This is a genomic window from Pseudomonas sp. GG8 (genome assembly GCF_052976945.1).
Genome location: NZ_JBRIIP010000001.1, coordinates 5,619,793 through 5,673,401 on the forward strand (window position 1 = coordinate 5,619,793; position 53,609 = coordinate 5,673,401).

At 57.4% G+C, this 53,609-nt stretch carries 50 protein-coding genes (1 of these 50 running past the window's edge); 26 read left to right on the forward strand and 24 right to left on the reverse strand.

The annotated features are described in order from the left end of the window. Positions 1–1,395, reverse strand: partial view of a DNA primase gene (gene dnaG / locus ACVBEG_RS26460; RefSeq protein ID WP_447108427.1) — the 5' portion only. The gene continues 555 nt to the left of window position 1, outside the view; only the first 1,395 of its 1,950 coding nucleotides appear in the window; it begins with the start codon at positions 1,393–1,395; its stop codon lies off the left edge, out of view. Between the two features lie 365 nt (positions 1,396–1,760). Then, complete coding sequence (gene rpsU, locus ACVBEG_RS26465) at positions 1,761–1,976, reverse strand: 30S ribosomal protein S21 (protein ID WP_002551877.1); 216 nt, start codon at positions 1,974–1,976, stop codon at positions 1,761–1,763. Positions 1,977–2,163: 187 nt separating this feature from the next. On the opposite strand from rpsU, the gene tsaD reads away from it, so the two are divergent. Beyond that, a complete protein-coding gene (tsaD, locus tag ACVBEG_RS26470) occupies positions 2,164–3,189 on the forward strand; it encodes a tRNA (adenosine(37)-N6)-threonylcarbamoyltransferase complex transferase subunit TsaD (protein WP_322182498.1) in 1,026 nt (341 codons plus the stop codon). Between the two features lie 34 nt (positions 3,190–3,223). On the opposite strand, the gene plsY is transcribed toward tsaD, so the two are convergent. After that, positions 3,224–3,793, reverse strand: a complete 570-nt coding sequence (plsY, locus tag ACVBEG_RS26475; protein WP_322182496.1) for a glycerol-3-phosphate 1-O-acyltransferase PlsY — start codon at positions 3,791–3,793, stop codon at positions 3,224–3,226. A gap of 74 nt (positions 3,794–3,867) precedes the next feature. On the opposite strand from plsY, the gene folB reads away from it, so the two are divergent. Next, the gene (gene folB / locus ACVBEG_RS26480; protein ID WP_322182494.1) at positions 3,868–4,221 is read left to right on the forward strand and encodes a dihydroneopterin aldolase; all 354 of its coding nucleotides are present in this window, start codon (positions 3,868–3,870) and stop codon (positions 4,219–4,221) included. After that, a complete protein-coding gene (folK, locus tag ACVBEG_RS26485; protein ID WP_322182492.1) occupies positions 4,212–4,745 on the forward strand; it encodes a 2-amino-4-hydroxy-6-hydroxymethyldihydropteridine diphosphokinase in 534 nt (177 codons plus the stop codon). Before folB ends, folK begins: the two co-directional genes overlap by 10 nt. 30 nt (positions 4,746–4,775) lie before the next feature. Here the strand turns inward: folK and ACVBEG_RS26490 are convergent, their stop codons facing one another. The 11 genes from ACVBEG_RS26490 to ACVBEG_RS26540 form a co-directional block, all read right to left on the reverse strand. After that, complete coding sequence (locus ACVBEG_RS26490; protein ID WP_330200950.1) at positions 4,776–6,005, reverse strand: multifunctional CCA addition/repair protein; 1,230 nt, start codon at positions 6,003–6,005, stop codon at positions 4,776–4,778. Between the two features lie 78 nt (positions 6,006–6,083). Beyond that, complete coding sequence (locus ACVBEG_RS26495; protein WP_443692541.1) at positions 6,084–7,646, reverse strand: SpoVR family protein; 1,563 nt, start codon at positions 7,644–7,646, stop codon at positions 6,084–6,086. Continuing rightward, the gene (locus ACVBEG_RS26500) at positions 7,643–8,914 is read right to left on the reverse strand and encodes a YeaH/YhbH family protein (protein WP_322182485.1); all 1,272 of its coding nucleotides are present in this window, start codon (positions 8,912–8,914) and stop codon (positions 7,643–7,645) included. The genes ACVBEG_RS26495 and ACVBEG_RS26500 overlap by 4 nt, the downstream gene beginning before the upstream one ends. A 191-nt stretch (positions 8,915–9,105) precedes the next feature. Next, complete coding sequence (locus ACVBEG_RS26505; protein ID WP_322182483.1) at positions 9,106–11,028, reverse strand: PrkA family serine protein kinase; 1,923 nt, start codon at positions 11,026–11,028, stop codon at positions 9,106–9,108. 285 nt (positions 11,029–11,313) lie between these two features. Beyond that, on the reverse strand, positions 11,314–11,643 hold the full coding sequence (gene glpE, locus ACVBEG_RS26510) for a thiosulfate sulfurtransferase GlpE (protein WP_322182481.1): 330 nt from the start codon (positions 11,641–11,643) through the stop codon (positions 11,314–11,316). 37 nt (positions 11,644–11,680) lie between these two features. After that, positions 11,681–12,562: a symmetrical bis(5'-nucleosyl)-tetraphosphatase gene (locus ACVBEG_RS26515; RefSeq protein WP_322182479.1), complete on the reverse strand. Its 882-nt coding sequence runs from the start codon at positions 12,560–12,562 to the stop codon at positions 11,681–11,683. Further along, the gene (gene apaG / locus ACVBEG_RS26520; RefSeq protein ID WP_322182477.1) at positions 12,562–12,942 is read right to left on the reverse strand and encodes a Co2+/Mg2+ efflux protein ApaG; all 381 of its coding nucleotides are present in this window, start codon (positions 12,940–12,942) and stop codon (positions 12,562–12,564) included. Before apaG ends, ACVBEG_RS26515 begins: the two co-directional genes overlap by 1 nt. Positions 12,943–13,084: 142 nt before the next feature. Further along, complete coding sequence (gene rsmA / locus ACVBEG_RS26525) at positions 13,085–13,891, reverse strand: 16S rRNA (adenine(1518)-N(6)/adenine(1519)-N(6))-dimethyltransferase RsmA (protein WP_219064366.1); 807 nt, start codon at positions 13,889–13,891, stop codon at positions 13,085–13,087. Next, entirely contained in the window at positions 13,888–14,877 is a 990-nt protein-coding gene (gene pdxA, locus ACVBEG_RS26530; RefSeq protein WP_322182473.1) for a 4-hydroxythreonine-4-phosphate dehydrogenase PdxA, read from the reverse strand. Before pdxA ends, rsmA begins: the two co-directional genes overlap by 4 nt. Then, positions 14,874–16,214: a peptidylprolyl isomerase SurA gene (gene surA, locus ACVBEG_RS26535; RefSeq protein WP_322182471.1), complete on the reverse strand. Its 1,341-nt coding sequence runs from the start codon at positions 16,212–16,214 to the stop codon at positions 14,874–14,876. Before surA ends, pdxA begins: the two co-directional genes overlap by 4 nt. Beyond that, complete coding sequence (locus tag ACVBEG_RS26540) at positions 16,195–18,993, reverse strand: LPS-assembly protein LptD (protein WP_447108428.1); 2,799 nt, start codon at positions 18,991–18,993, stop codon at positions 16,195–16,197. Before ACVBEG_RS26540 ends, surA begins: the two co-directional genes overlap by 20 nt. 128 nt (positions 18,994–19,121) lie before the next feature. Between ACVBEG_RS26540 and ACVBEG_RS26545 the strand changes: the two genes are divergently transcribed. Genes ACVBEG_RS26545 through ACVBEG_RS26555 form a run of 3 tightly spaced genes read left to right on the forward strand, consistent with a single transcriptional unit; the run spans position 19,122 to position 21,618 of the window. Next, positions 19,122–20,147, forward strand: coding sequence for an aminoglycoside phosphotransferase family protein (locus ACVBEG_RS26545; protein WP_447108429.1), 1,026 nt, complete (start codon positions 19,122–19,124; stop codon positions 20,145–20,147). Positions 20,148–20,166: 19 nt separating this feature from the next. Further along, positions 20,167–20,850, forward strand: coding sequence for an N-acetylmuramate alpha-1-phosphate uridylyltransferase MurU (gene murU, locus ACVBEG_RS26550; protein WP_447108430.1), 684 nt, complete (start codon positions 20,167–20,169; stop codon positions 20,848–20,850). Then, positions 20,851–21,618, forward strand: coding sequence for a DnaJ domain-containing protein (locus ACVBEG_RS26555; RefSeq protein ID WP_322218269.1), 768 nt, complete (start codon positions 20,851–20,853; stop codon positions 21,616–21,618). A gap of 202 nt (positions 21,619–21,820) precedes the next feature. Here the strand turns inward: ACVBEG_RS26555 and ACVBEG_RS26560 are convergent, their stop codons facing one another. Further along, positions 21,821–22,804, reverse strand: a complete 984-nt coding sequence (locus tag ACVBEG_RS26560; protein WP_447108431.1) for an alpha/beta hydrolase family protein — start codon at positions 22,802–22,804, stop codon at positions 21,821–21,823. 121 nt (positions 22,805–22,925) lie between these two features. Here ACVBEG_RS26560 and ACVBEG_RS26565 point away from each other — a divergent pair, with 121 nt between their 5' ends. The 15 genes from ACVBEG_RS26565 (at position 22,926) to ACVBEG_RS26635 (ending at position 41,098) form a co-directional block, all read left to right on the forward strand. Continuing rightward, positions 22,926–25,349, forward strand: a complete 2,424-nt coding sequence (locus tag ACVBEG_RS26565) for a PAS domain-containing sensor histidine kinase (protein WP_330200947.1) — start codon at positions 22,926–22,928, stop codon at positions 25,347–25,349. 32 nt (positions 25,350–25,381) lie between these two features. Continuing rightward, positions 25,382–26,011, forward strand: coding sequence for a response regulator (locus ACVBEG_RS26570; RefSeq protein WP_219064357.1), 630 nt, complete (start codon positions 25,382–25,384; stop codon positions 26,009–26,011). A gap of 217 nt (positions 26,012–26,228) precedes the next feature. After that, a complete protein-coding gene (locus tag ACVBEG_RS26575; RefSeq protein WP_322182456.1) occupies positions 26,229–27,353 on the forward strand; it encodes an ABC transporter ATP-binding protein in 1,125 nt (374 codons plus the stop codon). Between the two features lie 66 nt (positions 27,354–27,419). Continuing rightward, positions 27,420–28,454, forward strand: a complete 1,035-nt coding sequence (locus tag ACVBEG_RS26580) for an ABC transporter substrate-binding protein (protein ID WP_322182454.1) — start codon at positions 27,420–27,422, stop codon at positions 28,452–28,454. Positions 28,455–28,550: 96 nt separating this feature from the next. Next, positions 28,551–29,798: an ABC transporter permease gene (locus ACVBEG_RS26585; RefSeq protein ID WP_322182452.1), complete on the forward strand. Its 1,248-nt coding sequence runs from the start codon at positions 28,551–28,553 to the stop codon at positions 29,796–29,798. An 11-nt stretch (positions 29,799–29,809) separates the two neighbouring features. After that, complete coding sequence (locus ACVBEG_RS26590; RefSeq protein WP_322182450.1) at positions 29,810–30,634, forward strand: ABC transporter permease; 825 nt, start codon at positions 29,810–29,812, stop codon at positions 30,632–30,634. Positions 30,635–30,767: 133 nt separating this feature from the next. Beyond that, a complete protein-coding gene (gene rpe / locus ACVBEG_RS26595; RefSeq protein WP_322182448.1) occupies positions 30,768–31,442 on the forward strand; it encodes a ribulose-phosphate 3-epimerase in 675 nt (224 codons plus the stop codon). Then, complete coding sequence (locus ACVBEG_RS26600) at positions 31,439–32,257, forward strand: phosphoglycolate phosphatase (RefSeq protein ID WP_322182446.1); 819 nt, start codon at positions 31,439–31,441, stop codon at positions 32,255–32,257. The genes rpe and ACVBEG_RS26600 overlap by 4 nt, the downstream gene beginning before the upstream one ends. A gap of 70 nt (positions 32,258–32,327) precedes the next feature. Then, on the forward strand, positions 32,328–33,809 hold the full coding sequence (trpE, locus tag ACVBEG_RS26605) for an anthranilate synthase component I (RefSeq protein ID WP_447108432.1): 1,482 nt from the start codon (positions 32,328–32,330) through the stop codon (positions 33,807–33,809). 650 nt (positions 33,810–34,459) lie between these two features. Further along, on the forward strand, positions 34,460–36,202 hold the full coding sequence (locus tag ACVBEG_RS26610; RefSeq protein WP_447108433.1) for an ABC transporter permease: 1,743 nt from the start codon (positions 34,460–34,462) through the stop codon (positions 36,200–36,202). Positions 36,203–36,216: 14 nt separating this feature from the next. Continuing rightward, complete coding sequence (locus ACVBEG_RS26615; protein ID WP_447108434.1) at positions 36,217–37,539, forward strand: ABC transporter ATP-binding protein; 1,323 nt, start codon at positions 36,217–36,219, stop codon at positions 37,537–37,539. A gap of 333 nt (positions 37,540–37,872) precedes the next feature. Continuing rightward, the gene (locus tag ACVBEG_RS26620) at positions 37,873–38,472 is read left to right on the forward strand and encodes an aminodeoxychorismate/anthranilate synthase component II (RefSeq protein WP_322182437.1); all 600 of its coding nucleotides are present in this window, start codon (positions 37,873–37,875) and stop codon (positions 38,470–38,472) included. 21 nt (positions 38,473–38,493) lie between these two features. Beyond that, complete coding sequence (gene trpD / locus ACVBEG_RS26625; protein ID WP_447108435.1) at positions 38,494–39,543, forward strand: anthranilate phosphoribosyltransferase; 1,050 nt, start codon at positions 38,494–38,496, stop codon at positions 39,541–39,543. Continuing rightward, entirely contained in the window at positions 39,540–40,364 is an 825-nt protein-coding gene (gene trpC, locus ACVBEG_RS26630; protein ID WP_447108436.1) for an indole-3-glycerol phosphate synthase TrpC, read from the forward strand. The genes trpD and trpC overlap by 4 nt, the downstream gene beginning before the upstream one ends. Before the next feature lie 38 nt (positions 40,365–40,402). After that, positions 40,403–41,098 (forward strand): lipoyl protein ligase domain-containing protein, encoded by a 696-nt coding sequence (locus ACVBEG_RS26635; RefSeq protein ID WP_447108437.1) that lies wholly within the window; start codon positions 40,403–40,405, stop codon positions 41,096–41,098. Positions 41,099–41,112: 14 nt separating this feature from the next. On the opposite strand, the gene crp is transcribed toward ACVBEG_RS26635, so the two are convergent. After that, entirely contained in the window at positions 41,113–41,757 is a 645-nt protein-coding gene (gene crp, locus ACVBEG_RS26640) for a cAMP-activated global transcriptional regulator CRP (protein WP_322182429.1), read from the reverse strand. A 207-nt stretch (positions 41,758–41,964) separates the two neighbouring features. On the opposite strand from crp, the gene ACVBEG_RS26645 reads away from it, so the two are divergent. Beyond that, complete coding sequence (locus tag ACVBEG_RS26645; protein WP_219064344.1) at positions 41,965–42,387, forward strand: OsmC family protein; 423 nt, start codon at positions 41,965–41,967, stop codon at positions 42,385–42,387. Between the two features lie 252 nt (positions 42,388–42,639). Beyond that, positions 42,640–43,434 carry an adenosylmethionine decarboxylase gene (gene speD / locus ACVBEG_RS26650; RefSeq protein WP_219064343.1) on the forward strand — a complete coding sequence of 265 codons (795 nt, stop codon included), beginning with the start codon at positions 42,640–42,642 and terminating at the stop codon, positions 43,432–43,434. A gap of 80 nt (positions 43,435–43,514) precedes the next feature. Here the strand turns inward: speD and coq7 are convergent, their stop codons facing one another. The 6 genes from coq7 to hemJ form a co-directional block, all read right to left on the reverse strand. Further along, complete coding sequence (gene coq7 / locus ACVBEG_RS26655) at positions 43,515–44,162, reverse strand: 2-polyprenyl-3-methyl-6-methoxy-1,4-benzoquinone monooxygenase (RefSeq protein ID WP_447108438.1); 648 nt, start codon at positions 44,160–44,162, stop codon at positions 43,515–43,517. 124 nt (positions 44,163–44,286) lie between these two features. After that, positions 44,287–44,625, reverse strand: a complete 339-nt coding sequence (locus tag ACVBEG_RS26660; RefSeq protein WP_219064341.1) for a histidine triad nucleotide-binding protein — start codon at positions 44,623–44,625, stop codon at positions 44,287–44,289. 63 nt (positions 44,626–44,688) lie between these two features. Beyond that, positions 44,689–45,477 (reverse strand): SDR family NAD(P)-dependent oxidoreductase, encoded by a 789-nt coding sequence (locus ACVBEG_RS26665; RefSeq protein ID WP_322182420.1) that lies wholly within the window; start codon positions 45,475–45,477, stop codon positions 44,689–44,691. A 78-nt stretch (positions 45,478–45,555) separates the two neighbouring features. Next, on the reverse strand, positions 45,556–46,452 hold the full coding sequence (locus ACVBEG_RS26670) for a DUF805 domain-containing protein (protein WP_322182418.1): 897 nt from the start codon (positions 46,450–46,452) through the stop codon (positions 45,556–45,558). 87 nt (positions 46,453–46,539) lie between these two features. Further along, entirely contained in the window at positions 46,540–47,508 is a 969-nt protein-coding gene (locus ACVBEG_RS26675; protein WP_322182416.1) for an NAD(P)H-dependent flavin oxidoreductase, read from the reverse strand. Between the two features lie 29 nt (positions 47,509–47,537). Next, the gene (hemJ, locus tag ACVBEG_RS26680) at positions 47,538–47,966 is read right to left on the reverse strand and encodes a protoporphyrinogen oxidase HemJ (RefSeq protein ID WP_322182414.1); all 429 of its coding nucleotides are present in this window, start codon (positions 47,964–47,966) and stop codon (positions 47,538–47,540) included. A gap of 136 nt (positions 47,967–48,102) precedes the next feature. On the opposite strand from hemJ, the gene argC reads away from it, so the two are divergent. Both argC and erpA read left to right on the forward strand, forming a co-directional pair. Next, complete coding sequence (gene argC / locus ACVBEG_RS26685) at positions 48,103–49,137, forward strand: N-acetyl-gamma-glutamyl-phosphate reductase (RefSeq protein WP_322182412.1); 1,035 nt, start codon at positions 48,103–48,105, stop codon at positions 49,135–49,137. Positions 49,138–49,220: 83 nt separating this feature from the next. Then, a complete protein-coding gene (gene erpA / locus ACVBEG_RS26690; RefSeq protein WP_219064335.1) occupies positions 49,221–49,571 on the forward strand; it encodes an iron-sulfur cluster insertion protein ErpA in 351 nt (116 codons plus the stop codon). Positions 49,572–49,626: 55 nt separating this feature from the next. On the opposite strand, the gene ACVBEG_RS26695 is transcribed toward erpA, so the two are convergent. After that, positions 49,627–50,730: an anhydro-N-acetylmuramic acid kinase gene (locus ACVBEG_RS26695; RefSeq protein WP_322182410.1), complete on the reverse strand. Its 1,104-nt coding sequence runs from the start codon at positions 50,728–50,730 to the stop codon at positions 49,627–49,629. Between the two features lie 3 nt (positions 50,731–50,733). Continuing rightward, positions 50,734–52,164 (reverse strand): peptidoglycan DD-metalloendopeptidase family protein, encoded by a 1,431-nt coding sequence (locus tag ACVBEG_RS26700; RefSeq protein ID WP_322182408.1) that lies wholly within the window; start codon positions 52,162–52,164, stop codon positions 50,734–50,736. 210 nt (positions 52,165–52,374) lie between these two features. Between ACVBEG_RS26700 and tyrS the strand changes: the two genes are divergently transcribed. Then, on the forward strand, positions 52,375–53,574 hold the full coding sequence (gene tyrS, locus ACVBEG_RS26705) for a tyrosine--tRNA ligase (RefSeq protein WP_322182406.1): 1,200 nt from the start codon (positions 52,375–52,377) through the stop codon (positions 53,572–53,574). Positions 53,575–53,609: the final 35 nt, after the last annotated feature.

The following is a 53,609-nucleotide window of genomic DNA, read 5'->3' on the forward strand; positions in this document are numbered from 1 at the left end:
GTAGGCATTGTGAGGCTGATAATCAGCGTAGTCGGGAATGGCGTCGTAATCTATGTTCGGGTCATAACTGGGTGGCGCTTCTGCGGGTGCGCTCTGCACCAACTGATGAACGGCTTCACTGTTGAGGCCGGTAATTTCACTCAAGCGCTGACGCATGAGGGTACGTAAATTGGCGCCCGGTACCTTGTCGATCAGCGGTGCGGCCAGGGTCGCCATGTGGGCCTTTCCCTCCAGCGAGCGCGGGTCGGCTTCTTTAGTCAGTTGCTCAAAGAAATAATCGGCCAGCGGCTGCGCATGCTGGTTGATCCGCGCCTTGAATGCGTCGGTTCCTTCCGAGCGGACCAGCGTATCCGGATCTTCGCCTTCAGGCAGGAACAGGAAGCGCGCGCGACGTCCATCCTGAAGGCTCGACAGTGCCGCTTCCAGTGCGCGCCAGGCGGCATTGCGGCCTGCCTGGTCACCGTCGAAGCAGAACAGCACGTTGGGCACTACCCTGAAGAGTCGCTTAAGGTGCTCTTCGCTGGTCGCCGTTCCCAGCGTGGCGACGGCATTGCGCAAGCCTTGTTGGGCGAGGGCGATGACGTCCATGTAGCCTTCAACCACGATGATTTCATCGAGGTTGCGGTTGTACTTGCGCGCTTCGAACAGGCCGTAGAGTTCCTGTCCCTTGTGAAATACCGGTGTTTCCGGTGAGTTCAGGTATTTGGGTTTGTCGTCACCCAAGACTCGACCGCCAAACGCAATGACCCGGCCACGACTGTCGCGGATCGGGAACATTACGCGGTCGCGGAAACGGTCATAGCGCTTGCCGGTCTCGGCATTTTCAATCAGCAGGCCAGCGTCGATCATGGCCTTCTGCTGCAGTGTGTCACTGCTCAAATGCTTGTACAGGTTGTCCCAGCCGGGTGGAGCAAATCCCAGGCCGAAATCGCGCGCGATCTCGCCGGACAGGCCGCGGCCTTTCAGGTAGTCCACTGCGGATTTGCGCGTCGGATGGCTTTTAAGGGCTTGACGATAAAACTCGGCGGCTGCCGTCAGGAGCGGATACAGCGGTGAGTCGGTCGGCTGGCGTGGCTTTTGACCTTTGACACCCTGTTCGTGCGGGACTTCCATGCCGGCGGCTTTGGCCAGTTCCTCGACGGCCTGGGGAAAATCCAGGTTGTCGTGGTCCATGATGAAACCGAGGGCATTGCCGCCCGCGCCGCAACCAAAGCAGTAATAGACCTGTTTGTCCGGGCTGACGCTGAACGAAGGGGTTTTTTCTTTGTGGAATGGGCAGCAGGCGCTGTAATTCTTCCCGGTTTTCTTCAATTGCAGACGTGAACTGACAACATCGACGATGTCGGTGCGGTTCAGAAGGTCGTCAATAAAGCTCTGGGGAATTAGCCCGGCCATGGCGTTCTCATCATCAGGCGGCCCGCCAGCAAAATCGTGGCGAAACTAAAACGTAACTACAATTGGCCTTTGCAGACCATTGTGTTCACTAAACTGACATGGGGAGACGCTGCCCTGATTGAGCTTCTTTCGAAGATCAGCGAGGCGTGCTCGTCGTGTGCCTTGATTCGTTCGTCAGTGTAGACGCGATCAACGCAGCCTGAATCAGACTAGACGTGCCTTGACGGGATTTGTCTGAGACGCAGTTGACGTGCACCTGCGGCTTAGACAGCCTCTGTCAATGAATCTTGAGGCTTGATGTGCAACTGCCGGCAGCCCGGCTTTGAGGCCGGGCGTGGCAGAAACTTGCGACGGACGTCTGTAAATTAATACAGACGGACGGCACGGCGCTGTTCGCGCTGTACTTTCTTCGCGTGACGCTTAACAGCAGCAGCTGCTTTGCGTTTACGCTCCGAAGTCGGCTTCTCGTAAAATTCGCGGCTACGAACTTCAGCCAGAACACCGGCTTTTTCGCAGGAGCGCTTGAAACGACGCAGAGCTACGTCGAAGGGTTCGTTCTCTTTAACTTTGACGGCTGGCATCCAGAGCTACCTTCATTCATTACCGGGGTCAACGACTCGTGCAAAAACTGCACATAAGTTCGTCGGTTTTTAAGGGTTGCGGATGTTAACCCCTCATTGAGAGGAATGCAAAGCCTCTGATCGAAAACCGCTAGTCGGGGGCTGGAGTGGCGACTATTATGCGCGCCTTCGAATAAGGCGCAAACCCATGCTAGTACTGGGATTAGAAACCTCCTGCGACGAAACCGGTGTCGCACTTTATGACAGTGAACGCGGCCTGCTGGCCGACGCATTGTTCAGCCAGATCGACCTGCATCGCGCGTACGGCGGGGTTGTACCTGAGCTGGCTTCGCGTGACCACGTCAAGCGTATGCTGCCGCTGATCCGCCAGGTGCTGGCTGAAGCGGACTGTGTCGCCACCGAAATCGACGCCATTGCGTACACCGCGGGTCCGGGTTTGGTCGGGGCGTTGCTGGTGGGCGCTTCCTGCGCTCAGGCGCTGGCCTTTGCCTGGGGCATTCCAGCCTTGGGCGTGCATCACATGGAAGGGCATCTCCTGGCGCCAATGCTCGAAGAGCAGCCGCCAGAGTTCCCGTTCGTCGCTTTGTTGGTTTCCGGCGGCCACACGCAGCTGGTTCGGGTCGATGGCATCGGTCTTTATCAAGTGCTGGGCGAGACGCTGGATGATGCCGCCGGTGAGGCGTTCGACAAAACTGCGAAGATGATGGGCCTGCATTATCCGGGCGGCCCTGAGATCGCGCGACTCGCGAGCCGGGGCGTGGCAGGGCGTTTCGTCTTTCCGCGGCCAATGACCGACCGGCCAGGCCTGGAGTTCAGCTTCAGCGGCCTTAAAACCTTCGCCTTGAACACCTGGCATCAGTGCCAAAGCGCTGGAGACGACGGTGAGCAAACCCGTTGCGACATCTCTCTGGCCTTCCAGCATGCGGTGGTAGAGACTTTGACCATCAAGTGCAAGCGCGCCCTCAAGCAGACCGGCCTCAAGCGTCTGGTCATCGCTGGCGGCGTCAGTGCCAATACAGCGTTGCGCCTGTCGCTGGAAAAAATGCTCGGCGAACTGCATGGCAATGTTTTTTATGCGCGGCCCGAGTTCTGCACCGACAACGGCGCGATGATTGCGTTTGCCGGTTGTCAGCGTCTTTTGGCGGGGCAGAAAGAGGATTTGAGCATCAGTGTGCAGGCCCGCTGGCCGATGGAGCAGTTGTCGGGGCTGTAGCGGCGTCAACCTGAGTCTGGCTCATGGCCGTGATTCAAAAATGCCGTTCGCGCCCGGCAAACAGGTCGCGTAAATTGCTGCGATGGCGCCACACGATCAATAAGGTGAGGATGCTCATCGGCAGTAGCGCTTGAGGCTCCTGCCACGCCAGTAATGGCAGGGTCAGCGGGGTGGCGATCAACGCCGCGAGTGAGCTGGTGCGGGTCAGGTAGAACACCAGCAGCCAGGCGCAGACAGCCAGCGCTGCGGCGGGTGGGAACAGGCCCAGCAGCATGCCTGCCGCTGTGGCAACACCCTTGCCGCCACGAAAGCGAAAGTACACTGGAAACAAATGCCCCAGGACTGCACAGAGGCCTATCCAGGCTTGCTGTTGAGGATCAAGGTCGAGCAGTCTGGCAGCCAGGACGGGGAGCAGACTTTTACAAACGTCGCCGATCAGGGTTAGAACGGCGAGTTTTTTGCCCGCCAGACGCAACATATTGGTTGCGCCAGCATTGCCGGAACCGCTGGCGCGCGGGTCGGGGCTGCCAGTGAGGCGGCTAAGCAAAATGGCGAAGGACAGTGAGCCAAGCAGGTAGGCGAGGGTCGCCAGTAACCAAAACATGCTAACTATTCCGGGCGAGGACGCCCTGATTCTAACGGCGCATCGCGCCCTTGTCGTGCAGCGGAGAAAAGTGCTTGGACAGAGTTTTTATCGAGGGTCTGGAAGTCGATACGGTTATCGGCGCCTATGACTGGGAGCGTGGCATTCGCCAGTGCCTGCGTCTGGACCTGAGTTTTGCCTGGGACAATCGGCCCGCTGCGGCAGACGATGACCTGAGCAAGGCGCTCGACTACGCTAGCGTCTCGGCACGAATTCAGGCATTTGCCGAAGACGCCAAATTTCAGTTGGTCGAAACGTTTGCCGAGCGCCTGGCCGAGGTGTTGATGAGTGAGTTCCAGATTCCCTGGCTGCACCTCAAACTGACCAAGCCAGGCGCCGTTGCGGCGGCTACTGGCGTGGGCGTGGAGATCGAGCGCGGATGTCGCTAACCCAGATATTCCTCGGCCTCGGCAGCAATATCGAGCGCGAAAAGCACCTGAGCGCAGGGCTTGAAGCGCTTGATGGATTTTTGCAGCAAATGACCTGTTCACCGGTATTCGAAAGTCAGCCGGTGGGGATCAAAAGCGGGCCATTCTTCAATCTGGTGGTCACGGGGTATACCGACCTGCCGCTGATGGAGCTGGACCGCCGTTTGAAATTCATCGAGGCGGATAACGGTCGCTATGCTCCGGAGCGCCGGGGCTTGCCGTTGGATATCGACGTGCTGCTCTACGGCGAGCAGGTCGGTAATTTCGATGGCTTGATTCTGCCCCGCGCGGAAATCCTGAAAAATGCCTTCGTGCTTTGGCCGTTGTCGCTGATAGCGCCAGAGCGGCTGCATCCCGGTGTGAGCAAAACCTTCAAGGATTTGTGGCGGGACGCGCAGATTGATCAGGTGCTGGCGCCAGTAGCGTTTGAGTGGCGCGGGATGCCGTTGACGCCTGAGGTCCTGTTAAATACGCATCCCTGGTAATACACAGGTCTGGCCCTGACATCGCGGGTCTCAAGCGCTATACGTTGCCTTGTAAGCTTGCACCGCCTTCAAACGCTCCTGCTTCAACGCTTCGCCCAGCTCGGGCCCTTCATAGCCCTGATCGCGCAACGGCTGCACAGCCACGGCTCGTGCAGCGTTGGCGGCGCCTCGCAGATACTCGGCCTGAGGGTAATCGCGCTGCTCGAAGCCTAGGCGGCCTCGGGCATCCATCTCGCACCCTGCGATAAACTCCTCGAAACGTTGTGGTCGACGGTAAATGTCGAAGCTTTGCATCAGCTCAAACAGCGTCGATGCTTTTAGCTCTAGCGCTCGGTGTCCATGGGTGTGGTACTGGCCGACCAGCATTGCCAGCTCCTGACAATCCCGAGGAACCTTGAAGCGCGCATTCACGGCTTTGATCAGGCGCAGGCCTGTGTGCTCGTGAGCGATGTGCCGGGGCCATTCGCTTTCCGGTGTCAGGCCTTTCCCCAAATCATGCAGCAGGCATGCCCAGCGCACGCTCAGCGGCTGATGATGGATCGCGGCCTGCTCAAGGACGCTGAGCACGTGCTGGCCCGTGTCGATTTCTGGATGGTGGGCTGCGGGCTGCGGTACGCCGAACAATGCATCGACTTCCGGAAATAGCACCTTCAGTGCCCCGCACTCGCGCAGGACCTGGATGAAAACCTGGGGCTGATTTTCCATCAGGGCGCGGGAGATTTCCTTCCAGCTGCGCTCGGGAGTCAGAGCCTCCAGTTCGCCGGATTCACTGAGCTGCTGCATCAGCGTCATCGTCTCTGGCGCGATGGTAAAACCATCCGATGCATAGCGTGCGGCGAAGCGGGCGACACGCAGTACGCGCAGAGGATCTTCGGCGAACGCCGGTGATACATGGCGTAAAATTCGGGATTTAAGATCTTCTTGGCCGTGGTAGGGATCAGTCAACCGACCCTGCGCATCTTCCGCAATGGCATTGATCGTGAGGTCTCGACGAATCAAATCTTCTTCGAGACTGACCTCGGGATCCGCATGGAAGATGAACCCGCCATAGCCTGGGCCGCTCTTGCGTTCCGTTCGGGCAAGGGCATATTCCTCCCCTGTTTTCGGGTGCAGAAATACCGGGAAATCCGCACCGACCGGGCGGAAACCCTGGCTGAGCATTTCATCGGCGGTTGCGCCCACCACGACCCAGTCGGTATCGGCGACGGTCTTGCCCAACAGGCGATCACGTACTGCGCCGCCCACTTTATAAATCTGCATAAAAAACCTCCGTAAGCGCGACAGGATAACCCTTGCGACGCACTCACGGAGGTTAAAACAGAAAACACTTACAACCGTTTATAGGTGGACGACGGCCAAGTCGAGCCGGGGATATTCACTGTCGGCATGCTCTCCTTTGGGTGGGACATGATGGGTTTTCATGATCTGATCGCCCTGCAATGTCTCAAGATGAATATCAAAGCCCCACAAGCGGTGCAGGTGTTTGAGCACTTCCTCAGTGGAGTCTCCCAGCGGTTTGCGGTCGTGTTGTTGATGGCGCAGGGTCAGAGAGCGATCACCGCGGCGGTCGATGCTGAAAATCTGCACGTTCGGTTCGCGGTTGCCCAGGTTGTACTGGGCGGCCAGTGTTTCCCGAATGGTTTTGTACCCCGGTTCGTCATGGATGGCGGGAACGAGCAGGTCGTCCTTTTGATCGTCGTCCATGATGCTGAACAGTTTCAGGTCGCGAATCACCTTGGGCGACAGGTACTGCAGGATAAAACTCTCATCCTTGAAGCTGCTCATGGCGAACTTGATGGTGGCCAGCCAATCGCTGCCAGCGATGTCCGGGAACCAGTGGCGGTCTTCATCGGTGGGGTGCTCGCAAATCCGCCGGATATCCCGGTACATGGCGAACCCCAAGGTGTAGGGGTTGATACCGTTGTAATACGGGCTATCGAAGCCCGGCTGGTAGATGACGCTGGTGTGTGATGTCAGGAACTCCATCATGAAGCCGTCGGTCACCAGGCCTTCATCGTAGAGATCGTTCATCAAGGTGTAGTGCCAAAAGGTCGCCCAGCCTTCGTTCATCACCTGGGTCTGACGTTGCGGATAGAAGTACTGCGCGATCTTGCGCACGATCCGCACCACTTCCCGCTGCCAGGGCTCCAGCAGTGGCGCATGTTTCTCGATGAAGTACAGGATGTTTTCCTGTGGCTCGGAGGGGAAGCGAGCGTTGTCTTTGTCGCTGTTCTTGTCCGCGCCTTTCGGAATGGTCCGCCACAGATCGTTGATCTGCTTCTGCAGGTGTTCTTCACGGTCTTTCTGCCGACGGCGTTCTTCCTCGGCGGAAATAGGGTAAGGGCGTTTGTAACGGTCAACGCCGTAGTTCATCAGTGCGTGGCAGGAGTCGAGCAAGTCTTCTACCGCGTCGATACCATGCCGCTCTTCACACTGCATGATGTACTGCTTGGCGAACACCAGGTAATCGATGATCGAACTGGCGTCCGTCCAGGTGCGAAACAGGTAATTGCCCTTGAAGAAGCTGTTATGCCCATAGCAGGCATGCGCCACGACCAGCGCCTGCATGCAGATGGTGTTCTCTTCCATCAGGTAAGCGATGCAAGGATCGGAGTTGATGACGATTTCATAGGCCAGCCCCATCTGGCCACGGCTGTAGGATTTCTCGGTGCTGAGGAAGTGCTTGCCGTAGGACCAATGGTGATAACCCAGCGGCATGCCGACAGACGCGTAGGCATCCATCATCTGCTCGGCGGTGATTACCTCGATCTGATTGGGATAGGTATCCAGGGCATAACGCTTGGCGATACGACCAATCTCCCGGTCGTAGGCCTGGATCAGCTCGAATGTCCACTCTGAACCCGTGGACAGGGGTTGGCGCTTCTGCTCTCTAGCGGTCATGTCACTAACCTGCGCTGGAAGAGTTCACGGAATACCGGATAGATATCACCGGCAGAGACCAGCTGCTGCTGGGCAAACGTATCGGAGAACGCTTCACTGATACGCTCGTATTCAAACCACAGCGCTTGATGCTCGCGCGGGGTGATTTCCACGTAAGTGTAGTACTGCACGAAGGGCATGATCTGCTTGATCAAGATGTCGCGGCAGATCGGTGAGTCATCGTTCCAGTTGTCGCCGTCCGAAGCCTGTGCCGCGTAAATGTTCCACTCGTTGGTCGGGTAACGCGCGGCCATGATCTCCTGCATCAGTTTCAGCGCGCTGGAAACGATGGTGCCGCCGGTTTCCCGGGAGTAGAAAAACTCCTCCTCGTCGACTTCGCGGGCGCTGGTGTGATGGCGAATGAACACGACTTCAATTTTGTCGTAGTTACGCTTGAGGAACAGGTACAGCAGGATAAAGAAACGCTTGGCGATGTCCTTGGTTGCTTGGGTCATGGAGCCGGAAACGTCCATCAGGCAGAACATCACCGCCTTGGAGCTGGGGTTGGGTTGCTTGACCAGCAGGTTGTACTTGAGGTCGAAGGTGTCCAGGTAGGGCACTCGACGAATACGGGCGTTGAGTCGCTCAATTTCGCTCTCAAGCTCCTGAATATCGCCGAAATTGTCGGGTTCTTCGCGCTTCATGCGCTCCAGTTCACTAACGGCTTCACGCAGTTTCGCGCGGCTGCTGCCTGACAATGCAATCCGCCGTGCATGGGCTGAACGCAAGGTACGGATGATGTTTATCCGTGAAGGGTTGCCCTCGTTGCTGATCCCCGCGCGAACGGTTTTGAAGGTGTCGGTGCCCATCAGGTTACGCTTGACCAGGTTGGGCAGTTCAAGGTCCTCGAACATGAACTCCAGAAACTCTTCCTGAGTAATCTGGAAGACAAACTCATCCATGCCTTCGCCTGAATTGCTGGCCTTGCCCGCGCCCTTACCGCCACCGCCTCCTTGTGGGCGGGCGATATGCTCACCCGTGGTGAACTCCTTGTTGCCGGGATGAACGACGGTCTGTTTGCCGCCGCGACCATGATGAAGTACCGGTTCGTCGATATCGCGACCGGGAATACTGATCTGTTCACCGTGCTCCATGTCGGTGATGGATCGGCGGCTGACCGCCTCTTCGACGGCTTTTTTGATGTGGTCACGGTAACGCCGCAGGAAGCGCTGGCGGTTTACCGTGCTCTTGTTTTTGCCATTGAGACGTCGGTCGATCACATAACTCATGACTGCTCCTTCGAAGCTGTCTTGAAAAATGGCGGGCTGGCATGACGTTTAGAACAATGTGACGGGCGTGCGCCACTCTTGCTCTGCCTGAGCCTCGCTGTCGATTTCTAAAACAACCTCTTGGAGCCTGTGTAGCAGAAAACGCTGACACAGGCTCTCGGCTAACGACAACCGGTGTAACCGGCAGCGGGTTATTGTGATTTTCTAACCCGCAGATACCACTCGGACAGCAGTCGTACCTGTTTGTCGGTGTAACCGCGTTCGACCATCCGTGTGACGAAGTCGTTGTGTTTTTGTTGATCCTCTTTGCTGGCCTTGGCGTTGAAGCTGATGACCGGCAGCAGATCCTCGGTGTTCGAGAACATTTTCTTCTCGATAACCACCCGCAGCTTCTCGTAGCTGAGCCACGTTGGATTTTTGCCGTTGTTGTTGGCCCGCGCACGCAATACGAAGTTGACGATTTCGTTGCGGAAATCCTTTGGATTGCTGATGCCTGCAGGTTTTTCGATTTTTTCCAGTTCCTCGTTCAGCGCGACACGATTGAGGATTTCGCCGGTTTCCGGATCCCGGTATTCCTGATCCTGAATCCAGAAGTCTGCGTAGAGCACGTAGCGGTCGAAAATGTTCTGACCGTATTCGCTGTAGGACTCCAGGTAGGCAGTCTGGATTTCCTTGCCGATGAACTCGATGTAGCGCGGCGCCAGGTACTCTTTGATGAACCGCAGATAACGTTCGCGGGTTTCCGCCGGGAATTGCTCCTGCTCGATCTGTTGTTCGAGCACGTACAGCAGGTGAACCGGGTTAGCGGCGATTTCATGCGGGTCGAAGTTGAAGACTTTCGACAGAATCTTGAACGCGAAGCGCGTCGACAGGCCGTTCATCCCTTCATCGACACCGGCGTTGTCACGGTACTCCTGAATGGACTTGGCTTTTGGGTCGGTGTCTTTGAGGTTCTCACCGTCGTACACCCGCATCTTCGAGTAGATGTTCGAGTTTTCGGGCTCTTTAAGGCGCGACAGCACGGTGAACTGCGCCAGCATTTTCAGAGTGTCCGGCGCGCAGTGGGCGTTGGCCAGGGAGCTGTTGAAAAGCAGCTTGTCGTAGATTTTGATCTCATCGCTGACCCGCAAGCAGTACGGCACTTTGACGATGTAGATTCGGTCGATGAAAGCTTCGTTGTTCTTGTTGTTGCGGAAGCTGTGCCATTCCGATTCGTTGGAGTGGGCCAGCAGGATGCCAGTGAACGGGATCGAGCCCAGGCCTTCGGTGCTGTTGTAGTTACCTTCCTGAGTGGCGGTCAGTAATGGGTGCAAGACCTTGATCGGCGCCTTGAACATTTCGACGAATTCCATCAGGCCTTGGTTGGCCCGGCAGAGTGCCCCGGAGTAGCTATAGGCATCAGCGTCGTTCTGAGGGAATTCTTCCAGTTTGCGGATATCGACCTTGCCCACCAGCGCAGAAATGTCCTGGTTGTTCTCGTCCCCTGGTTCGGTTTTCGCCACGGCGATCTGGTTGAGGATGGACGGGTACAGCTTGACCACCCGGAACTGACTGATGTCGCCCCCGAATTCGGCCAGACGCTTGGTCGCCCAAGGCGACATGATGGTGTTCAGGTAACGCCGAGGAATTCCAAAGTCTTCCTCGAGAATCGCGCCGTCTTCAGTCGCATTGAACAGACCGAGCGGTGACTCGAAAACGGGGGAGCCTTTGATGGCGTAGAAGGGCACTTTCTCGATCAGCTGTTTGAGTTTTTCAGCCAGCGATGATTTACCGCCACCCACGGGGCCGAGCAGATAGAGGATTTGTTTCTTCTCCTCAAGGCCCTGCGCGGCATGCCGGAAGTACGAGACGATCTGATCGATGCATTCTTCCATGCCATGGAAGTCTTCGAACGCCGGGTAGCGGCGGATCACCTTGTTGGAGAAAATCCTGGATAACCGCGAGTTGGCCGAGGTATCCAGCAACTCAGGCTCGCCTATAGCCAGCAGAAGACGTTCTGCGGCTGAGGCATAGGCACTACGGTCACTTTTGCAGAGATCTAGATACTCCTGTAACGAGAGCTCTTCCTGGCGTGTCGATTCAAAGCGTTGTTGGAAGTGGCTAAAAATACTCATGACGTCACCTCGCTCGATACGTGGAGCCGGCGGCGGATCGTCAGTCGATGTCGATGCTGGCATACAGCTGAAATCCAGCTGCTGTTTACCCCCCAGAACACCATAAAGTTACTACCGATGACCCGCGCGCCGGTGTACCGGCTCTCCCCTGATTTGGATGGCCTACGGCTAAGGATAGTTCGGAATCAGAAAGAGAAAGAAGGGATGAGCAATAAGTCTGTCTGACCGTTTATCAGTTCGAGGCCCAAGCCCGCATGGGGCGCGGGATCGGGCGGTATAAAAAAATTATTCCGGGGTGCTTTGCGCTGTTTCGTCGGGATAGGTGTTGCGCCATAACTCGAAACCGCCATCCAGGCTGTAAACGTCCGAAAAACCCTGCCCCACGAGATAGGCTGCTGCGCTTTGGCTGGAGTTGCCGTGATAGCAGACGACCACCAAGGGTTTGTCCAGATCGGCCTTGGCGATAAAGTCGGCGATGGAGTGGTTATCCAGGCGCTGCGAGCCAGGGATGTGTTGGGCGTCAAACGCCTGAGGGTCGCGTACGTCGACCAATACGGCGCCTTGTTCGCGCAGCGAATGGGCTTGCGCGGGAGGGATGCGCTTGAACTCGGTCATGGACTGGGCTCCTTGGGGTTTGGCTGAAAAGTGGATGCTAACGCTGGCTGGTGGTTTGTGACCCGGCACCCGCAATTGAGGCAGGATTGGCGCGTGCCAGGCCCTTGTTGTCGCAATCGCATCGGTGCAGTTCACCGCTATCAACGTTGAGCAAGGTCATGGCGCTGCCCCAGACACAGCCCGTGTCGAGCGCAATCACGTTGGGATCGGTGCACTTGCCTTCAAGGGCCGCCCAATGGCCGAAGATAATCTTCACGTCACTGGTTTTACGATCCTTGTAACTGAACCATGGGGCATAACCGGGCGGGGCGGTGTCTGCACCTTCCTTGCCTTTGAGGTCGAGCTTGCCGTCGCTGGTGCAGAAACGCATGCGTGTGAAGTAGTTGGTGATCACCCGTAGTCGCGTCACGCCGCGCAGGTCTTTGTCCCACTTGGCAGGTTCGTTGCCGTACATGCCATCGAGGAAAGGGTCGAGCAGGTTGTCGTCACGCAGTGCTTCTTCGACTTCGCTGGCGCATTTGAGCGCTTTTTTCAGCGTCCACTGGGGTGGGATGCCGGCATGCACCATGGCGATATTGCGTTCGGCGTCGTAATGCATGAGCTTTTGCTGGCGTAGCCAGTCAAGCAGGTCGGCACAATCAGGTGCCTCAAGCACTTCGCGCAGGGTATCGCTTTTCCTGAGGCGCTCGATATTGCGCGATGCCGCAAGCAAGTGCAGATCATGGTTGCCCAGCACGCAGACCAGCGCGTTGCGAATGCCGAACAGGAAACGCAGGGTTTCGAGTGATTGCGGGCCGCGATTGACCAGATCCCCCACCAGCCACAGGCGGTCTTTACTCGGGTCGAAGGCGACATGTTCGAGGAGGCATTGCAGGGGTTCCAGGCAGCCTTGCACGTCACCGACGGCATACACCGCCATCAGTGCAGGACTCCGGGCACCGCCAGGCGAAAGGGTGCAATGACTGCCTCGAAACGTTTGCCGTCTTCGGCCAGCATTTGATAACTGCCTTGCATGTTGCCGACTTTCGTCATCATGACCGTGCCGCTGCTGTAGGTATGGCTTTGCCCGGCCTTGATCAGGGGCTGTTGGCCAACCACGCCATCCCCCCGAACTTCCTCGACATGACCATCACCGTCGGTGATGACCCAGTGCCGGGAGAGCAGTTTTGCGGGCAGTTCGCCACTGTTGTGCACCGTGACGGTGTACGCGAACGCGAAACGGTTCTGCTCGGGTTGCGACTGTTCTACGAGGAAGCGAGTGACGACGCTGACGTCGACCTGATAACGGGGATCGGACATGCAAGAGGCCTTGAAAGCAAAAGCGGAGAAAGGCGGACAATACCGGTGAAATCCAGTCTAGGGTATTTGGGAGGTAAAAAACCAACCCTCTGCGGGCTGTGTGCCCGCAATGGCGTTTTTACCTCCTGGATACCCGGACACTTTACTCTGCGATGGGTTGTTCGCTCAGTTTGTCCGCCAGGCGGACAAAGGCTGCAAGGTCCAGTTGTTCTGGACGCAGGCTGCCATCGACGCCAGCAGCTGTAATCTCTTCGCTGCTGAGCAAAGCCTTGAGTGTATTGCGCAGGGTCTTGCGGCGCTGATTGAAGGCTTCACGTACGACGCGTTCGAGTAAGCGATGATCCTTGGCCGGGTGCGGCAGGACGTCGTGTGGCACCAGACGCACAATGGCCGAGTCGACTTTAGGTGGCGGATTGAACGCACCAGGCCCAACGTTGAACAGGTGTTCGACGCGGCAGTGGTACTGAACCATGATCGACAGACGACCATAATCACCACCGCCAGGGCCTGCGGCGAGACGCTGGACCACTTCTTTTTGCAGCATGAAGTGCATGTCGCGGATCAGATTGGCGTTCTGCAGCAGATGGAAGATCAGCGGCGTGGAGATGTTGTACGGCAGGTTGCCAACGACTCTCAGGCTGTTCGGCGCCGGGTTCAGACTGGTGAAGTCGAACTTCAGTGCGTCGCCCTGATGCAGATGGAAGTTGGGCTTGTTGCCAAACTGATGCATGAGGATCGGGATCAGGTCCTTGTCCAGCTCAACCACATCCAGTTGTGCGCCGCTGTTGAGCAGGCCTTCGGTCAGGGCGCCTTGGCCCGGGCCGATTTCCAGCAGGCGATCTTCCGGGCGGGCGCGAATCGCACGCAGAATTTTATCGATCACACCCGCGTCGTGCAGGAAGTTTTGCCCGAAACGCTTGCGCGCCCGGTGTTGGAATTGCTCGGTCATGAATGCGTCTCGGCCATCTGGTAGGCGGTTTCCAGGGCGACCTTCAGGCTGCCGGTGTCGATCTTGCCGCTGCCGGCCAGATCCAGTGCGGTGCCGTGATCCACTGATGTGCGGATGATCGGCAAGCCCAGCGTCACGTTGACGGCGGCACCGAAACCTTTGTACTTCAGTACGGGAAGGCCCTGGTCGTGGTACATCGCCAGCACTGCATCGCAGTGCTCCAGATATTTGGGGGTAAACAGAGTGTCGGCAGGCAGTGGGCCGCGCAAATCAAGGCCCTCACTGCGCAGACGCTCCAGAGTAGGTTCAATGATGTCGATTTCTTCGCGGCCCAGGTGTCCGCCTTCGCCGGCATGCGGGTTGAGCCCGCAGACCAGAATGCGTGGCTGGGCAATGCCAAACTTGTTGACCAGATCGGCGTGGAGGATACGCGTAACGCGCTCCAGTCGCTCCGGCGTGATCGCATCGGCCACCTCACGCAGCGGCAGGTGAGTGGTCACCAGTGCTACGCGCAAGTCGCCGGTGGCGAGCATCATCACGACCTGTTCGGTGTGTGTCAGCTCGGCGAGGAATTCGGTGTGGCCTGAAAAGACGATGCCTGATTCGTTGATGACGCCCTTATGCACCGGTGCGGTAATCATCCCGGCAAAGTCGCCATCAATGCAGCCCTGTCCGGCGCGGGTCAGCGTCTGCAGCACAAAGGCAGCATTGGCTTTGTCCAGTTGGCCTGCGGTCACAGGCGCCTGCAAGGGCGTGTCCCAGACGTACAGGCTGCCAGCCGGGGCGGGCAAGTCTGGCCAGGCATCGGGGGTCACCGGCAGCAGATTGACGGCCACACCCAGCAACGCGGCCCGCTCCAGGAGCAGGTCACGGCTGGTAATGGCAATCAGGGGGTGCGGCTGAGGTTGCGAGGCGAGCAGCAGGCACAGGTCGGGACCTATACCGGCCGGCTCGCCGGGTGTCAGAGCAAAGCGCTGTGGCTTCACTGCACAGCCTGACCAGCTTGGCCGGTCTGCTCAGCGCCTGGGAGCTTGATCTCAACGTAGGCTTCGTCGCGAATCTGACGCAGCCAGGTTTGCAGCTCTTCATCGTATTTACGGTTGCGCAGCACCGTCAGTGCCTGCTGGTCACGGGCTTGATCCGTGCTGTCGGTGGCGCGGCGGCCAAGGACTTCAAGAACATGCCAGCCGTAAGGCGTTTTGAACGGTTTGGACAATTCGCCGGCTTGAGTATTGGCCATGACTTCGCGGAATTCAGGAACCAAGGAGTTTGGATCGACCCAGTTCAGGTCGCCACCATTGAGTGCAGAGCCCGGGTCTTCGGAGAAGCTTTTTGCCAGCTCACCAAAGTCGTCGCCATTCTTGATGCGCTCATACAAGCGCTCGGCCAGACGATGCGTTTCTTCTTCGCTGCGGATTTCGCTCGGTTTGATCAGGATGTGGCGTACGTGCACTTCATCACGCATCAGCGATTTACCCTGGCCGCCGCGCTTTTCCAACAGCTTCAGGATAATGAAACCACCGGGTGTGCGTGCTGGCGGTGTTACATCGCCAACCGGCATGGAACCCAGCATTTCGCCGAACGGTGGTGGCAACTGAGCGGCTTTGCGCCAGCCCATATCACCGCCGTCCAATGCGTTTTCGCTTTTGGACTTGGCAATCGCCATCTGGCCGAAGTCAGCGCCGCGCTTGAGTTGATCGTAAACATCCTTGGCGTCGCTGGCCGCCGCCTGGATCGCCGACGAAGATGCGCTGTCGGGAGTGGCGATCAGGATGTTGGCGAGGTGGTATTCCTCGGACATTTGCATCTTGCCCATATCGGAAGCCAGGAAGTTCTTCACTTCCTGTTCCGATACCTGGATACGCTCCTGAACCCGGCGCTGACGCACCCGGCTGATGATCATTTCCCGGCGGACCTGTTCGCGAGCGTCGTTATAGGACAAGCCGTCATGAGCCAACGCGGCGCGGAATTGATCCAGGCTCATGTTGTTGCGTTGGGCAATGGTCCCGATGGCCTGGTTCAGCTCTTCATCGGTGATCCGGATGCCGGAGCGATCACCGATTTGTAGCTGGATATTCTCCACGATCAGGCGCTCGAGCACTTGCTGGTCCAGAACGCTCGCAGGCGGCACACCAGAGCCACGTTTGGCAATGGTTTGCTGTACCTCACGGACCCGCTGGTCCAGCTGGCTTTGCATGATCACGTCGTTATCGACGATGGCCACGACCTTGTCGAGGGGCTGCACCGCAGCATGCGCTGCGGTGCCCAGGAGTAGCGCGCCCAACATGAGCGGGCGCAGACAGTTAGAAAGCTTTGTCTTCACGTTCTTGATAACCCTGAATGCCTTTGTCGAGGAAGGATTCAACTTTGGCGCCAGTAACACCGCCCAGTCCCTTCAACACAACTTGTAAGAAAATGCCGTGGTCGCCTTTTTCGTTCTGAGGCGCTTGTTGGCTGAACTCGTCATAGTTAACCCAGTAACGGTTGATCAGACGCAGCTTCCAGCAGCAGTTGTCATATTCAAAGCCACCAAAGGCTTCGAGGGTACGGTTGCGGTTGTAGTCGAACTGCCAGCGGCTGATCGCGCTCCATTGCGGCACGATTGGCCAGATCACCGAGAAGTCGTGTTGCTGGATTTTGTAGTAATCCTTCACATAGCCCGGTTGGCCTGGGGTGCCGTAATCGCCACCACCAACGTTCCACTTACCGGTGCTCTGGTCATAACGTACCAGGTCATTACGGTAGCGGTAACCGGCGTTGATGATCTTGCCTGGGCTGTCTTCAGGCTGGTAGTGCATCATCGCGCTGCCAGAACGGGTGCTGCGGCTGTCCGGATCCCAGTTGAAATCGGACGTCGCGCGCCAGTCGCGGTTGAAGCGGTATTCGTATTCCAGTGCATAAGGCGATACGTTGGCCAGAGCATCGGCACGCGTACGGTAATCAATGCCTGGCAGTTGTACCTTGCGATCCTTGAAGTACATCGCTTGACCGATGCTGAAGCGTTGGCGTTCGAAGCCATTGTCTTCAATCCAGCGGTTGGTGATGCCCAAGGACAGCTTGTTCTCGTCACCAATACGGTCGGAGCCCACGAAACGATTGTCGCGGAACAGCGATGCATAGTTGAACGTGGTTTCGGCGGTGTCGAAAACCGGGATGTCGTTCTGGTCTTTATCCGGCACGTAGAGGTAGAACAGGCGTGGTTCCAATGTCTGGCGGTAATTTTTGCCGAACCACTGGGTGTCCCTGTCGAAGTACAGGCCGCTGTCGATGCTGGCAATCGGTATGGCACGATCTTGCGAGCTGTTGAACGTCTCCTGGGTAGGCGATGTCAGGTTCGCGTTCGACAATAGATAGTCTTTACCTTGGCTATCAAGACTCAGATCGTACTTGGTATAAACATATTTGAGCGACGGCTTGATAAAGCCATACGTCCAGTTCAGCGGCAAGCTGACAGCAGGCGCAAGATTCAGGCGATCGCCGTTGGCACGCGCGAGGCCGGCTACGTTGGTATCGAGGCGTGGACTGATTCCGCCATCCTGGTCGACAAAATTACCTGTCTCCAGATTCCGGTCAAAACGTACAGCTTCGGTCTCGTAAGCGAAGCTCAACCCGCCCGGATGATACGGCAGCGCACCATTGATGGTGAGTTGCGGCAGGCGATTGTACGGTGTGATATCCGCAACGGTCGCCAGCTTGAAGGCCTGCATGTTGAACCGTGCGGTGTAGGTATCGCCGCGCCAGGTCAGGGAACCTTGCTGATTGATGTAGTCAGTGTTCTTGATACCAATCTGATCGGTCTGCAAATCCTGGAAGTAGTACGGATCGCTGATGTCGGTGTAGTCGACCTGACTCATCAGGCGCGAATCCAGACCGCCCTTGTGCTGCCAGTTGATCATCCAGCGCGTGTCTTTGTAGTCCGTCTGCAGTTGGCGATCATTGTCTTTATCGTTGAGGTACGCGGCGCCTACTTGGCCCTCGGATGTTTTGGTCAGGTAGCGGAACTCACCTTCCATCAACAAACCGCGTTTACCCATGTAGCGCGGGTACAACGTGGCATCGTAGTTCGGTGCCAGGTTGAAGTAATACGGCGTAACCAGCATCAGGCCCGTCTTGCTGTTGCTGCTGATAGACGGAGGCAGGAAACCAGACTGACGACGATCATCGATCGGGAAATAAATGTACGGGGTGTAGAAAATCGGTATGTCTTTGACCCGCAGCGTCGCGTTGGTCGCGGTACCGAAACCCGTGGCCGGGTTCAAGGTGATGTTATTACCCTTGATTTCCCATGCGTTGCTGCTCGGTTCGCAGGTGGTGTAAGTGCCGTCCTTGAGTCGAATGATCGCGTTCTCGGCACGCTTGGCGTACAGCGCGCTCCCACGGACATTGGACTTGTGCATCACGTATTCGGCGTTGTCGACTTTGGCTTCGCCGGTATCGAGCTGCATCTCGGCGTGGTCACCCACGATCAGGGCGCCGTTCTGGCGAAGACGGACATTGCCGTTCAGTTCGCCACGGTTTTCTGTCTGATAAAGGCTGGCTTCCTCAGACTCCGCCTGTAGGCCACCTTGACGCAATACGACGTCACCGGCCAGGGTCGCGACCTGTTCTTCCTGTTGATAACGAGAGGCCTTGGCACCGACGAACATCGGCGCGTCGCTCATCTTCGTCTTGTCATTCATGCCAGGACGGATCGGCTCGACGTAGGCACCTGAACAATAGGGGCCTGTTTCGGCCAATTGAGCCGGGGTAAGTTTCTCCCGCGGAACCCAATCCAGGTGGCTGTAGTCAGCACTGCGCGACTTCAGGCCTCGGCCTTTGGCTTCGGTGACCAGTGTGGGGGTGGCTTTTTCGCCGCCACGGGAACCGCTGTCCGATGGGCCTTGGCCGGTCGAACTGACAGCGTCCGTGCTATGCACGGGCCGCGGCGGCAGTTGAGCAGCGTTGGCTTTCGGCGCGCAATCCCAGGTGCCCGAAGCAGAGACTGAGCAGTCATACTGTTCCGCGGCAACCACGAATTGAGTGGCTAGAGGTTGCATCGCCAGCAAACTGCCGGTTACGAGCAACGGAAATTTTTTACGGAACGCGGGGGATTTCAATGCCATCTTATTAGTCCGGGCTTCCTGCGTGCCATCTGCCGGCGGGGGGCCGCACGCCTCTCGATGGGCTGAAAAAGATGTCGGATAATAAAGCATGACCCGCTTGACGGCTAGCGCCGTCGGAGACCCTAGCAATGCCAGATCAAGATGTACGCCTGCAACACCTGAAAGTTTGGCTCAATGATCAGTTACACACGCTGTTCGCAGCTCAAGGCTGGGGCGCTGTACCCCCGGCCACGTTGACCGCCGCCAGCAGTGATGCCAGTTTTCGGCGATATTTCCGTTGGGAGGGCGAAGGTCGAACTTTTATTGTGATGGATGCGCCTCCACCCCAGGAAAACTGCAAACCCTTCGTGGATATCGCTCATTTATTGGCTAAATCAGGAATTAATGTTCCGAAAATTTATGCCGAAGACCTGACGCGAGGCTTTCTTCTGCTCAACGACTTGGGTCGCAAGACCTACCTCGACGTGATCAATACCGAGAATGCCGACGCGCTGTTCGCCGATGCGTTCGACGCGTTGCTGGCCTATCAGCAGTTGCCGATGGACGCACCGTTGCCGAGCTATGACGTCGCGCTGTTGCGCCGCGAGCTGGAACTCTTCCCCGAGTGGTATGTACGTCGTCATCTGGGCGTCGAGATGAGCCCCGCACAGCTGGGGGCGTGGCAGCGGGTCAGCGATCTGTTGATCGACAGCGCACAGGAGCAACCCAACGTGTTGGTGCATCGCGACTATATGCCGCGCAACTTGATGCACAGCGAGCCGAACCCTGGCGTGCTGGATTTTCAGGATGCGGTGTATGGGCCGGTGACCTATGACGTGACCTGCCTGTTCAAGGATGCATTCTTGAGCTGGCCCGAGGAGCGTGTGCGCGGCTGGTTACTGACGTATTGGCAAGCAGCCGGCAAGCTGGGCATCCCGGTGCAGACGGAGTTTGAAGATTTTCTGCGGGCCAGTGATCTGATGGGCGTGCAGCGACATTTGAAAGTTATCGGTATTTTTGCGCGTATTTGCCACCGTGACGGCAAGCCTCGCTACCTGGCCGACGTGCCGCGTTTCTTCGCCTATATAGATACCGTATTGGCGCGGCGCCCGGAGCTGGCTGAGTTGGCTGAGTTGCTGGCAAGCCTGCGTCAACCTGTTGGAGTTGTTGTATGAAAATGAAGGTAGTGAGCGCATGAAAGCGATGATTCTCGCCGCAGGCAAAGGCGAGCGCATGCGGCCTTTGACCTTGCACACGCCGAAGCCTCTGGTGCGTGCGGGCGATGTGCCCCTGATCGAATATCACCTGCGGGCGCTGCTCGCAGCGGGATTCACAGAGGTGGTGATCAACCATGCCTGGCTGGGTCAGCAGATCGTGGATTATCTCGGTGACGGGCAGCGCTTGGGTTTGAGCATCCGTTATTCCGCCGAAGGCGAGCCGCTGGAAACCGGTGGCGGGATATTCCGTGCCCTGCCGCTGCTGGGCGACGAGTCGTTTTTGGTGGTGAACGGCGATATCTGGACGGATTACGATTTCACCCGTTTGCATCGACCTATCCCCGGGCTGGCGCATCTGGTGCTGGTCGATAACCCTGTGCATCACCCTGCAGGCGATTTTGCGCTGGTGGATGGGCATGTCCTGGATAGCCATGAGGTTGCCAGCCAAACCGCACCGCGGCTGACCTACAGTGGCGTGGCCATCCTCCATCCACGCCTGTTCGACGGTTGCGTGGCCGGGGCCTTCAAGCTGGCGCCGTTGTTGCGCGAAGCCATGGCGCAAGGGCAGGTCACGGGCGAGCATTTCACGGGGCGCTGGGTCGATGTCGGTACCCATGAGCGCTTGGCTGAAGTCGAGCAGTTGCTTGCGGTGAGTCGCTAAATGCTGTGGCCAGGCACGTTGATTGGCGCTGGCGCCGGTTTTGCTATCGCCAGCATTCCGGGCGCGCTGCTGGGGGCGTTGCTCGGACAGGCGCTTGATCGGCGTCTGGAGTTGCACAGCTGGGCACATCTGCGTCAGCGCCTGGGTGGGCGCAAGGTCCCGCGTGACGATGAGTTGCTGTTCATTCTGCTCGGTCGTTTGGCCAAGAGTGATGGGCGAGTGGTTGATGGGCATATTCAGCAGGCTCGCGTGGAAATGCGTCGATTGGGCCTGAGTGAGCCGGCGCAGCGTCGAGCGATTCTGGCCTTCAATCGCGGCAAGGAAGGGCGCGACCGCTTGCGTGGGCACCTGGGCCGCATGAAGACCCAGCCGCATGCCGCCGAAGGATTGCTGCGAGCGTGCTGGCGCATGGCCTGGGCCGACGGCAAGGTGTCACGGGTCGAAACTGAGCTGATTGTGCTGTGGGGCAAGTGGTTGGGCTGGGCAGCGCCAAGCGTTCAGGCATTGGCCGGCGAGTACGATCCGCACAAAAAGCCATTAACCCGTAGCGGTGATGACTATCAAGAGGCGCTGCAGTTGCTGGGCGTGGCAGCGGACGCAGAGCCGGCGCAGATCAAGCGCGCTTATCGACGTCTGCTCAGCCGCCACCACCCGGATAAAGTGGCGGGTACAGGGGCCAGCCTTTTGCAGGTGCGCGAAGCCACCGAGAAAACCCGTGATCTGCATCAAGCCTATATGCTGATTCGCGAGCGGCGGGATTTTCGCTGATCAGAGGTGTCAGGTGGATCGCTTTCGTGAATGAATTCACTCCCACAGTTGACCCTGTAGGCGCTGACTTGTCTGCGAATCGACTGCGCAGCAGTCGCAAAATAGCTAGACTCAGCGCCGCATGACGGTCCTGCATGTCAGACGCGCCCCCGGTTTGCTGCGCGACAGCCCAGCCTCGAAAGGCGTGGCGGGGGTTCTTACATTACTTGGCCTCCAGCCAGCCACGAATGCGCCGGAACAGTTGCTCCTGTTCGGCGGTGTTGTTGCCCGGCAATGCCGTCAGCGCGACCTGCGTGTAGCCTTTGTTTTTCGTGCGTTTGCTCGCTTGCAGGCGTTGCAGTGCCGCCTGGCGGTATTGCGGCAAGTCCTTGTAGACTAAGTCCGCCGTTTTTACGTTCAGCGTTGTCGCCAGTTCATCCAGGGACGGCTTGGTGTTGGATGGCTCTTGCGCCGATACCATGACCAGTTTCTGGATGTTTGGCGACGGTCGCTCGCTCAAGTAGCGGGCGGCCCAATAGGCGCCGCTGCCATGCCCGACTAATACAATGCTGCGGGCTTTTTGCTGTTGCGCGTAGGCGATGGCGCTTTCAATGCGGGCGAAAATGCGCTCGGCCTCAGCCTTGGCGTGCTCTTCAGCGGCAGCTGCGCGCGCCACTTTGTCAGCTGCGTCGGCTTCGGCAGTGCTCGCGGGGTCGGCTTTTTTTGAGGACTCGCCGGTTTTGGCGTCCTTGTCCGCTGCAGTTTGATCTACGACAGCCACGGTTTCTTCGATGCGTGGCAAGCTGCCGCCGTTGGCCGTATCTGGCAGGGTCAGGCTCAAGCTGTCCCAGCCAGCATCGGGAAATTTGCGCCGCAGGGGCCCTACCGCCTGTGGCCCGTCCGCCGATTCGCCAGCCCCCGGGATGATGATCACTGCGCCCTTGGGTTGAGCGACGTTGGCGGGTTTCCACAGGGCGAGGAAGCTACCGCTGTCGGCCTGCAACTCTTGTTGTTCCTGTTGCGGCAGTTGGCGTTGGAGGGCGAGGGTGTCCTCCTGGCTGCGGTCCAGCAACAGTTGGCGTTCTGCAGGTACGGCTTCGGCTGCCGGTTTGTCCGACGCTGGATCAGCGGCCATTACCGGCAAGGCACAAGGTAGTATCAGCGACAGGCATAAGGCGGGAAACGTTGCGCTAAAGGTGTAGGACATCGGATATTCCAAGCCAGAAACAATCCTCGCAGCCTAATGGGTTGATCAGCATTTGTCAGGCGTGCTCAGGGTAGTAATGCAATGCGGGACACAATTCAGGAAGCCACGGAATGAAACGCTCATGATTCGATCACTGCGATGTTGGGTTCTCGCTTGTGCATGGGGGGCCTTGATTGCTCTGCCTTTGGTGGGCGTGCCGTTCGTGGCGTCGGCCGAGCCAGCGCCAGCATCCTCTGCCGCGACGTTGAGCGTGGAGCAGCGCGCCTGGCTTGATCAGCACGGCCCGTTAAGGGTGGGTCTGGTTCTGCAGGCGCCCTATGCACAGTTTGATCGGCGCCTGCAGCAATTGTCGGGGGCCAATGTCGACCTGATGAATTCGCTGGCCAATACCCTGCAGGTCGAACTGCTCTGGCGCAATTTTCCGGATCAGGCCGCGCTGGAGAAGGCCGTGGGCGAGGGGGCTGTCGATCTGGCGCCGGGGCTGACACAAACGCCTGCTGGTTTGCGTCTATGGTTGTTTTCCGACCCTTACATGCGCGTGCCGAATCTGGTGGTCGGCGAGCGCCAAGGGGCGGGAGCAGTCGATCTGGAGAAACTTGACAGCAGTGTCCGCGTTGCCGTGCGCATGCCCAGTGCAGTCGCCGATTATTTGCGCGGGACTTACACGCACCTCAATCTGCAAGGGGTGCCTCTGGAGCGCCAGGCGTTGCAGTTATTGTTGAGTCAGCAGGCCAAATACGCAGTGATTGACGAGGCGCAGCTCAGCCGTTTGTCCATCGAACCGGATTTTGCCGATTTGGCGGTGGTGGGCGACATCGGCTTGCCGCAGCTGTTACGCGTGGCGTCGCGAAAAAACTTGCCAGAGCTGGCCGACATCGTCAGTGCCGCGCTGCACGCGATCCCCGCCAGAGACCTTGAGCAGTTGCACGCACGTTGGTTGCAGCCCAAATACCCACGGCTGACTGAGTCACCGGGTTTCTGGCAAAACCTCAGTCTGTTGTTTGCGGTGATGGGACTGGCCTGTTTTGCGATTGTGATCTGGCAGCGCCGTCAGCAACAGGAGCTGGAACACAGCCTGTTGGCTGCGCGTGAAGACATTGCTTTGCGCCAAGCCAGTGAGGCGGCGTTGCGGCTGACGCAGTTCTCTATCGATCAAAGCACGGTTGGCATTCTCTGGGTCAATTGGGACAGTCATGTGCGCTATGCCAACCGCGCCGCCGAGGCCATGCTGGGGTATGGCGTGGGCGGGGTGGTGGATCGGCCACTGATCGACTTCGAACCAAGCCTGCACATGGACCGCTGGTTGAATCTGTGGCGGCGCGCCCGTTCCGCGGAGGACAGCCCACAAAGTTTCGAGACAAACTGTGTCTGCGCGAATGGCAGTATGTTGCCCACCGATGTGTCCTTGAGTTTTCTGCGCTTTCGCGATGCTGAATACCTTGTGGTTTACCTAACCGACGTGACTGATCGGCGTAGGGCATTGGCCGCGTTGCAAGAAAGTGAAGCGCGCCTGCAAGGGATCGCGGCCAACGTGCCGGGTCTGGTGTTCCGTCTGGAGCGGGCGAACGCAGGCGATGCGCCGGAGTTCGCCTATATCAGTGAAGGCAGTGAAAGCCTGGTCGGCTATTCGCCCGCAACCTTGCGTCATAAAGAAATGGGACTGCGCAATCTGGTGCACCCGGATGATCGCGCGGGCTATCACGTCATTCAGGATCGCTCTCTGGACGGCAACAGCGACTGGTCATGGCAGGGACGCATCCTGACCCGCAATGGTGAGGAACGCTGGGCGGAGATCAAGGCCATCGCCCGGCGTCTGGAGGATGATCGTGTGGTCTGGGACGGGATCGTCTGGGACATCAGTGAAAGCAAGCGTATAGAACTGGAGCTGGCCGGTTCCCGTGAACAACTGCGCGAACTGTCAGCGCACCTGGAAAGTGTGCGTGAAGAAGAGAAAGCCCGCATCGCCCGCGAGGTGCATGACGAACTGGGGCAGATGCTGACCGTACTCAAGCTGGAAACGTCGATGTGTGAGCTGGCTTACGCCGACCTTGATCCGGGCCTGCACGAGCGGCTGAACAGCATGAAACGCCTGATCTCGCAGCTCTTTCAACTGGTGCGCGATGTCGCCACGGCGCTGCGTCCGCCGATTCTGGATGCCGGCATTGCGTCGGCCATCGAATGGCAGGCCCGGCGTTTTGAAGCGCGCACCCAGATTCCGTGTCTGGTAGAGGTCCCCGATAACCTGCCCATGCTCAGCGATGCCAAGGCCATCGGCTTGTTTCGGATTCTTCAGGAAGCATTGACCAACGTGATGCGTCACGCCCAGGCGCATACCGTCGAGCTGAGTCTGACGCTGGATGACGGCATGCTGTGCATGACCATCGCCGACGACGGTTGCGGTTTTGTGCCCGAGCAGGGCAGGCCAACCTCGTTCGGTCTGGTGGGCATGCGCGAACGGGTGTTGATGCTGGGTGGCAGATTGCTGCTGGACAGTGAGTCCGGTGAAGGCACAACCTTGCGTGTGTACATTCCACTTGCCGATTAATTATTGAAAGCTGCTGGGCAGGAGCGTGAAACGTGATTCGTGTATTGGTAGCAGAAGACCACACCATTGTCCGTGAAGGCATCAAGCAGCTGATCGGGCTGGCGAAGGATCTGGCGGTGGTGGGCGAGGCCAGCAACGGTGAGCAACTGCTGGAAACCTTGCGTCATGTCGAGTGCGAAGTGGTGCTCCTGGATATTTCCATGCCGGGCGTGAATGGCCTGGAAGCGATCCCGCGAATTCGTGCCCTGAACAACCCGCCGGCGATTCTGGTGTTGTCCATGCACGACGAGGCGCAGATGGCCGCCCGTGCATTGAAGATCGGCGCTGCCGGCTATGCCACCAAGGACAGTGATCCGGCGTTGTTGCTGACGGCGATTCGGCGGGTGGCTGCCGGTGGGCGTTACATTGACCCGGATCTGGCGGATCGCATGGTGTTTGAAGTCGGCCTGACCGATAACCGTCCGCTTCACTCGCTACTGTCCGAGCGCGAGTTTTCAGTGTTCGAGCGCCTGGCACAGGGGGCGAACGTCAACGACATTGCCCAGCAACTGGCCTTGAGCAGCAAAACCATCAGCACACACAAAGCGCGACTGATGCAGAAGCTCCACGTCACTTCGCTGGCCGATCTGGTGAAATATGCAATGGAGCACAAGTTGCTCTAATCAGGCGCATGTCTGAAAGCGACACGGTTAAATCTCATATTTTGCAGGCCCTGACGTGTCGTGAAAGGTGTCGACGCGACCCAGTTACGACACCTCATACCTAATCGCGCCATCACTGTAGGGCAATCCCTACAGCAATCTCTCTTGCCCCCCGATTTGCGCGGCCAATGGTCTGATCTAGGATTAATCCACGGCAGACAAAACAAAGGTGTGGGTAATGAGCGACGTCGATTCAAGTGCTGGGGCGAGTGAAGTTCTGGTCAGCTTCCGTGGTGTGCAAAAGAGCTACGACGGCGAAGCACTGATCGTCAAAAACCTCAACCTGGAAATTCGCAAAGGCGAGTTCCTCACCCTGCTGGGGCCTTCCGGTTCTGGCAAGACCACCAGCTTGATGATGCTGGCCGGTTTCGAAACGCCAACCGCTGGCGAAATCCTGTTGGCTGGCCGGGCGATCAACAACGTGCCGCCGCACAAGCGTGACATCGGCATGGTGTTCCAGAACTACGCCTTGTTCCCGCACATGACCGTCTCGGAAAACCTGGCGTTTCCGCTGACAGTCCGCGGCTTGAACAAGACCGACGTCAGCGAGCGGGTCAAGCGTGTGCTGAGCATGGTTCAGCTCGACACCTTCGCCCATCGTTACCCGGCGCAGCTTTCTGGCGGTCAACAACAGCGTGTGGCCTTGGCCCGGGCGCTGGTGTTCGAACCACAGCTGGTGTTGATGGATGAACCCTTGGGTGCGCTGGACAAACAACTGCGTGAGCACATGCAGATGGAAATCAAGCACCTGCACGAACGCCTCGGCGTTACCGTGGTGTACGTGACCCATGACCAGGGTGAAGCCCTGACCATGTCTGACCGGGTGGCGGTATTCCATCAGGGCGAGATTCAGCAGATTGCGCCTCCGCGCACGCTCTACGAAGAACCGAAAAACACGTTTGTCGCCAACTTCATCGGCGAAAACAACCGTCTTAACGGCAACCTGGTCAGCCGCACAGGTGATCGGTGTGTCGTGGCATTGGCCCGTGGCGAGAAGGTCGAGGCGCTGGCAGTCAATGTTGGCAAGATCGGTGACCCGGTGACCTTGTCGATTCGCCCTGAGCGCGTTCGTGTGAACGGCCACAGTGAAAGCTGTGTGAACCGTTTCTCTGGCCGCGTCGCTGAATTCATTTATCTGGGTGACCACGTTCGTGTGCGTCTGGAAGTTGCAGGAAAAACAGACTTCTTCGTCAAACAGCCAATCGCCGAGCTGGATCCGGGGTTGACGGTGGGCGACGTTGTGCCAATTGGATGGCAGGTCGAACACGTTCGCGCGCTCGATCCCTTGCTGGAAGCGCATTAATTAACAGTCAGAGGCGAATCAATCGCCCCACGCATACCCAACACTGCACTGTGGAGAGAACAATAAATGCTTAAATCTTTGAAGTTCACCGCTATTACGCTCGGCATGATGTGCGCGGCAAACGCCATGGCGGCGGCAGATCTGACCGTTATATCCTTCGGCGGCGTCAACAAGGCAGCTCAGGAAAAAGCGTTCTACGCACCGTGGGAAAAAGCTGGCAACGGTAAGGTGGTTGCGGGTGAGTACAACGGCGAAATGGCCAAAGTCAAAACCATGGTCGACACCAAGAGCGTCTCTTGGGACCTGGTAGAAGTCGAATCGCCCGAGCTGTCCCGTGGTTGCGATGAAGGGATGTTCGAAGAGATCGATCCTGCGATGCTTGGCAAGTCGGAAGACTATGTCAAAGGCGCTATCCAGACCTGCGGCGTTGGCTTCTTCGTGTGGTCCACCGTGCTGGCCTACAACGCCGACAAACTGAAAACCGCCCCAACCAGCTGGGCTGATTTCTGGGACGTGAAAAAATTCCCGGGCAAGCGTGGTCTGCGTAAAGGCGCCAAGTACACCTTGGAATTCGCCTTGATGGCTGACGGCGTAGCCCCTAAAGATGTTTACAAAGTGCTGGCGGGTAAAGGCGGTCAAGACCGTGCATTCAAAAAGCTCGACGAACTCAAGCCGAGCATTCAGTGGTGGGAAGCGGGCGCACAACCGCCACAGTTCCTGGCCTCCGGTGACGTCGTGATGAGCTCCGCCTACAACGGCCGTATTGCCGCTGTGCAAAAAGAAAGCAACCTGAAAGTAGTCTGGAACGGCGGCATCTACGACTTCGACGCATGGGCCATCCCAAAAGGCTCGAAAAACGCCGAAGCAGCGAAGAAATTCATCGCCTTCTCGGTCAAGCCAGAACAGCAGAAGACCTACTCGGAAAACATCGCTTACGGCCCAGCTAACACCCAAGCCGTACCGCTGTTGGACAAAGGCATCCTGAAAGATATGCCGACCACCCCGGAAAACATCAAGGACCAGGTGCAGATCGACGTGAGCTTCTGGGCTGACAACGGCGAGCAACTGGAGCAGCGCTTCAACGCGTGGGCGGCCAAGTAACCGTTTTACGTTGAGTTAGATCCAGGTGCGCTCCCTCTTCTGCTGTAGATAGGGAGGAGGGGCGCATCCATCGTTCAAAGATTTTCGGAGTTCGCTATGGCCATCACAGTGCCCCTTACAGAAGGCGCCAGCCCCACCCTGAAACAGCGTCTGGCTCGTGCTGAACGGGTCAATCGCTGGAAGGCTCAGGCATTGATCGCTCCTCTGGTGCTGTTTTTGCTGCTGGTATTTCTGGTGCCGATTATTGCGCTGCTCTACAAGAGCGTCGGTAACCCTGAAGTGGTCGGCGCCTTACCGCGTACGGTTGCAGCGGTGGCCCAATGGGACGGCAAGAGTCTTCCGTCCGAGGCTGCTTACCAGGCACTGAGCGTGGACCTGGCTGAAACCCGCAAGAATCAGACCCTTGGCGATTTGTCCAAGCGCCTGAATATGGAACTGGCCGGTTATCGCAGCCTGCTGACGAAAACCGCCCGCGCATTGCCGTTCAAGACTGAACCGACTTCTTATAAAGAAGCGCTCGAAGCTGTCGATGAGCGCTGGGGCGATCCTGCCTATTGGCAAGCGATCCGCCGTAACACCAGTAGCGTTACTCCTTATTACTTGCTGGCCGCAGTCGACCACCGCATCGATGACCTCGGTGAAGTGGCGCCCGCGACCCCTGATCAAGCAATTTACGTGGATATTTTCGCCCGCACGTTCTGGATGGGTCTGGTCATCACCGCGATCTGCCTGGTACTGGCTTACCCGTTGGCGTACCTGCTGGCGAATCTGCCTTCCCGGCAAAGCAACCTGCTGATGATTATGGTGCTGCTGCCATTCTGGACCTCGATTCTGGTGCGGGTTGCCGCGTGGATTGTATTGCTCCAATCGAGTGGCTTGATCAACAGTGCCTTGATGGCGATGGGCATCATTGATAAACCGCTGGAGCTGGTGTTCAACCGGGTCGGCGTTTACATCTCGATGGTGCACATCATGCTGCCGTTCATGATCCTGCCGATTTACAGCGTGATGAAGGGGATTTCCCCGACGTACATGCGGGCGGCGATTTCCCTGGGCTGCCATCCATTCGCCAGCTTCTGGCGCGTGTATTTCCCCCAGACCTATGCGGGTGTCGGTGCAGGTTGTCTGTTGGTGTTCATTTTGTCGATTGGCTACTACATCACGCCAGCGTTGCTCGGCAGCCCGAACGATCAGATGGTCAGCTACTTCGTCGCCTTCTACACCAACACCAGTATCAACTGGGGCATGGCCACGGCTTTGGGCGGTTTGCTGTTGATGGCAACCATCGTGCTTTACCTGATTTATAACTGGCTAGTCGGCGCCAGCCGCATGCGCCTGAGCTGAGGAGAATCAACATGCTGAGCCCTTACACGTCTCCTATCGAGCGGGTCTGGTACTACGCCCTGCGTATTCTCTGCGGGCTGGTGCTTTTGTTTCTGGTCCTGCCGGTGCTGGTGATCATTCCGCTGTCGTTCAACTCAGGGAGCTTTCTGGTCTACCCGCTGCAAGGGTTTTCCATGCACTGGTACCAGGACTTCTTCTCCTCAGCTGAATGGATGCGCTCGCTGAAGAACAGCATGATCGTTGCGCCTGCGGCCACGGTATTGGCAATGGGCTTCGGTACGCTGGCAGCGATTGGCCTGACGCGTGGCAACTTCCCGGGCAAGGCGTTGGTCATGGCCCTGGTGATTTCGCCAATGGTCGTTCCGGTGGTCATTGTCGGTGTCGCCAGCTACCTGTTCTTCGCCCCGCTGGGGTTGGGCAACAGTTACATATCGCTGATTCTGGTGCATGCGGTGTTGGGTGTGCCCTTCGTGATCATCACGGTGTCGGCGACCTTGCAGGGCTTCAACCACAATCTGGTTCGTGCTGCCGCCAGCCTCGGGGCATCCCCACTGACTGCGTTCCGCCGGGTGACCTTGCCGCTGATCGCGCCAGGTGTGGTATCGGGTGCGTTGTTTGCGTTCGCCACCTCGTTCGATGAAGTGGTCGTGACCTTGTTCCTCGCTGGCCCGCAACAGGCCACGCTGCCCCGGCAGATGTTCAGCGGTATTCGCGAAAACCTCAGCCCGACCATCGCCGCTGCGGCCACTATGCTGATCGCGTTCTCGGTGGTGCTGTTGCTGGTACTGGAATGGTTGCGCGGACGTAGCGAGAAGTTGCGAACTCAAGTGGCTTGATCGATCTGGCAGGAAATATCCGAGGCTGACCCCGGTTCCGCGGGATCGGGGTCTGGCTCGGATCTGTGGAGAGTTGCACCCGGCCCGACTAAGGTACAATGCGCGCCACCGAGATTCTGCTCAAAGGTGCGTCATGCAGCCCTTCGTTATTGCTCCTTCAATTCTTTCCGCCGACTTCGCCCGCCTGGGCCAGGAAGTCGACAATGTTCTTGCCGCTGGCGCGGACATTGTTCACTTCGATGTCATGGACAATCACTACGTACCTAACCTGACCATCGGCCCGATGGTCTGCACGGCATTGCGCAAGTACGGGATCACCGCGCCCATCGATGTTCATTTGATGGTCAGCCCGGTTGACCGCATGATCGGCGACTTCATCGACGCTGGCGCCACGTACATCACCTTCCACCCTGAAGCCACGCAGCACGTCGACCGCTCACTGCAGTTGATCCGTGAAGGCGGCTGCAAGGCCGGTCTGGTGTTCAACCCGGCCACGCCGCTGAACGTGCTTGAGTATGTGATGGACAAGGTCGACATGATCTTGCTGATGAGCGTGAACCCCGGTTTTGGCGGGCAGAAGTTCATTCCCGGCACTCTGAACAAACTGCGTGAAGCGCGGGCGCTGATAGAAGCCTCCGGCTATGACATTCGTCTGGAGATCGACGGCGGGGTCAATGTGAACAACATTCGTGAGATCGCTGCCGCCGGTGCCGACACCTTTGTCGCGGGCTCCGCTATCTTCAACGCGCCGGACTACCAAGAGGTCATCCAGAAAATGCGTGCCGAACTGGCGTTGGCTCGCCCATGAGCGGGTTTGAGCAGCTGTTCCCGGGCCGCTTGCCCAAGCTGGTGATGTTCGATCTGGATGGCACATTGATCGATTCGGTGCCGGACCTTGGAGCGGCCGTGGATAAAATGCTGCTCAAACTGGGGCGCCCGCCCGCGGGTGTCGAGGCTGTACGGCTCTGGGTCGGCAACGGGGTGCGCGTATTGGTGCGTCGCGCCTTGGCCAGCGACATCGATCACAGCGCCGTTGATGAGGCGTTGACCGAAGAGGCCCTGGCGATTTTCATGGAGGTATACGCGGGCAGTCACGCGCTGACGCAGGTGTACCCCGGGGTGCGCGAAACCTTGAAGTGGATGCAGAAACAGGGCGTTGAAATGGCCCTTATCACCAACAAACCGGAGCGCTTCGTCGCGCCGCTGCTGGATGAGCTGAAGCTGGGACGGTTTTTCCGCTGGATCATCGGCGGCGATACGTTGCCGCAACAGAAGCCTGATCCGGCTGCGCTGTTTTTTGTGATGAAAATGGCTGGTGTTCCGGCATCCCAGTCGCTATTTGTCGGTGACTCGCGCAACGATGTGCTGGCAGCAAAAGCGGCAGGCGTTGCCAGTGTGGCGCTCAGCTATGGCTACAACCATGGCCGGCCGATTGCCGAGGAATCGCCGTCGCTGGTTATTGATGACCTGCGTATGCTGCTCCCCGGTTGCTTAGATTCTGCCGCTGCGCTAACGTTGGCCGACGTCAAATCCCCCCCTCAAAGAGATTCCATCGTGGTGGTCACCCGCAAGCTCTGGATGAAAGTCATCAAGGCCCTGGCCCGCTGGCGTTGGCGCGCCTGACTTGACTCTGGCCGGTCCACCGGCGCGTTTGCATACCTGACCGTTTTACCCTCAAGCCACGAGGCTGATCATGACCCGCGAAGAATTTCTGCGTTTGGCTGCTGCCGGTTACAACCGTATCCCGCTTGCCTACCAAACCCTTGCCGACTTCGACACACCGCTGTCGATCTACCTGAAACTGGCCGACCAGCCGAACTCTTATTTGCTGGAGTCGGTGCAGGGCGGCGAGAAATGGGGCCGCTACTCGATCATTGGCCTGCCATGCCGCACCGTGATGCGTGTTCACGAACAGCAGATCAGCGTGACCCGGGACGGCGTCGAGATCGAGCGCCTGGAGTCGGAAGACCCGTTGGCGTTCGTCGAAGAATTCAAGGCGCGCTACAACGTGCCGACCATTGCCGGGTTACCGCGTTTCAACGGCGGGCTGGTGGGTTACTTCGGTTACGACTGCGTGCGTTATGTCGAGAAGCGCCTGGGTAAATGTCCGAACCCGGACCCGCTGGGCGTGCCGGATATCCTGCTGATGGTGTCGGATGCGGTGGTGGTGTTCGACAACCTCGCCGGCAAGATGCACGCGATCGTGCTGGTCGACCCGGCTGAAGCCGGCGCCTACGAAAGTGGCCTGGCGCGTCTGGACGAGCTGATGGGAAAACTTCGTCAGCCGATTACCCCACGTCGCGGTCTTGATCTGACCCGGCCGCAGGCGCCTGATCCGATATTCCGCTCCAGTTTCACTCAAGACGATTACGAGCGCGCAGTGGACACCATCAAGGAGTACATCCTTGCCGGTGACGTGATGCAGGTCGTTCCGTCGCAACGCATGTCGATCGACTTCAAGGCCGCCCCCATCGACTTGTACCGTGCGCTGCGTTGTTTCAACCCGACGCCTTATATGTATTTCTTCAACTTTGGCGACTTCCATGTCGTGGGCAGTTCGCCGGAAGTATTGGTGCGGGTCGAAGACAACCTGATCACCGTGCGCCCGATTGCCGGTACCCGTCCGCGCGGCGCAAACGAAGAAGAAGATCTGGCGCTGGAAAAAGACCTGCTTTCCGATCACAAAGAGGTCGCCGAGCACTTGATGTTGATCGATCTGGGGCGCAACGACACCGGTCGCGTGTCTGAAATCGGCTCGGTCAAACTCACGGAAAAAATGGTCATCGAGCGTTACTCTAACGTGATGCACATTGTTTCCAACGTCACTGGCCAGTTGAAAAGCGGCCTGACGGCGATGGATGCCCTGCGTGCGATTCTGCCGGCGGGCACTTTGTCTGGCGCGCCGAAAATCCGCGCCATGGAAATTATTGACGAGCTGGAACCGGTCAAGCGTGGTGTCTATGGTGGCGCAGTGGGGTACCTGGCCTGGAACGGCAACATGGACACCGCGATTGCGATCCGTACCGCAGTGATCAAGAACGGTGAGCTGCACGTGCAGGCCGGTGGCGGTATCGTCGCTGACTCTGTGCCCGCGCTGGAATGGGAAGAGACCCTGAACAAGCGCCGCGCCATGTTCCGTGCGGTGGCGCTGGCTGAGCAAGAACCGCTTTCCTGAGGTGAGGGCGGTGTGTCAAACACACCGTCTTCGTGCTCGTGAGCAATCTCGCTTCGTAAGCTGGCAATGGTGCTTTGCACGCGTGATAACGCACGGTTCGCTCGGGTAGACTGTCATGCCTCGTCAGCTTTGTATGGATGGCGCGGCGGCGGGAACCCAGATAATCACTGTAGGGTTATGCCTCAACAAAAAACTCTGCGGAGAGCAGGGCTGTTAACGCATCAAAAGTTACGTTGGCTGTGCGCAATTGTAACATTTTGATGCGTATAATCCGCCGCGGAAAAGTCTTGTCTTGATGGCGTCACCCCTAGGCTGCCATTTCGCTATTCCACCCGAATGCCAATCTCAAACCCGCCCAAGGAGACTCCAGCCATGGATCCTGCCCATTCTCGGTGGGTCACGCCGTGGGACGCCAAACGGAATGTAATGGGTGCACGGGATTATTCAGCGGTCTGAATCACTGAGTAATTCGGCCACCTTCCCTGCATCTACCGTGTAGCGTTCGCTTGCGTGGCCTCTCTCAGTTGTTTTGTTCCCCCTCATTAGAGTGTGCTGTGACTGCCTGTTGCGCAGTTTCGGGCGCTGCGCTCTGGAAGACACTGACCTTGTGGTCAGGGACCATGCTCAGATAGCTGCTGGAATCAGTGAACATGAATAAGGTATTCCGTCATTACATCCCGGCAACCGCAAAGCGGCTGCTTCCCAATCGTTGGGATCTGGTAGCCATGCCGTTGGTTATCGGCTTCTTGCTGTTTTTTTCGATTGGCGCGCAACAGACTTGGGCGCCGATTTCAACCTTGCAGAGCGAGGCTATTTCGCTTGATCCGGGTAATCTGCCCGAATATGCGGTACGCACCACATTGCGCATGCTTGCAGCGATGGTTGCGTCCCTGATATTTACGCTGGTTTACGGTACGTTGGCTGCCAAAAGTCGGCGGGCAGAGAAGTTGTTGGTGCCGGTGCTGGATATCCTGCAATCGGTGCCTGTTCTGGGCTACATCTCGTTTACGGTAACGTTTTTCCTGTTGCTGTTTCCAGGCCGTGTACTGGGCGCTGAATGCGCTGCCATTTTTGCCATCTTCACCAGCCAGGCCTGGAACATGACGTTCAGCTTCTATCAGTCACTGCGCATGCTGCCTAGTGACTTGGTGGAGGTGTCCAGCAATCTACAGCTTTCCGGTTGGCAAAAATTCTGGAAGCTGGACGTTCCGTTTGCTATGCCGGGGCTGGTCTGGAACATGATGATGAGCATGTCCGGGGGCTGGTTTTTTGTGGTTGCCTCGGAAGCCATCACCGTGGGCGACAAGACCATCACGCTGCCAGGCGTAGGCTCCTATCTGGCGGTTGCCATCGAACAACGCGACCTGCATGCCGTGGGCTACGTCATCCTGGCGATGATTGCGGTTATCCTTCTCTATGATCAGTTCCTGTTTCGGCCACTGGTGGCATGGGCCGATAAATTCCGCATGGAAGACACCGCCTCCCAAGCTGGCGCGCCTGAATCCTGGGTGCTGAACCTGATTCAGCGGACCCGGGTTATTCAACGCCTGTTGCGGCCTTTTTCCCGGGCCATGACCCGCATTGGCCACATGCGCCTGAGCTTGCCGCGATCGAAAGCCGTGGCGACGCCCTCGGATCCCGCTATTTCACGGGTTATCGATTGGGTGTGGGGGGGCGTGATTGCGGTGCTCACGCTGTACATCCTGTACCGGATCGCGGGTTACGTTAGCAGCGAGGTGACACTTGCAGAGGTCGGGCATGTGCTCGGGTTGGGTCTGATTACCCTGTTGCGGGTCATTCTGCTCATTGCCGTCGCATCAGCCATCTGGGTGCCACTTGGCGTGATGATTGGTTTACGTCCGCGCCTCGCGGAGAAAATCCAGCCGTTAGCCCAGTTCCTGGCTGCTTTCCCTGCAAACTTATTGTTTCCAGTGTTTGTCATCGTCATTTTGCGCTATCAGTTAGACCCCGATATCTGGCTGAGTCCGCTGATTGTGCTGGGTACGCAGTGGTACATCCTGTTCAACGTGATTGCGGGCGCCAGTGCCTTCCCAAATGACTTCAAGGAGGCTGCGGCCAACTTTCGCATCCGCGGCTGGTTATGGTGGCGCAAGGTAATGCTGCCCGGCATTTTCCCGTATTACGTAACCGGGGCGATCACTGCTTCGGGCGGGGCGTGGAATGCCAGTATCGTTTCCGAATTCGTTTCATGGGGACAAGACAAGGTGGTGGCACATGGATTGGGCGCCTACATTGCCCAGACCACTGCTGCCGGTGACTTTCCGAAAATCACGCTTGGCGTGGTGGTGATGTCGCTCTTTGTCGTGGCTTTCAATCGCTTGGTATGGCGGCCGATGTACGCCATTGCCGAAAACAAACTCCGCCTGAATTAACAGGAGTCGATGTTATGAATACCTATACCGAGCAGGCTAGCGCCGCCCCCGAAATTTACTCGCTCAATGATGTGAGCCGGGCTTTTGGCAAGGGCAAGGATGAGTTACAGGTTCTCAGTGGTGTCGATCTGACGCTACGCGAAGGTGAAATTGTGGGCATGCTGGGCCGCTCCGGGTCTGGCAAGTCGACGTTGCTGCGCATCATCGCCGGCCTGATACAACCCTCGTCTGGCGAGGTTCGATACAACGGCTCCTTGTTGACAGGCCCCGCCGAAGGTGTGGCCATGGTCTTTCAAACCTTTGCGCTGTTTCCATGGCTGACCGTACTTGAAAACGTAGAGGCAGGTCTTCAAGCCTTGCAGGTCGAGCCCAAAGCGGCGCGTAAGCGCGCGCTGGATGCAATCGATCTGATCGGTCTTGATGGGTTCGAAAACGCTTATCCGCGCGAGTTGTCTGGCGGGATGCGTCAACGCGTGGGCTTTGCCCGAGGTCTGGTGGTCAACCCAACCTTGTTATTGATGGACGAGCCTTTCTCTGCCTTGGATGTATTGACGGCAGAAACACTGCGAAGCGATTTGCTGGATCTGTGGAGCGGGAAGCAACTGCCGATAAAGTCCATCTTGATCGTGACTCACAACATCGAAGAAGCGGTATTGATGTGCGACCGCGTCCTGGTCTTGTCGTCAAATCCTGGGCGGGTTGTGGCGGAAATCAAAGTGCCGTTCGCTCACCCGCGCAATCGGCTGGACCCAACCTTTCGCAAGATGGTTGATGATATTTATGCGTTGATGACCAACCGACGCAGTGCGGATGCCAGCACCGGCAAGGCCGAACTGCAAATGGGCAGTCCGCTGCCAGATGTCTCCACCAACCTTATGGCTGGCCTGATCGAAGCGTTGGCGGCCGAGCCCTATCATGGGCATGCCGGTTTGCCGAATGTTTCAGAACGGCTATTGCTGGAAGTCGACGATTTGTTCCCGGTGGCAGAGATGCTGGAACATCTGGGGTTTGCTGAACTCAAGGGCGCTGAAATTACGCTCACAGAGGCTGGCAAGTTATTCGCCGAGTACGGCACCCAAGAGCGTAAAACCATGTTTGCCGAGCATCTTGTCAAACATGTGCCACTGGCCGCACGTATCCGCCAGGTATTGCAGGAACGGCACGGGCACTGGGCGCCACGTGTACGCTTCGAGCAGGAACTGGAAGATTCGCTCAGTGGGTCCTTTGTGGAGGAAGCACTGGAGAGTGTGATCAGTTGGGGGCGATACGCAGAAATATTCTCCTACAATGACAACACTGAAACGTTCAGTCTGGAAGATGTCGAAGGCAGCCAGTAACACGTTCAGCGTATGAGATGGCAGCGTGGGGAGGGCTCGATATTGCACCGTGTGCGTGGGTAGGCTACTGTGCCCAAACGTACACATGAGACCTCCCCAAGTGTTAATCCTCAGCAAACTTTTTGTGCGCGTTATCAAGGCTTTCGGCCGTTGGCGTTGGCGCGCCTGACTATTCTCCCTTCCGGCCAGCCGGACCTGTACCGATATGCCCTTCGATTGACTTGTCAGAGTGCCTGAGCTGGATGAATCCCAGTGACCAGACAGTGTGCGTCCGACAAGCGAGCAATACCCTGGGGCGGCTTTAAAAGTCAGTAATTTCAAGAGGTTAAACACATGTTGCTGATGATTGATAACTACGACTCCTTTACTTATAACGTCGTGCAATATTTGGGTGAGTTGGGTGCCGAGGTCAAAGTGATCCGCAACGACGAGCTGAGCATTGCCGAGATCGAAGCCCTGAACCCCGAGCGCATCGTGATTTCCCCTGGCCCATGCACCCCGACTGAAGCAGGCGTATCGCTGGAGGTGATCAAGCACTTCGCCGGTAAGTTGCCGATTCTGGGCGTGTGCTTGGGCCATCAGTCTATTGGTCAGGCCTTTGGGGGCGATGTAGTGCGGGCGCGGCAAGTGATGCATGGCAAGACCAGTCCGGTGATTCATGAAGACCTTGGCGTATTCGAAGGCTTGAATCATCCGTTGACGGTCACCCGTTATCATTCTCTGGTCGTCAAGCTCGAAACCCTGCCCGATTGCCTGGAGTTGACCGCCTGGACTGAGCTTGAAGACGGTTCGGTCGATGAAATCATGGGCCTGCGGCACAAAACGCTAAATATCGAGGGGGTGCAATTTCACCCTGAGTCGATTCTTACCGAGCAGGGACATGAGCTGTTCGCCAACTTCCTCAAGCAAACTGGCGGCAGCCGTCAGGGTTAAGGGGCTTTCAAGGTTATGGCTATGGATATCAAAGGCGCGCTGGCTCGCATCGTCAACCAGCTTGATTTGAGCACCGAGGAAATGCGCGACGTCATGCGTGAAATCATGACAGGTCAGTGTACAGAAGCGCAGATAGGCGCCTTCATGATGGCCATGCGCATGAAAAGCGAAAGCATTGATGAAATCGTCGGTGCTGTTTCGGTCATGCGTGAGTTGGCCAGCAAAGTCGAACTCAAGTCCCTCGACGGCGTGGTCGACGTGGTTGGCACGGGCGGCGATGGCGCAAATATTTTTAACGTTTCCACCGCATCGTCCTTTGTGGTCGCGGCGGCTGGTTGCACGGTTGCCAAGCACGGTAATCGGGCGGTGTCCGGCAAAAGTGGCAGCGCCGATCTGCTTGAGGCGGCGGGTATCTATTTGAACCTGACGCCTGTGCAGGTGGCCCGCTGTATCGAAAGCGTGGGCATCGGCTTCATGTTTGCCCAGTCCCACCACGGCGCAATGAAATACGCCGCTGGTCCGCGTCGCGACCTTGGATTGCGCACCCTGTTTAATATGCTTGGCCCGCTTACGAATCCGGCTGGCGTCCGCCATCAGGTGGTAGGGGTGTTCAGTCAGGCGCTGTGCCGGCCGTTGGCCGAAGTCTTGCTTCGTCTCGGAAGCAAGCACGTATTGGTGGTGCACTCCCAGGATGGTCTGGACGAGTTCAGCCTCGCGGCACCGACCTTCGTGGCCGAGCTGAAAAATGGCGAAGTGACTGAATACTGGGTACAGCCGGAAGATGTGGGGATAAAAAGCCAGAGCCTGATCGGCCTGGCCGTGGAAAGCCCTGCTGCCTCGCTGGAGTTGATCCGCGATGCCTTGGGGCGACGCAAGACCGAAAACGGGCAGAAAGCGGCCGAAATGATCGTGCTCAATGCGGGCGCAGCGCTCTATGCTGCTGATCATGCGTATACGTTGAAAGAGGGCGTTGCACTGGCCCACGATGCGCTGCACACCGGCCTTGCCCGGGAAAAACTGGAAGAGTTGGGTGCCTTTACCGCGGTATTCAAGCAGGAGAATGAAGGATGAGTGTGCCGACGGTTCTGGAAAAAATTCTCGCCCGCAAGGTTGAGGAGGTCGCTGCCCGCAGTGCCATAGTGAGTCTTGCCGAGCTCGAGCGCCAAGCGGCACTGGCCGACGCGCCACGCGGTTTTGCCAAGGCATTGATCAAGCAGGCCAAGAGCAAGCACCCTGCGGTCATCGCCGAAATCAAAAAAGCATCGCCGAGCAAAGGCGTGATCCGGGAAAACTTTGTCCCTGCTGACATCGCCAAAAGTTATCAAGCGGGTGGGGCAACCTGTCTGTCTGTTCTGACCGACATTGATTTCTTTCAAGGTGCCGATGCTTACCTGCAACAGGCGCGTGCCGCCTGCAGTCTGCCGGTGATTCGTAAAGATTTCATGATCGATCCGTATCAGATCGTCGAAGCCCGCGCATTAGGCGCCGACTGCGTGTTGCTGATCGTTTCCGCGCTGGGCGATTCGAAGATGGCCGAGCTGGCTGCCGTCGCCAAAAGCGTGGGCCTCGATGTACTGGTCGAAGTGCATGATGCCGCTGAGTTGGAACGCGCCCTCAAAACACTGGATACGCCGTTGGTGGGCATCAACAACCGTAACCTGCACACCTTTGACGTCAACCTGGAAACGACGCTGGACCTGCTGCCGCAGATTCCGAGTGATCGCTTGGTCATCACCGAAAGCGGCATTTTTAATCGCGCGGATGTCGAGCTGATGGAAGTCAGCGGGGTCTACTCATTTCTGGTGGGTGAAGCGTTCATGCGCAAGCAACACCCAGGGGCTGAACTGCAGCGTTTGTTCTTCCCTGAGCGTGGGCCATTGATCAGTAATTAAGCGGATAGCCCTGACGCAGCGCCTACAGAGAAACCAGCATGTTAGACAAAGTCATCGATATCTCCGTCGAGGCAGGCCTGCAGGCCGAGCAGGATTTGCTCGCCGCTGTGTGTGCCGGCGAGTTTGAGTACGGTTTGCTGTTATGGCGACCGCTTGACCGGGCCTTGGTGATGCCGCGACGGATGAGCCGTCTCGCAGGTTTTGAACAGGCTACCGAAGCATTGGCGGTCAGCGGGTGGCCAATACTGCTGCGTGAAAGCGGCGGCGAACCGGTCCCGCAATCACCGGCCGTGGTGAACATCGCATTGGTTTACGCTCAGCCGCGCGGTGACAATGACCGCGACCGGATCGAAAATGCCTATAACCGTCTGTGTCAGCCGATCTGTGATGTGCTGATCGAACTGGGCGGCGCTGCTTCGCTCGGGGAAGTTGAGGGCGCCTTCTGTGACGGGCGTTTCAACGTCAACCTGGACGGCCGGAAAATGGTCGGTACGGCTCAGCGTTGGCGGCAGAGTCAGGGCGGGCAACGCCCCGTCGTATTGGCCCACGGCGCGCTGCTGCTGGATAACGAGCGCGAGCAAATGGTCGCTGCGGTCAACCGCTTCAACCAGATCTGCGAGCAGGATCAACAAGTCCGCGCCCACAGCCACATTGCCCTGCATGAAGCCTTCCCGGCTGCTGATGTGCTGGACCGGCTAGCCGAGCGCTATCAAAAGATCCTTGCAGGATTTTGAGCTGCCCGGCTCGCTTAGCGCGTACCAAACACCACCATGGTTTTGCCTTTGACATGCACTAGGTTCTGCTCTTGCAGTGCCTTGAGTACGCGGCCGACCATTTCCCTTGAACATCCGACAATGCGCCCGATTTCCTGGCGGGTAATCTTGATCTGCATCCCGTCGGGGTGGGTCATGGCATCGGGTTGCTTACACAGATCAAGCAGGCTGCGTGCAACCCTTCCGGTGACGTCGAGAAACGCCAGGTCGCCGACTTTTCGCGTGGTATTGCGCAACCGGTCAGCCATCTGGCTACCGATGGCGTAGAGGATATCCGGTTCTTGCTGTGTGACTTCACGGAATTTGCTGTAACTGATCTCAGCCACTTCGCACTCGGTTTTGGTGCGAACCCAGGCGCTACGCTCTACCTCGTGCCCGATCCGGTCAAACAGGCCCAGCTCACCAAAAAAATCACCGGCATTCAGGTACGCGACAATCATCTCCCGACCCTCGTCGTTCTCGATCAGGATGGTGACAGAACCTTTGATGATGAAGAACAGCGACTCAGAGCGATCACCTGCGCAAATGATGGTGTGTTTGGCTAAGTAACGGCGCTTCTGGCAATGGCCGAGAAGGTTGTCGAGGTTTTTTATTTTGGGTGTAAGGGTTATAGCAACCATGCATGTATCCCGAAAAAGTACTGCGCCACACGGCATCCTTATAGGTATCGGCCGTGCGGGTGATTTGTCGCAGCTTATCAGGAGAGTTTGCTGTTTTTTGGGAAATTTCCTACGGACTTAATTTGATTTGGCATTTAACCGGGCATCCAGTGACAGTGTGGCCCTGTGCTAAGCTGGCGACCCTTTTTTAGCAGTGGAGTCTTGGCGATGAAGGCACGCATCCAATGGGCTGGCGAAGCCATGTTCCTCGGTGAATCCGGTAGCGGTCATGTGGTGGTAATGGACGGCCCGCCGGAAAGCGGCGGTCGCAATCTGGGCGTGCGTCCTATGGAAATGCTCCTGCTCGGCTTGGGCGGTTGCAGTAACTTCGACGTGGTCAGTATCCTGAAGAAGTCCCGTCAGCCAGTAGAAAGCTGTGAGGCGTTTCTGGAAGCCGAACGTGCGAGCGAAGATCCGAAGGTATTCACCAAGATCCATCTACACTTCGTGGTCAAGGGCCGAGGCTTGAAAGAGGCTCAGGTCAAACGCGCCATCGAGCTGTCTGCCGAGAAGTATTGTTCGGCCTCTATCATGCTCGGTAATGCCGGTGTGGAAATTACCCATGACTATGAAATCATCGAACTGGGCTGAAACGACACTCAACTTTCACAAAAGCGGCGCACACTTGACGATACCCGCTAGCCGACAGGCGCTGACGTCGGCATAATGCGCCACTTTTTCAGGGTGTGACCCGCTTACCAAGACTATAGTCGCCCCCGAACGGACAACCAAAATCGCCACCGCGAAGAGGTGTTAACCGTCCTACGCAGATGAGCCGGCCTCATCTGACGGGCATGCTTGATCACGCGGCCCGGGCCGCACATATATAGAGAGTTCTTAACGGTGAAAAGCAAACTCAAGCTCCACGGGTTCAATAACCTGACAAAGACCTTGAGCTTCAACATCTATGACATCTGCTATGCGGAAACTCCGCAGGACCAGCAAGCTTACGTCGAGTACATCAATCATGAGTACGACGCCGAACGCCTGACGCAGATTCTCACCGAGGTTGTCGATATCATTGGCGCCAACATCCTGAACATCGCTCGTCAGGATTATGACCCGCAAGGTGCTAGTGTGACCATTCTGATCTCCGAGCAGCCGGTGACGCCTACCGACAGCCAGATCGAAGAGTCCCCGGGACCGCTGCCAGAGACCATCCTGGCGCATCTCGACAAGAGCCACATCACGGTGCACACCTACCCGGAAATTCACCCGGTCGATGGCATCGCGACATTCCGTGTGGACATCGATGTGTCAACCTGTGGGGTGATTTCACCGCTTAAGGCGCTCAACTACCTGATCCACCAGTTCGATTCCGACATCGTCACCGTCGACTATCGCGTGCGTGGTTTCACCCGTGACGTCGAAGGTAAAAAACACTTCATCGATCACGAGATAAACTCGATCCAGAATTACCTCTCTGTAGACACGCGCGCTGGTTACCAGATGACTGACGTGAACGTTTACCAGGAGAACCTGTTCCACACCAAGATGCTGCTCAAGAACTTCGAACTGGATGACTACCTGTTCGGTGATGCGACCAGCAACTTGTCGACCGAACAGCGTGATCAGGTCACCGAGCGCGTGAAGCACGAAATGCTGGAAATCTTCTACGGACGCAACGTCAACGTTTAAGATTTACCGGATTCGTCAGTACAAAGAAGAAAGGCGCCCATCGAGGCGCCTTTCTTGTTTCTGCCGTCATGGCGCGGCATTTATATCCGATACGTGCTTTTGGTCATGACCTTGGCCAGCAGACTCATGCCGAATTTGATCGGTGCCGGAAAACGAAACCCGCCAGCATCCAGCGCGCTTTCGGCGTGGCGTTCTTCATCGATACGCATCTGCTCGAGAATGGCTCGGGACTTTTCGTCTTCGGCGGGCAGCTGCTGCAAATGATCGTTCAGGTGCTTGCAAACCTGATCTTCGGTCGCGGCCACGAAGCCGAGGCTGACCCGATCACTTATCATGCCAGCAGCGGCACCGATCCCGAAGGAAATACCGTAGAACAGTGGGTTGAGCACACTGGTGTGGCTACCCAATTGGCGGATGCGCTGTTCGCACCAGACCAGATGGTCAATCTCTTCTTCGGCAGCGTGTTCCATAGCTGCCCGCACTTTTGGTAACTTGGCGGTCAGCGCCTGGCCCTGATACAGCGCTTGCGCGCAGACCTCGCCGGTATGGTTGATGCGCATCAGGCCCGCAACGTGCCGGGTATCGACGTCGCTCATCTTGGTTTCGGACTGAACAATGGCGGGTGATGGTCGATACGGTTGCACGCTGAAAGGCAGCAGCGTGCGCATCGCAGCATCGGCCTGCAATAAAAGACGGTCAACAGGGGAGTAGTGACGTTCGGTAGCCATGGGCACCTCCGGATAAATCCACGGCGGCCAGTTTACCCGAATCAGTCGGGCGCGGCTTGAGATGGATCAGCCCGCCGGGTTTGCACAGGCAATCTCAGCGGGTGTAAGTCGTTGAAACGTTGAATCAGCCCGGCGGCCAATGCATCTGACGCTGACCCAGTACGTGCATGTGAATGTGATAGACGGTCTGTCCGCCTAGCTCATTGCAGTTCATGACCACCCGGAAGCCGTCGTCGCAGCCCAGTTCTTTGGCCAGACGTTGCGCAGTGAACAGGACATGACCGAGCAGCCCTTTGTCATCTTCGGTCACGTCGTTAAGCGTGCGGATCGCTTTTTTCGGAATGACCAGAAAATGCACCGGCGCTTGCGGGGCAATATCGTGAAAGGCCAGCACCTGATCATCTTCGTAGATGATTTTTGCCGGTATCTCTCTGTTGATGATCTTGGTGAACAGAGTCTCCACAACCATTTCTCCGTTTTGATAAGTGCTTGAGTGTACTGAGGGGCGGGGGCCACGCCCAGTTCTTTAGCGCGGGCAGTACGTCTTGTTGATCGCGCCGGATATTTTCCGGGTCAGCCAGCGCGGACCTAGACGCGGGGTAAACGCCAACAGCTTATTGCGCCAGCCGGGAATGATCACTGCGCGATTTTTCGCCAGTGCTCGCACTGTATGAAGCGCGACTTCCTCTGGGCTCATCATCCTTTTACTGTGTTCCAGCTTGCCGACTTCCAAATGTGCATTACGGAAAAACTCGGTGCGGGTCGGGCCAGGGCAAAGGACTGAAATTTTTACACCGGTTTTTTTCAGTTCCTCACGCAGCCCTTCGGAAAAGTGCAGCACATAGGCCTTGCTGGCGTGATAGCTGCTCATCCATGGACCAGGCTTGAAGGCCGCTACCGAGGCAACATTGAGTATCTGCCCGCCACCCTGGACCGCCATGGTATTGCCGAGGGCATGACACAGGCGGGTGAGCGCCAGTATGTTCAGTTCGATCAAGTCTTGTTCCTGGCCCCAATCCTGGGCCAGAAACGGTCCGCAGGTACCGATGCCTGCGCAGTTCACCAGCAAATCAATCTGTCGTTCGCCTTCTTCAAGTTCCAGCAAGAAGCCGGAAAGACGTAGCGGCTCCCCCAGGTCGCAGCCTCGAAACAGGACCTCGACACCAAAACGCTGGTTCAACTCAATGGCAATGCTTTCCAGCAGGTCCCGTTGACGGGCCACCAGAATCAGGCTGCGACCACGGCGCGCCAAGGCTTCGGCCATGGCCAGGCCGATGCCGCTGGAGGCACCAGTGATCAGAGCGTAACGGGTCATGCACATTCTCCAGGCAGCGACCGCGAGCCACGGCAGTGTGCGTCGGGCTCAAGCGGGCGCGTTATTCATCTTTATAGTCTACAGACGCTGGCTGTCGGCGGGTTGCGCGGTATCGCTGTCGTTATCATCGTCGTAAGGCAGGATATTTTCATACTCGCTGGCGGTGGTTTGCACCTCACTTTCGAACGTGGAGATGCCTCCGACGAAAGCGCCGATCATCAGGATGGCGATAATCGCGAGCCACAAAGAGGCCAGGACTTTTACCGCCTTGGTGTTTGGAGGTTGCGGGGCTCCGTACTGGTTGGCGCCGGTATTGCCCGGGATGACCATCATCAGGATCGGAAACAGGCTGCCTACGAACGGCACGAGATTGATCAGCAACAGCCAGCCGGACCAGCCGACATCGTGCAGCCGCTGCACGCCGATCTGCACACTGACGATAAAAAAGCCGATCCCTGCGATGGCAATGAGCAATCCACCGCCCACCAGTGAGCGGGTCAGGACCGCTGCGCACAGGCCGGTAACGGCAAGGATGGCGACCATGAGCACCAGCGTCCAGGCCAGATAGCGTAAACGACCTATCCGGCCTTGAACGGTGAACACTTTAAGTTCGCCAAACGCTGGCCATGCGGCCCCCACCTGAGCCCGTGGTGGAGCATAAGGCGATGCTCCGTGCGATGGTGCTTCAGGCGCTCTATACGGTTTGGGCTCGTCGATCTCTTCCAGACTCAAACTGATAGCGGGATCCGCTTCGATCCGGGCTTCGACGCCAGCATCATTCAATACGCTCAGGTAGTGCAGGGCTTGCTCTTGCGACAACCCGCGCTTGAGCGCAACGGGCTGGCCGTTGAACAGTCTTTCGACAGCTGATAGTTCACGTTTGAACAGGCCAGCCATATTCAGTTTGGCGGTCTCGATGTCGACGCCAGTGCGCAGCTTCCCTTCGAAGACAATTTTGAAGTGGGTTTCGGCCATGCTTGGCTTCCTTGTCTGGGTAAAACAGAGTTATGGCTAACGCAGCTGAGCCTGAAAATGGCCGAAAAGGCGGCCGCTGGCGGGCAATCAGTGCGGCCAGCGTCTGGCCAGGTCTGCTGAGCGTGTTTGCGCCTTACGGTATTCAGCATCCAGGCGCGCAATCAGTTCGTCGACGCTGGGCATATCGTCAATATCACCAACGCCTTGCCCAGCGGACCATACGGTTTTCCAGGCTTTTGCTTCATCGCTGATGGGTTTGAGCTTCGAGCCGAAGTCGACTTCACCCTTGCCTTGCAGAGCCGCGAGGTCAAAACCTGCATTCTCCAGACTTTTGCGCATGAAGCTGGCAGGCACGCCGGAGACCGCAGCGGTATGGACGATATCGGCGGCTTTGGAGGTCAGCAGCATCTCTTTGTAAGCCTCCGGGGCATGGCTCTCACGGGTTGCGATAAAGCGTGTACCGAAGTAGGCCAGGTCCGCGCCAAGCAACTGCGCGGCAAGAATCTCGTGACCGTGGTTTAAACAGCCCGCCAGCAACAAGGTTTTATCGAAGAACTGGCGGATCTCGGCAATTAGCGAAAAAGGACTCCAGGTTCCGGCATGCCCCCCGGCGCCAGCCGCGACGGCGATCAGACCGTCTACGCCGGCTTCTGCTGCTTTTTCCGCATGGCGGCGAGTGGTCACGTCATGAAACACCAAACCACCGTAATCATGCACCGCATCGACCAGCTCCTTAACGGCGCCGAGGCTGGTGATCACGATGGGTACTTTATGCTCGATGCAGATGGCCAGATCAGCCTGCAAACGTGGGTTGCTGTTGTGCACTATCAGGTTGACTGCGTAGGGCGCCGGATTCACAAGCGCTGCCAGCCCGACTTCGATTTCCTCTAGCCAGGCTTTGAAACCACTGCTCTCGCGCTGGTTAAGTGCCGGAAAACTCCCGACCACTCCATTGCGGCAGCACGCCAGAACCAATTGCGGATTGGAGATCAGAAACATCGGTGCGGCCACGAGGGGCAGACGCAAGGACTGTTCAAGCAAGGCGGGCAGTGACATGAGCATTACTCCACGCATTCAGCTATTGATTAGAACGGTTTGACCACAACCAAAATGACGATAGCCAGCAAGATCAATACAGGAATTTCATTGAACCAGCGATAGTAGACGTGGCTGCGACCCTTCTCGCCACGCGCGAAGCGTTTGACTTGCGCGCCGCAGACATGGTGATAGCCAATTAGCAGAACCACCAACGTCAGCTTGGCGTGCATCCAGGCCTGGCTGAAATAACCGCTGGGGTTGAGGCTGATCAGCCAGATCCCGAACGCCAGTGTGGCAATCATTGCGGGCCCCATGATGCCTCGGTACAACTTGCGCTCCATGATGCAGAAACGTTCCCGGCTCGCGACGTCCTCGCTCATTGAGTGATAAACGAACAGTCTCGGCAGATAAAACAGACCTGCAAACCAGCAGACCATCGAGACGATGTGGAGGGCTTTGAGCCATAGAAAAAGCATTTTTGGTTATTCCCAAGTTCACGGTGGCCAAATAGTAGTGGTATGACCCGCCATACGTCACGTTCGCGGTTGTTCCTCAGGCCATACGCCCATATTATCAATGGTTTTCCACTAGGTTCGTTGAAGGGGCAGATTTATGGTCAAGGTCGGTATCGTCGGCGGCACGGGTTACACCGGGGTCGAGCTGCTGCGTCTGTTGGCACAGCATCCGCAAGCCGAGGTGGTGGTCATCACTTCTCGCTCCGAAGCAGGGCTGGCCGTGGCCGATATGTACCCTAACCTGCGAGGCCATTACGATGGCCTGGCTTTCAGCGTGCCAGACATCGCAGCACTGGGTGCCTGCGATGTGGTGTTCTTTGCCACCCCGCATGGTGTTGCTCATGCGTTGGCAGGCGAACTGTTGAACGCCGGGACCAAGGTCATCGACTTGTCGGCAGACTTCCGCCTGCAGGACGCAGACGAGTGGGCTAAATGGTACGGTCAGCCGCACGGCGCACCTGAATTGCTTAAGGAGGCGGTCTACGGGCTGCCCGAGGTCAATCGCGAGCAGATCAAGCAAGCGCGCCTGATTGCCGTGCCCGGTTGCTACCCTACCGCGACACAGCTGGGCTTTCTGCCGTTGCTCGAAGCTGGCCTGGCTGACACCTCTCGGTTGATCGCCGACTGTAAATCAGGCGTCAGTGGTGCAGGGCGCGGTGCCAGTGTCGGCTCGCTGTACTCTGAAACCAGCGAAAGCTTTAAGGCGTACGCGGTCAAAGGCCATCGTCACCTGCCTGAAATCAGGCAGGGTCTGCGGCGTGCCTCAGGCGGAGATGTCGGCTTGACCTTCGTTCCACACCTGACGCCGATGATTCGGGGCATTCACTCGACGCTCTACGCCACGGTGCTGGATAAGTCCGTGGATTTGCAGGAGCTCTTCGAAAAACGCTATGCCGATGAGCCGTTCGTCGATGTGATGCCAGCTGGCAGCCATCCGGAAACACGTAGTGTACGTGGCGCTAACGTTTGTCGAATTGCCGTGCATCGTCCGCAAGGCGGCGATCTTGTGGTGGTGTTGTCGGTCATCGACAATCTGGTCAAGGGCGCATCAGGCCAAGCGGTACAGAATATGAATATTCTGTTCGGTCTGGACGAGCGTTTGGGCCTTTCCCATGCCGGTATGCTGCCTTGATTAGTTGACCAATTTACTAGGTCAAGCGGATAATGCCAGTCATTACGCATTATGACGGCATATAGCGCCGGGAGATATTCAGCATGAGCGTCGAAACCTTCACCCCTACGGCATTGGTATTCACTCACGGTGCAGCGCACAAGGTGAAGACTCTGGTCGATGAAGAGGGCAATGATCGCCTGAAACTGCGCGTATTTGTGACAGGTGGCGGCTGTTCAGGTTTTCAGTACGGCTTCACTTTCGATGAAGACGTGGCGGATGACGACACCATCGTCGAGCGTGAGGGTGTCAGCCTGGTTGTCGACCCGATGAGCTTCCAGTACCTGGCAGGTGCAGAAGTGGATTATCAGGAAGGGCTGGAAGGATCGCGCTTTGTGATCAAGAACCCGAATGCGTCCACCACATGTGGCTGCGGCTCGTCATTCTCGGTCTGATTTGGCTTGCTGGTCAGAGAACGCCGCGCTTATGTGCGGCGTTTTGCTGTGTGCGTCATGCCGGGTAGATGGCGCCTAGCACGCGCAGGCCGCGAGCACCGGTGACGCTAGGTCGGTTGGCGGGTACGCCTTCAAGGCAGCAGTGCGCCAACCAGGCGAAAGCCATCGCTTCGACCCAGTCAGGGTCTACGCCATAAGCCGCTGTACTGCTGACCTTGGTATCAGGCAGCAACGCGGTCAGCCTCGCCATCAGCGCCAAGTTGTGCGCGCCGCCACCACAGACCAACAGCTCATCAGTTTGCGTTTGTGCAGTTTGCAGCGACTGGGTAATGGTCAGCGCAGTCAGCTCAAGCAAGGTTGCCTGAATGTCTTCAGGGGCGAACATTGGCAGTTGGAACAGATGATGCTGAAGCCAGCCAGGATTGAAGACGTCGCGGCCTGTACTTTTAGGGCCTTGGGTCAGGAAAAACGGATCACTGAGTAGCGATTTCAGCAGCGCTGGCTCAATCTTGCCGCTCGCCGCCCAAGCGCCGTCGCGGTCAAAGCTGAGGCTGCGTTGTGTTTGTATCCAGGCATCAAGCAAGACATTTCCTGGTCCGCAGTCGAAACCGGACACGGGCTTGTCGGCTTCCAGCAGGCTCAGGTTGCTGAAGCCACCTATATTAAGAACTGCACGATGATTTTGTGGCGCGCCAAGCGGATTGTCGAAAAGGGCTTCATGAAACGCTGGCACCAGCGGTGCACCTTGCCCGCCTGCGGCTACGTCTCTGCGACGGAAATCGCTGACGACGGTGATCTCTGTCAGCTCTGCGAGCAGTGCGGGGTTGCCAATCTGGAGGGTGAAGCCGCGCGCGGGCTCATGACGAATAGTTTGTCCATGACTGCCGATGGCGCGTATCTCGCCCGCAGACAATTGCTCTTGGCTCAACAGCGCCAGAACACCCTGTGCGGCAAGACGCACCCACTTCTGCTCGGTGATAGCGGCCCGGGCAAGCTCATCGTTGCCACTGGCGCATAAACCCAGAAGCTCGGCGCGCAGATCATCCGGCATCGGTATGTAGTGGGTCGCCAGCAGTTTTGGTCGGTCGTCCTGTTCAATCAGGGCGATATCCAGCCCGTCAAGACTGGTCCCGGACATCACACCTATATAGAAGGCCATGGCTTAGCGCTTGTTCGAAGCGAGCAGGGTGGATTTCTCTTGGTCCATGCGGGCCATTAGCGGCTGGCTTTGTTGCATGAAACGCTGTTTTTCAGCTTTGGCGATTGGATCGGCCATTGGCAATTTCTGGCCCAGTGGGTCGACATGGACACCATTGACCTGGAACTCATAGTGCAAGTGCGGTCCGGTCGAGAGTCCGGTTGTGCCGATATAGCCGATGACCTGGCCTTGCCTCACATTGCTGCCGGTTTGTATGCCTTTGGCAAAACCCTGCATATGCCCGTACAGGGTTTGGTAGGTGTTGCCATGCTTAATGACTACGGTGTTGCCGTAGCCGCCACGACGACCCGCCAATAGAACCTTGCCATCACCGGTTGCTTTGATCGGTGTGCCGCGAGGCGCTGCGTAATCGACGCCTTTGTGGGCGCGGATCTTATTCAGAATCGGGTGTTTGCGGCCCATGGAGAACATCGAGCTGATGCGGGCAAAGTCTACCGGGGTGCGGATGAAGGCCTTGCGCATGCTGTTGCCGTCAGCAGTGTAGTAGCTGCTGTTGCCTTGCTTGTTGGTGTAGCGAACGGCAGTGTACGTTTTGCCTCGGTTGGTAAAGCGCGCTGACAGGATGTTGCCGGTGCTGATGGTTTTACCGTTGATGACTTTCTGTTCGTAGATCACATCGAACTCGTCGCCCTGGCGAATATCCTGAGCGAAGTCGATGTCGTAGCCAAAAACACTGGCCATGTCCATGGTCATACTGTGGGACAGGCCTGCGCGTTGAGCCGATTGGGAAAGCGAGCTGTTGATAACCCCATGAACATACGCAGTGCGTATGTTCGGCTTGGTGATTTCCCGGCTGAATGCATAGCCTTTGTCGGACTTGGACAAGCTGATGCTTTCCAGGTCGCTGACCTTGCTGTGCAGTTGTTTGAGCTGACCTTGAGGGGATAGCTCGAACTGTAGAATCTGCCCGTGCTTAAGCTGGCTGAATTGCTTGGCTTGTTTGTCGCTGGCCAGTACTTCATGCACGGCTGCAGCAGGAAGACCTACTTTCTCAAACAGGGTCGATAAGGTGTCGCCCCTGGAGACGACAACTTCTTTGTGAGTCGGGTTCTTGGCAACAATTGTGGGGGCAGGCTCTGCCTTCACAGGTTGTGCAGTGGCCGTTTCCTGAGTGTCGTCAGCGCCACTTTCGATCTGCGCAAATGGCGATGCAGTGACGTCGGGTGTGGCCTGAATCGGTTCTGAAGCGTCTTGTTCTTGTGTCAGTTGATCTGCAGGTCTTTCCAGATCAAGGTTCAGGGTGGTTTTTTTGGCTTCAACGTCGCTGGACGGGAAGACCAGAAGCGCCAGGCTCAGCAGGGCGGCGATGCCGCTTGCAGCGAGCAGGTGGCTCTTCGGATAAAGCGGAGGCGCCTTGGGCGGTGTGTCGATCATAGGTAATTTGACTTTGAAAAGATGAATTGGAAAAGATGAATGACATGATGATGAAGAAATAACTGTATAAAATATAACCAAATCATGCTCGAAGCAACCCTACGAACGCATCAGTCTCTGATTCGGCGGAGAGTGCGGGGCAAAAACTTGTAATCGGGCCCTGATCTTGTATGGTTGGGTCCCATTTAGATGAGCCATTACGGGGCTGTTATGAAGTCGGTTGAAGAGCAGCTAGCGCTGATCAAGCGCGGTGCGGATGAACTCCTGGTCGAGTCCGAATTGGTCGAAAAGCTTAAGCGTGGTCAGCCATTGCGTATCAAGGCCGGGTTTGACCCTACGGCCCCGGATCTGCACTTGGGTCATACCGTGCTTATTAATAAGCTGCGTCAGTTTCAGGAGCTTGGTCATCAGGTCATTTTCCTGATTGGCGACTTCACCGGCATGATTGGCGATCCTAGTGGTAAAAGTGCGACGCGGCCTCCGCTGACGCGCGAACAGGTTCTGGCTAACGCGGAGACCTATAAAACCCAGGTTTTCAAGATTCTTGATCCGGCCAAGACCGAGGTGGCGTTCAACTCCACCTGGATGGATCAAATGAGTTCGGCTGACTTTATTCGCCTGTCGTCACAATACACAGTGGCGCGGATGCTGGAGCGCGATGACTTTCATAAGCGCTACTCGACCAATCAGCCGATCGCCATTCATGAATTCATGTACCCATTGGTGCAGGGCTACGATTCAGTCGCGTTGCGTGCCGATGTCGAACTGGGCGGTACCGATCAGAAGTTCAACCTTCTGATGGGGCGCGAACTGCAGCGCGCCTATGGGCAAGAAGCTCAGTGCATTCTCACCATGCCTTTATTAGAAGGTCTGGATGGCGTGAAGAAGATGTCCAAATCCCTGGGTAACTATGTAGGGATTCAGGAAGCGCCGGGCATTATGTACGGCAAGCTGGTTTCAATCCCTGATGCCTTGATGTGGCGCTACTTCGAGTTGCTGAGCTTCCTCTCTATGGAGGAGATCAATGGCTTCAAGGCTGATGTCGCTGCGGGCGCGAATCCGCGAGATATCAAAATCAAGCTGGCTGAAGAGATCGTTGCCCGATTCCATGGCGAAGAGGCAGCGGCAACTGCGCATCGTTCGGCGGGCAACCGCATGAAAGACGGCGACCTGCCTGATGACTTGCCAGAGATCAGTCTTGCGGCCACTGACGACATGCCAATCGCGGCGGTCCTTAATAAAGCAGGCTTGGTCAAGAACTCCGCGGTTGCTCGGGATCTTCTGGCATCCGGTGGCGTGCGTATAGATGGTGAGGTTGTGGATCGCGCATTCGTGTTCAAGGTTGGCGCGACCCATGTTTGCCAGGCCGGGAAGAAGGCTTTTGGGCGAATTACGCTTAATTTGGAATAGGCCTGATTTAACCCTTGACGTAAGTTTTTTCGAGC

What these genes read in the sequence shown, in the direction of transcription:
- ACVBEG_RS26675 (WP_322182416.1), bottom strand. Translation starts at nt 47,508, where the DNA reads ATGTCACTGCCCGCCTTGCTTGAACAGTCCTTGCGTCTGCCCCTCGTG.
- ACVBEG_RS26700 (WP_322182408.1), bottom strand. Translation starts at nt 52,164, where the DNA reads ATGATCGACACACCGCCCAAGGCGCCTCCGCTTTATCCGAAGAGCCAC.
- folK (WP_322182492.1), top strand. Translation starts at nt 4,212, where the DNA reads ATGTCGCTAACCCAGATATTCCTCGGCCTCGGCAGCAATATCGAGCGC.
- ACVBEG_RS26495 (WP_443692541.1), bottom strand. Translation starts at nt 7,646, where the DNA reads ATGACCGCTAGAGAGCAGAAGCGCCAACCCCTGTCCACGGGTTCAGAG.
- plsY (WP_322182496.1), bottom strand. Translation starts at nt 3,793, where the DNA reads ATGTTTTGGTTACTGGCGACCCTCGCCTACCTGCTTGGCTCACTGTCC.
- tyrS (WP_322182406.1), top strand. Translation starts at nt 52,375, where the DNA reads ATGAAGTCGGTTGAAGAGCAGCTAGCGCTGATCAAGCGCGGTGCGGAT.
- ACVBEG_RS26665 (WP_322182420.1), bottom strand. Translation starts at nt 45,477, where the DNA reads ATGACCCGTTACGCTCTGATCACTGGTGCCTCCAGCGGCATCGGCCTG.
- ACVBEG_RS26600 (WP_322182446.1), top strand. Translation starts at nt 31,439, where the DNA reads ATGAGCGGGTTTGAGCAGCTGTTCCCGGGCCGCTTGCCCAAGCTGGTG.
- ACVBEG_RS26670 (WP_322182418.1), bottom strand. Translation starts at nt 46,452, where the DNA reads ATGGCCGAAACCCACTTCAAAATTGTCTTCGAAGGGAAGCTGCGCACT.
- ACVBEG_RS26585 (WP_322182452.1), top strand. Translation starts at nt 28,551, where the DNA reads ATGGCCATCACAGTGCCCCTTACAGAAGGCGCCAGCCCCACCCTGAAA.
- coq7 (WP_447108438.1), bottom strand. Translation starts at nt 44,162, where the DNA reads ATGGCTACCGAACGTCACTACTCCCCTGTTGACCGTCTTTTATTGCAG.
- ACVBEG_RS26575 (WP_322182456.1), top strand. Translation starts at nt 26,229, where the DNA reads ATGAGCGACGTCGATTCAAGTGCTGGGGCGAGTGAAGTTCTGGTCAGC.
- erpA (WP_219064335.1), top strand. Translation starts at nt 49,221, where the DNA reads ATGAGCGTCGAAACCTTCACCCCTACGGCATTGGTATTCACTCACGGT.
- rpsU (WP_002551877.1), bottom strand. Translation starts at nt 1,976, where the DNA reads ATGCCAGCCGTCAAAGTTAAAGAGAACGAACCCTTCGACGTAGCTCTG.
- trpC (WP_447108436.1), top strand. Translation starts at nt 39,540, where the DNA reads ATGAGTGTGCCGACGGTTCTGGAAAAAATTCTCGCCCGCAAGGTTGAG.
- ACVBEG_RS26500 (WP_322182485.1), bottom strand. Translation starts at nt 8,914, where the DNA reads ATGAGTTATGTGATCGACCGACGTCTCAATGGCAAAAACAAGAGCACG.
- ACVBEG_RS26545 (WP_447108429.1), top strand. Translation starts at nt 19,122, where the DNA reads ATGCCAGATCAAGATGTACGCCTGCAACACCTGAAAGTTTGGCTCAAT.
- ACVBEG_RS26515 (WP_322182479.1), bottom strand. Translation starts at nt 12,562, where the DNA reads ATGGCGGTGTATGCCGTCGGTGACGTGCAAGGCTGCCTGGAACCCCTG.
- ACVBEG_RS26615 (WP_447108434.1), top strand. Translation starts at nt 36,217, where the DNA reads ATGAATACCTATACCGAGCAGGCTAGCGCCGCCCCCGAAATTTACTCG.
- tsaD (WP_322182498.1), top strand. Translation starts at nt 2,164, where the DNA reads ATGCTAGTACTGGGATTAGAAACCTCCTGCGACGAAACCGGTGTCGCA.
- trpE (WP_447108432.1), top strand. Translation starts at nt 32,328, where the DNA reads ATGACCCGCGAAGAATTTCTGCGTTTGGCTGCTGCCGGTTACAACCGT.
- ACVBEG_RS26560 (WP_447108431.1), bottom strand. Translation starts at nt 22,804, where the DNA reads ATGTCCTACACCTTTAGCGCAACGTTTCCCGCCTTATGCCTGTCGCTG.
- trpD (WP_447108435.1), top strand. Translation starts at nt 38,494, where the DNA reads ATGGATATCAAAGGCGCGCTGGCTCGCATCGTCAACCAGCTTGATTTG.
- apaG (WP_322182477.1), bottom strand. Translation starts at nt 12,942, where the DNA reads ATGTCCGATCCCCGTTATCAGGTCGACGTCAGCGTCGTCACTCGCTTC.
- ACVBEG_RS26555 (WP_322218269.1), top strand. Translation starts at nt 20,851, where the DNA reads ATGCTGTGGCCAGGCACGTTGATTGGCGCTGGCGCCGGTTTTGCTATC.
- ACVBEG_RS26695 (WP_322182410.1), bottom strand. Translation starts at nt 50,730, where the DNA reads ATGGCCTTCTATATAGGTGTGATGTCCGGGACCAGTCTTGACGGGCTG.
- hemJ (WP_322182414.1), bottom strand. Translation starts at nt 47,966, where the DNA reads ATGCTTTTTCTATGGCTCAAAGCCCTCCACATCGTCTCGATGGTCTGC.
- rsmA (WP_219064366.1), bottom strand. Translation starts at nt 13,891, where the DNA reads ATGACCGAGCAATTCCAACACCGGGCGCGCAAGCGTTTCGGGCAAAAC.
- argC (WP_322182412.1), top strand. Translation starts at nt 48,103, where the DNA reads ATGGTCAAGGTCGGTATCGTCGGCGGCACGGGTTACACCGGGGTCGAG.
- ACVBEG_RS26580 (WP_322182454.1), top strand. Translation starts at nt 27,420, where the DNA reads ATGCTTAAATCTTTGAAGTTCACCGCTATTACGCTCGGCATGATGTGC.
- glpE (WP_322182481.1), bottom strand. Translation starts at nt 11,643, where the DNA reads ATGACCGAGTTCAAGCGCATCCCTCCCGCGCAAGCCCATTCGCTGCGC.
- ACVBEG_RS26540 (WP_447108428.1), bottom strand. Translation starts at nt 18,993, where the DNA reads ATGGCATTGAAATCCCCCGCGTTCCGTAAAAAATTTCCGTTGCTCGTA.
- ACVBEG_RS26490 (WP_330200950.1), bottom strand. Translation starts at nt 6,005, where the DNA reads ATGCAGATTTATAAAGTGGGCGGCGCAGTACGTGATCGCCTGTTGGGC.
- ACVBEG_RS26565 (WP_330200947.1), top strand. Translation starts at nt 22,926, where the DNA reads ATGATTCGATCACTGCGATGTTGGGTTCTCGCTTGTGCATGGGGGGCC.
- ACVBEG_RS26505 (WP_322182483.1), bottom strand. Translation starts at nt 11,028, where the DNA reads ATGAGTATTTTTAGCCACTTCCAACAACGCTTTGAATCGACACGCCAG.
- ACVBEG_RS26610 (WP_447108433.1), top strand. Translation starts at nt 34,460, where the DNA reads ATGAATAAGGTATTCCGTCATTACATCCCGGCAACCGCAAAGCGGCTG.
- ACVBEG_RS26645 (WP_219064344.1), top strand. Translation starts at nt 41,965, where the DNA reads ATGAAGGCACGCATCCAATGGGCTGGCGAAGCCATGTTCCTCGGTGAA.
- ACVBEG_RS26635 (WP_447108437.1), top strand. Translation starts at nt 40,403, where the DNA reads ATGTTAGACAAAGTCATCGATATCTCCGTCGAGGCAGGCCTGCAGGCC.
- crp (WP_322182429.1), bottom strand. Translation starts at nt 41,757, where the DNA reads ATGGTTGCTATAACCCTTACACCCAAAATAAAAAACCTCGACAACCTT.
- rpe (WP_322182448.1), top strand. Translation starts at nt 30,768, where the DNA reads ATGCAGCCCTTCGTTATTGCTCCTTCAATTCTTTCCGCCGACTTCGCC.
- ACVBEG_RS26590 (WP_322182450.1), top strand. Translation starts at nt 29,810, where the DNA reads ATGCTGAGCCCTTACACGTCTCCTATCGAGCGGGTCTGGTACTACGCC.
- ACVBEG_RS26620 (WP_322182437.1), top strand. Translation starts at nt 37,873, where the DNA reads ATGTTGCTGATGATTGATAACTACGACTCCTTTACTTATAACGTCGTG.
- murU (WP_447108430.1), top strand. Translation starts at nt 20,167, where the DNA reads ATGAAAGCGATGATTCTCGCCGCAGGCAAAGGCGAGCGCATGCGGCCT.